Genomic DNA, 53,064 nt, shown 5'->3' on the forward strand with positions numbered 1-53,064 from the left:
CGGCGGGCGGGTGGCGGGGGGGCGTGCCGGCGGGGGTTGCCGGGCGGGGGCTCCCCGTGGGGGGCGGGTAAACCACTGGCGGCCGGCCCCCCCCCGGGGGGGGGGGGGGGGGGCGGGGGCCCCCCCCCACGCCGGGCGGATCACTTCACGCGCCCGTACCAGACGCTCTTGGTCCAGAGCTTCTGCAACCGCACCACGTCCCCGCTCTTCGGGGCGTGCCAGAGCTTGTTTTTACCCGCGTAGATACCGACGTGGTACACGTTGCTGCCCGAGTGGAAGAACACCAGGTCTCCCGCCTTGCGGTTCTTGGCGGAGATGTGGCGCGTCTTGTTGTACTGCTGGGCGGCCGTGCGGGGGAGCTTCTTGCCGGCCTTCTTGAACGAGTACAGCGTGAGCCCGGAGCAGTCGAACCTGTGCGGACCGGTGGCCCCGTACTTGTAGGGCGAACCCTTCTTCGAGGCCGCGATCTGGAGTGCCTTGGTCGCCGGTGTGGCTGCCGCCGCTTCGGAGGAGAAGCCGGGGGCCACGATCGAGCCGCCCATGGCGGCGATGGTGAGGGCCGAGGCCGTACCGGCCCGGACCATCAGCGACGGGACACGATTGAGCGCAGTCATGCGCAACCCTTCGTCAGCCGCCTGTGAAGGATGACCTGTCGGATTCGGGCTGGCGAAGTTGCCCGGCCGCTGACGCGGCTTCACCCCAAGGGCTGCTCGGGTCCGGTCATGGCGTGACCGTCCCGGCGACCCGTCGTGCTTGGGTCCTCCACTCCTGCCGATGCACTTCTGTCGACCGGTCATCCAGGCGGCGGCAGGACTCGGCGTCCGCCCGGACCGCCCCGCCGCTGTGGCGGGGGCTTGTCGTCAGACACGGATCTTGGCTCATGCATGTCCGGAAATCCCAACGGAACCGGGGATTTGTGTTGTTACTCACCACTCACCCGTTCGGGTGGACACGTCTGTGTTCGAGCCACCGTCCACGGACCCATGGACCGCCGGACCAGCAATGGAATGTCCCATTCCGCCCCTCGGCTACGCGCGTTGCGCAACTGTGAGGGCCCAAAAATAGGACTCCCGTCTACTCCGAACAGGGGTACGTCATTCGGTCCGTTTGGACTCAAGCCCGGACGCTCCGCCGGCAGGGCGGGCGTCCGGGCCGGCGCCTCCGCCTCAACTGACGGACTCCGGGGGCAGGGTGACGCGTGCCGTGCGCCGCTCGCCGTCCAGCACCCGCAGCGCCCGGCCGAGAGTGCCGGCGTGCAGTTCCGTCTCACCCCGCTGGTGCATCAGGGTCAATGCGTCACGCAGTGCGGTCGCCTTGCCGACCAGGGCCTGGGCGGCGCGCAGTCCGCGGTAGGTGTCGCCGGGCAGGGCCGGATTGATCCGGCCGAGCAGGTCGACGACCTCCAGGTAACGGTCGATCAACTCCGCCTCGGCGCGGGTCAGTGCGGGCAGCGGCGGCAGTTCGGGTGGGAGCACCGGCGGCTCACTCTCCGGTCGGTGGGGCCAGGGTGGCGTTGCGGTGAGGGACGATCCGGTCCACCAGGCCGTACTCCACCGCCTCGGGGGCGGTGAGGACCTTCTCGCGCTCGATGTCCGCGCGCACCTGCTCCCGGGTGCGGCCGGTGTGCAGCGCGAGCATTTCCTCCATGCGGGTCCGGATCCGGAGCAACTCGTCGGCCTGGATCGCCAGATCGCCGGCCTGCCCGCGGACCGGCTCCGGCAGCGCGGGCTGATGGATCACCAGACGCGCGTCCGGCAGCACGGATCGCTTGCCGGGCGTGCCCGCCGCCAGCAGCACCGAGGCGGCCGCGCCGGCCTGCCCCAGACAGACCGTCTCCACGTCGCAGGCGACGTACTGCATCGTGTCGTAGAGGGCCGCCATGGCGTGGAAGGTGCCGCCGGGGGAGTTGATGTAGAGCGAGATGTCGCGGTCCGGTGCCTGGTGCTCGAGGTACATGAACTGGGCCATCACGTCGTTCGCGGAGGTCTCGTCCACCGGCGCCCCCAGGAAGACGATCCGCCCCTCCAGGAGCTTGGAGTACGGGTCCATCGTCCGTTGCCCGGACGTCGTGCGTTCGGTGAACTCGGGCAGCACGTGACGGGCGGACGGTCGGGTCATGGCGAACCCCTCCTCGCGGGCAGAGCCGTCTCCGGCGGCAGCCGTCTTCCGCGACGGCTGTCTCTGTAAAAAATGTACAGGACGTACGTACCGTTATGATGGGGACACATTCTAGTGATCCATCACAAACCGCAGGTCAGAGGTTGTTTGTAGGCGTTGCGGCCGGGCTGCGTCTCACAATTTCTCACAGCCGAGTCCAGCCGACCGCTATGCCGCCGCCTCGTCCGCGAAGCCGAGCAGCACCGTGAGGTGATCCGAAGCCGCCCGCAGATCGTCCGGGCTCGGGTGGACGTACACCCGCTTGGTGAACGACGCGCTCACGTGCCCGGCCCACGCCGCGAGAACGACGTCCTCCACCCCGTTAACGGCTAGGAACGTCAGGCACGAGTGCCGGGCGTCGTACAGGCGAACCTGCCGCAACTCCAGGCGCCGCATCAGCGAGTAGGCGTGTTCCCGCAGGTACCGGGTTGTCAGCGGCTGGCCGAGGTGGTCGACGAACATGTAGCCGGAGGCGCTGTAGTAGGCGCCCAGCGACATCTGCTCGATCTCCTGGAGCCCCTTGAAGGCGATCAGGGCCTGCCGGACCGGGTCCGGCAGCGGAAGGATCCGCTCGCCGGCTTCCGTCTTGGTGTCCTTCTCCAGCACGCGAGCATTGCCGATCATCGTGCGGGTGTTGGCGATGGCCAGCGTCCCTGCGTCGACATCAATGTCCGCCCATCGCAGGCCCGCGACCTCGGCAGGGCGTAGACCCATGAGGCTGAGCATGAGGGGCGCGAAGATGCGGTCGCCGCGAATGCCCAGCAGGAAGTCCTTCACCTCGAGGACGTTCCATGGCGCGGGCCGCTTGTTGTTGCGCCGGTCTTCCTTCCATGCCTTGCGAGGGATCTGTACATACTCGGCGACGTTCGAGTGGACCAACTTGCGGACGACGGCCCAGGCGAGGGCCTCCTTGAGGCGTGAGAGCACTCCGCTGGCTGTGCTGGGGCGGATCCCCGTCCCGGGCTTCCCGCCGCGTCTACGGGCCGCTACGAGCAGCCAGGAGACCATCGAGTCGACCTGGTCCTCGGTCAGCTCCTGGATGCGGAGGTGGCCGAGGTACTCGTACACGTGGCAAAGGGCGTTCTTGTACCCCTGGACGGTGCTCTCCTCGAGGTCGCGGCTCTTCTTCGCGAGCCACATGTCGAGCAGCTGGGCCACAGTGACCTTATTTGGGGCGACGAACGAGCCGCTCGCCCGCTGGTTGATGATGCGAGCTTGCTCCTCCTTGACCTCGGTCTTCGTGTCTCGCGTGATCGTGAGCTGAATGCGCTTGCCGTTCTCGTCGCGGCCGGCGTCGACGACCGTGCGCCAGCGCACCGTGCCGTTCCGCAGCACGACCTTCTTGATCTCCGCCATCCCCACCTCCTGCTCGGGCGGTTGTACCGCGCCCTAGTCGACGTCCTCATCCAAGCTGCGCAACGCCTCAGGAAGCGGCGGGGGCTCGTGGTTCAGGCTTCGCAGCGACCGCCGCATGCCGCGGATGAGGTCCCGCAATCCCACGGCCATCTGCCTTTCGATGTCGGCCTCGACCTCGAGTCGCTTGCGCTCGTCGCCGTCCGCCAGCGTTGCCTGGAACTGCTTGTCTGACGCAGCCCTCCCGGTGCGCATGCAGAGGTCGACGAACGCCTCATGCTCCCGGAAGAGACGGATGGCCGCGGGCGGTTCCCAGCGTTCCTCCTGCTGATCGGCTGAGGGGTAGGGCGCTTCGGCGGCGAACCACTTAAGCGCTGGCCACATCCCCCTGACGTCACCCGGAAGCAACTCAACCTCCGCCTCGGCCACCGGGAAGAGCAGCGTCACGGGGGGCACGTCGAGGGCTCGGGCGAGAACGAGCAGGTCGGCGACGGTGACGGTCTGCCGGAAGCCCTTCTCGAGCTTGGCGATGACGGACCGGTCAAGCGGGTGCCCCAGCTCGGCGGTCCGGTTGGCGAGGGCTTGGGCGGTCATCCTGCGCCCTCCGATGCCTTCACGGGCGTTGGCGACCTGGCGGCCGACTCGTTCGGCGATGCGGCGGTTGAAGTCCTTCTCAGCGTCATGTGCCATAGCGGAACAATAACCATCCTTGACACCGCATGCCAGTGAGTCCATCCTGAAGTCACCGCACCGGAAGCAATTCCGAACGGTGTGACTTGAGTTTGTTCTATAGCAGAACATGAATCGAACGGAGTCCCCCAGTGAGCCACAGTCGCACTGCTTCCGCGGTACGCGGCATGTCGGAAGCCGAGGTTCTGGCGCTGCCCGTGACCGTCCCGCTCGAGCTGGCGAACCGCGCGCTCGGCATCGGACGGACCCGCGGCTACCAGAGGGCCAAGAACGGCACGTACCCCATCAAGGTGCTCCGCCACGGCGTCGCCTACCGCTGCCGCCGCGCCGACATCCTCACGTACCTCGGCATCACGGAGCCGGCGCAGGTAGCCCGATGAAGGCCGCCCCGCCGACCCTCGACGAGATCCGCAGCTGGCCCGCCGCCATCGACGTGTCCGACGCAGCCCGCGCTATCGGCATCTCAAAGTCACACCTGTACGAGCTGATCAAGCGCGGCGAAGCGCCCTGCAAGGTGCTCAGCTTCGGCGCCCGGCACCGCATCGTCACCGCGTCCCTGGTCGAGCTCCTCGAAGCCGCCTGAACGCAGCGCCCCCACACGCAACATCCCTCGCGAGACGGCCTTTGCTCGGGCACCCGCACCGCCTCGCCTCGCGAACGGAACACAGTATGGCGACACGAGAAAGGGCCCCGCGCTCGAACGGGGCCCCCACGTCGACCGCACCGCCGACTTCCTCAACTACCAGTGTAGTGCGGCCCGCGATGCGCCTGCCGGGCGAACAGCCGGACGCCATGCACAGCTCGCCCACCCGCGAGCAGCTGAGCGAGCAATGGATGCGTGAGCGGGCCCGTCGACAACTCGTCATCAGCTCCATCCGAGCACACCTCGCCGAACAGCCCTGCCCCCGCGCTGTCCGCGCCTGCGCCCGCCGCTGGATCAACGACATCAACTTCCTCACCGACGGCGTCATCGCCGCCCTCAACAGCACGGAGACCGACCAGTGAGCATCGCCTTCAACCGCCTTGCGGACCTGCTCCGCGAAAGGGGTGAGCCCGGGCGCTACCAGGGCGGCGCGCTGCGAACCCGCGGCATCTGCCACGACGGCGACTCACCCAACACCGTTGCCATCCGCCGCGGCAACAACGGCGGCGTCGTCATCTTCTGCCACAAGTGCCAGGGCAACGCCGCTTTCCTCGACGCCATCGGTTGGACCGAAGCCGACCTGTACGACGAACCGCTCGAGCGGCAGAACGACCGGCCGGCCGACGACACATGGATCCCCTGCCGGGAACGCGGCCACAAGCGAGTCGCCCAGTACGTCTACCGCGACGAGAAGGGGCGCCCCGTCCACGGCGTCACCCGTTGCGATCACAAGTGCTTCGCCCAATGGCGCCCAGACGACAGCGCCAAGTCGGGTCGCCGCTGGAGCCTCAACGACAAGGAAGGCAACCGGCTCGTCCGCGTCGTGCCCTACCGGCTCCCCGAGATCCTCAATGCCATCGCCGAGGACCGCGTCATCTGGATCGCCGAAGGCGAGAAAGACGTCCACGCCCTCGTCGACCACGGGCTGCAGGCCACCTGCAACGCCGCTGGCGCGGGCAAGTGGACCACCGAGCACGCCCAGTTCCTCCGAGGGGCGGACGTCACCATCGTCGCCGACCGCGACGACAAGGGCAGAGAGCATGCCCAGCTCGTCGTTAAGACGCTGCTCCCCGTGGCCCGATCCATCTACGTAGTCCAGGCGAAGACCGGGAAGGACGCGGCAGACCACTTCGCGGCCGGCCTCGGAGACGCCGACTTCCGCCAGGTGTGGGCGCCCAAGCCGTACCCGGCAGACCCGGCGGTGGCTGCATGAACGACACCCCGGACTGGGCACCCAACGTCGACAAGGACGACGCGGAGAAGCCGCGGAAGCTTGTCCTCACCCCCGCCTCAAAGATCCGCATCAAGCCCGTGCGCTGGCTGTGGGACACAACCCCGGAAGGCGCCCCGCCCACCTCGCACGGGCGCCTCCCGATGAACTCCCTGTCCATCGCAGCAGGCGGGCCAGGCCTAGGGAAGTCCCAGTTCGCCGTATGGATGACCGCGCGCATCACCACAGGCACGCTGCCGGGCGAGCTGTACGGCAAACCGCGCGGCGTCATCTACGCGGCCACAGAAGACTCCTGGACGTACACCATCGCCCCCCGACTCATCGCCGCAGGCGCGAACCTCGACCTCGTGTTCCGCGTCGACGTGCGCGACGACGAGGAGCTGCACGCCCGGCTCACACTGCCCAAGGACATCTCGCTGATGGGCCAGGCCGCCGAGGCGTACAGCGTCGGGCTACTGGTCGCCGACCCTCTGCTGTCGATGATCGACGCCAGCATCAACGACTACCGGGCCGCCGAAGTTCGAGCCGCCCTCGAGCCCCTGGTGGCCGCAGCCGACCGCTACTGCTTCACCATCCTCGGGCTCGCCCACTTCACCAAAGCGGGCGGCGCCGACCCGCTCAGCCGCGTCGCCGGCTCAGGCGCCTTCGGCCAGCTCATCCGCGCCCTCATCGCCTTCGCACGACAGGAAGCCGAAGACGGCACCGAAGAGTTCGTCATGAGCCTCGAGAAGAACAACCTCGGCCGTCTCGGGCTCCCCTCCCACAGCTACACCATCCAGCCCGTGACCATCGACACGCCCGACGGCCCGGCCTACGTCTCACGGTTCGTGCTCGGGCCAGAGTCGACGACGTCCGTGCGGGAGGTCATGCGCGCCGAGAGCAACGGTGAATCATCCGGGTCCCTGGGCGAGGTCGTTGAGTGGCTCCGCGGCTGGCTCGACGACTCGGGCGGCTCCGACGAAGCCCGCGAGATCAAGAAGGCTGCCAAGAAGGAGGGCTTCAGCGACTCGTCAGTGGACCGGGCGAAGAAGAAGCTCAGCATCCGCGCCAAGCAACAGGGCTTCGGTCGTGACAGAACGTCGCACTGGTACCTGCCGGAGGCCTGGCCCGGGGACGACGCACCACCGCCTCCCCATACACGCTGACGAACATGACGACATTGACGGGATTGGCTGTGACCTGCGGATTCTCTCCGCAGGTCGGCTGACGAGATTGGTGAGGTTGATGACGAACATGCGCCCGCCATTCTCACCATGTTCGTCACGCACAGTCCCAATCTCGTCACCATTCTCGTCAACACAAAACCGCAGGTCAGATCCAATCTCACCAATCTTTTCAATCAACTTTGTGTGTAGGAGGAGAGAAGGGCATGAGCGAACTCGAAAGCTGGTGGGACCGGTTCACCGTGGCGTCGCAGGTTCTCGTCTCGGGGTGGACCGACCTTTGCGTGCGCGGCTACGACAAGGAACCCAACCTCACGGCCGCAGCCCTCGAAGATGTCGAGGCCCCCACCCGTGAACTCCGCAACGCTGGCTTCGGCGCCGAAGGCGACGTCGCTCAAGGGAGGGTCGAACTCATCGAGGAAGCCACCGAGTACGGCAGCCACACCTGCACGTGCCGCTACTGCGTCCATGCCGAGCCGCGCGGCCCCGTCGACGACCTGCCCACGCTCACCGTCGAAACGATCCCCCATGAGTAGCCATGTCGAGAACGAGATACAGGCCCGCATCGCCCGCGTCCGGGCCGAGGCGGAGCGCAAGCGCCAGGAGCGTGAGGAACTGGCCCGGCGTCGTGCGGCCGGCCTCGCCAAGCGGCACGCCCAGAAGCTGCGCCGGCTCGCCGAGAAGGGCCTCGACCTGGCCCCGCCCGTCGACCTCTCCAACGAAACCCTCGCCGCCAGCGGCGCCCTGTAAGGAGTGACCGCCCATGACCGTTTCTGACCTGGACGCAAAGAGCCAAGCCGTCCTGCTGCTGGCCCGCGGGGTGAGCAGCGACAAGGCCGGCGAGACTCTCGGCGTATCGGGGCGAACCATCCGAAGGTGGCGCGAAGACCCCGCCTTCGAGGCCGAGGTCGCCGCGGCCCGCAAGGAGCTACTGGGCGAGGCCATGGCTGCCCTGGGTGGCGCCGTGCGGGACGCCATCACCACCCTGCACGATGCGTTGGCCGACCCGAACCCGGCGCTTCGGGTACGGGCCGCATCGGTGCTGGCGGCGCACCTGCCCGCCCTCGTCGAACACGCAGACCTCGAGGAGCGCCTCACCATGCTGGAGGCGGCGCTCGAGGAATCGAGGCTCACGGCATGAGCTCCCGCAACCTGCGCGCCCGCATCGACCGCCTGGCCAAGGTGCTCGGCGAGCCGGGCACCAACGCGCCGGTGTGCCGCTTCCACGGCACGGCCTGCCGCCTCGGCGCCAACTGGCCTCTGCCGTACCCGGGCCGCGTGGATGACGACCTGCTCGACCTGATCGGGGACGCGAAGCGGTCCTGCGGCCTCGAGGTCGCGCCGCACCCGCGGGACTTGTGGGCGACCAACCGGCACGAGCTGGTGCCACCCGCAGAGCTGGCCCGGCAGAAGCAGCAGTTCGAGAAGCTCCTCGCCGCCGCCAAGGCCCGCAACGACCAGGAAGAGGCCGAGCTCAACGCCGGCCTCGACGTAACAACCAACCAGCAGGAGGAAGCATGAGCATCGACTTCAACGGGGCCACGGTGGCGGCTCTGGTGCCGGGCGACCGGGAGTACCGGTTCCGGCTGCCGCACAACACGGACACGGTGCCGCCCAAGACGATGGAGGCTATCGCTGAAGTGCAGGAGGCGACGAAGGCGGCTGCGTCGGCCCGGAGCTACAAGGCGCAGCAGGAGGCGGGCGCGGCCGTGCGCGAGGCGGTGGGCCGCCTGTTCGACCGGGCCGCATCCACGAGCCAGGCGGACGCCCAGCACCACCGGGAGGGCTACGCCTACGCGCAGGCCCGGTACACGCGGGCGCTCGGCGAGGCGGAGGCCGCGCTGCAGGCGATGGCCGACCACGCGCAGCAGTACGACAACGGGACCGGGATCGGGTTCCCGGAGGACCCGCGGGGCAAGTCGCAGGCCGTGGCGCAGCTGCATCTGGTGGCCGATGCGCTGCAGCACCTGCCGGCCCCGTCCGGATTGCAGGAGCGGTGATGGAGCGGAAGACGAGGACCAGGCGGCCGACGCCTGCGGAGCGGCACGCGGCCCGTGTGTTGGGCGTGGCGGAGCCGGAGGAGGTCGAGGAGGACGTCACCCCGTCGGCCGCTCAGCACGCGGCTCGGCTCGCGGCGCCGCGGGCGTCGGCGAAGCCGAAGGGGATGCAGACGGCCGAGTGGTACGACCGCCGCGCGTTGATATCCGTCCGCCGGCCTGGCGACGAGGAGGCGGAGGAGGAGGGCGAGCGGGAAGCCCGTCCGCTGCCGCAGTGGGCTCGGCGGTGGCTGTACCGCCCGGACGGTGGGGACGCCGCCTGATATTCACCGCTTGCTGATTTACGCCCGGCCATCACCCCACGGTGGCCGGGCGCAGTCGTGTCAGGGGGCGAGGTCAGCGCGGATGGGAGCTGGACTGCGTTCGTTGCAAAGCCTGGAAGGCCAACTCAATGACACGATCACGACTGTGTTCGTAGAGTTCCTCCATTTCCTCACTGCCGCCGGGGTTCCTAGCGTCCCAAACGAGGCGCTGCAACTCCCTGAACACATCGTGGCCAGCGGCCTCATCTGGAAACAGTTCCAGCTGCAGCAGGAGGTACGCCTGTCTAAGGTCACGAAGTCTCACCGCCCGCTCCTCCGCGTTGGTCACCTGAGCCCACCGCATGGCCTCAGCGGCGCGGAAGAACTCGACAAATGCCTGTTGGCGCTGCGCCAAGCGCCGTGCAACCTGTTGATCATTGAGAGTCTCTTGCACCGTGTGGATCAGCGCGTTCGCCTGGCGATCTGCTGCGAGCTGCATCGCCGCAGCCTGTCTGTAGCTGGCAATGCGAGTGAACCAGCCTGTCACTCCGCTGCCCGCGATTGCTGAGCCCGCGGCAATCAGCGCTACTCCCCACTCGGCCATACTTCAGCATGGTGCCGTTCAGCAAGAGCAGCCAGGAGGCGCGGTTGCAGAAGCGGCAGGCTACGCCGAGGAGGTGATACCAGGGCTTCCGCCCGAGGTCCCTAGGGATGCAGCCTGGCTCCTGATAATGTTCCTTCTCTGTAGTCAGAAATGAGGAGTTGGGGAGTCCATGACCGAGACCGTTCCCGTGCGCGCCGCGCCTGCCGTCATACCTCGCCCGGGCGAGCGACGTGCGCTCTCCCCTCAGGCCCGCGCCGCCGTCGAGGCCGGCATCCCCGACTCCACTCGCCGCGCCTACTCCAACGACTACCAGCAGTTCGCCAAATGGTGTGCGGACGAGGAGCGCATCGGTCTGCCCGCCGAACCCGAGACGGTCACCGAGTACGTCAGCTACCTGATCCGCACCCCTCGCCCGCGGACCGGCCGCCCCTACTCGCCGAGCAGTATCGAGCGCGTCATCGCGTCCATCCGCACGGCGCACCACGCCGCTGGCGTCCAGCCGCCCTTCACCAAGGGCGCCCGAAAGGTGCTCTCCGGCTACAAGAGCGGTCTGTCCCAGTCGGACGCCGACGTCGACCGCAAGCACGCCGAGGCCCGCCGCGTATCCGCCGCAGTGCCCACGACGCTGCGCAAGCTCGTCGCCACCCTCGACCGGGACACCCTCAAGGGCAAGCGGGACGCCGCGCTGCTGCTCCTTGGCCACGCGATCGCCGGCCGGGCGAGCGAGATGGTGTCGCTCAACATCGGCTCCGTCACCAAGGATCCGGAGGGCCGGGGCATCGCCGTGCGCGTCTACCGCAAGAAGATCAAGAAGTGGACGACGCCCAAGGTCATGTACGGCACGAACCCGGCCACCTGCCCAGTGCGGGCCACACTGGCGCTCATCGAGGCCATGGCCGCCGAAGGCCGCACCGACGGCCCCCTGTTCGTCCGCATCGACCGGCACGGCCGGGTCGCCCCGCCGCTCAAGCGCAAAGGCCGACAGATCGGCGACCCCACCGGACGCATGACCACCGACGCCGCCTCGGACGTCATCCAGACCGCCGCTGACACCGCGAAGGTTGAGGGGCTGTGGCGCTCACACTCGCTGCGGCGAGGGTTTGTTACGGCCGCCCGGGCAGCCGGTAAGGACCTGGTCGACATCGGTCGGCACGGCGGCTGGGCCGACGGCTCCAAAGCCCTGCTCGCCTACATCGAGGAAGACGACGGATGGAGCGACAGTAACCCGCTCATCGGCATCGGCCTGTAGACGGGATCACTTACCTTCCAGAAGGAAGTAAGTCCCGAAGGGTCCGCACCAGTGCGGACCCTTTCGTCATGCCGCGGCGCGTGCTGGGTGGCTGCGTCCGGCGTCGTCGACTGCACAGCTGAGCAGCAGGTTCGCATCGTCCTCGCTGAGCGTGAGAGCGCCGCACAGGGCTTTCGCGACAACCAGGGACGGGCATCGTTCGGAGTTCTCAAGCTTGTGGACGTAGGCGCGCCGTATGCCCGTCGCTGCGCCTAGCTGGGACTGGGAGAGGCCGGCGCGTTCGCGTGCGGCGCGCAGCATGGGGCCGAGCCCCTCGGGTGGTGTGCGTCGCTCGCGTATCAGGCTCACCGTGGCCCCCAGTGGGATCGAATCGAAGGGTAAGCCCTCCTGTCACCTTCGAATCATAGGCTTACTGGAGTATCGTTCAAGTAGGACGAACCGAGTTGCCGCGGTCAGGTGGCTTCAGCGGCCGTGATGGTCGCCAGGGCGTGACGCCCACGGAGCAGGAGACAGCGGCGCTAAGGCGTGGCGAACGAGCAGCCGGATGGGGGCTGCGTGCCGACGCGTGATGCGAACGCCAGACGTGCGGGCCGACTCGGGCCCGCGGGATCCGTCCGCATCAGCCACCGCTACGCCCTGGAGTCCAGCGTGCCGCGCTCCTTCTCCGGCCCCCGCCTGCGCGCTCAGCGCCGCCGCGCCGGCCTCTCCGTTCCCGACTTGGCCGCCCGCGTCGGGCGCAGCACTTGGTCGATCTGGGTGTACGAACGGGGTGAGGCGCAGCCACCCATCGTGGTGGCTGACGCCCTGGCGGACGCTCTCGGCCTGCCCCTCGAGCGGCTCCTCGCCGACGACACGCGGGCGGTCGCCTGATGTCCTTCCTGATCGCCTCCGGGCACGTCGAGGTCGAAGCCCGTACCGACAAGGCCAAGTCGGCCATCACGGGCCTGATCGGCACCATGGGCGCCCTCGGCCCCGTGGCCGGCGCCGCAGCCGCGAGCCTGGCCTCAGCGGGCGCCGGTGTGGCCGCCTTCGGGGTGGCCGCGGGCAAGCAGATCGCCAGCCTCAAGAAAGCCCAAGACGCACAGTCGAAGTACCAGGAAGCCGTCGACAAGAGCGGCCGTGGCTCGCAGGAAGCCGCCAAGGCGCAGCTGGAATACCAGCGGGTGATGGCCCGCATGCCGCGAGCGACACAAGAGGCCAGCGTCGCCTTCCAGTCGCTGAAGGACTCCTACGACCAGTGGTCGGACAGCCTGGCTGGCGACACGATGCCCGTCTTCACGAAGTCGTTCGCCGTCTTCCAGGCGATGCTGCCGAAGACCACGGGCCTGGTGCAGGGCACCAGCCGTGAACTCGACCGCATGGTCACACTCATCGCCGGTGGCGTCGCCTCCCCGGGCTTCGACCGGTTCATGGTCAAGCTCGAGAACCTGAGCACGTCGACGCTGCATTCGATGACGAACGGCCTGCTCGACCTGTCGCAATCGCTCGGCAGCTTTGCCGCGGGCGGAGGCTTCGACGACTTCGTACAGACCGCCAAGGAGGCCGGCCCGCTTCTTGGATCGACGCTGGCGAACCTGGCCGAGTTGGCGCTGAACCTGACGGCGGCAGGTGGCGATCTCGGTGTCAGCATGCTCACGGTGGCTAATGCCCTGGCTGAGATGGCGAACGCCATCCCGCCCGGGGTGCTCGCCAACATGGTGCAGCTGTACGCGACGCTGAAGCTGGTGAGCCTTGGCGTGGCCGGGCTGAGCGCGGTCGTGACATCTTCCGCCGTGGCGCGGCTCGGCGCCTACTTCACCCTCATGCGCACGGCCGGCGTCGCTCCCACGATGCGGGCGACCGCCGCCAGCATGACCGCGGTGCAGAAGGCGAGCATCGGACTCGGCGGCCTCGCCCTGGTCGCGATCGGCCTCGACAAGCTGGCGGACAAGGCGCGCGGTGCGCCCCCGGACGTCGACCGGCTGACAACGAGCCTCAAGAACCTGGCAGCTACCGGCAAGGTGACGGGTGAGCTGCGTGAGTCCTTCGGGAGCCTCGACGGCCTGGCTGAGGACTTCAAGAAGCTGAAGGCGGCGCAGGAAGAAGTCGCGCATCAGCAGTCGAAGATGAGCCAGACGGAGTTCTTCAACTTCAAGAACCGCACCAACCCGGTGGGTGACTGGTTCTGGGGCATGATCGACGACTTCCAGAAGGGCGAGGAGTCGGCCAAAGCCCTCGACGAAAAGTTCGGCGCGCTCGATGAGTCGCTCGCCCGCATGGCGTCATCCGGGCATGGTCAGGAGGTCGCAAAGGTCTTCAGTGACATCCGTGAGAAGCTGCGCGCTGGCGGCTACTCCGACGCCGAGATCGATGCGGCGTTCGATAACGCCAAGGCCAAGCTCGCCGACTTGAAGGCCGAGCAGCAGTTGGCCGCGGCAGGCATGGGCCTGTTCGGGCAGCAGGCCATGGCGACGAAGACCAAGCTCGACGCGCAGAAGACTTCTGCGGACGGCTTGCGGGCGAGCATCCTGGCCCTGAACGACGTGAACCGGTCGGCCTACGACTCCCAGATCCAGTTCGAGGCCGGTATCGACGCCCTCACCGCGTCGTTCAAGGAGCACGGGGCAACGCTCAACCTGGACACCGCGGCCGGTCAGGCGAACGGTCAGGCCATGTCGCAGGCGGCCAAGGGCCACGACGAGATGCTCGCGTCAGGGCTCGCGGCCGGTGAGTCCCTCGCTTCGATGACCAGCAAGTCGGAAAAGCTGCGCACCACGATGATGCGCCTGGCGACGGACGCGTTTGACGGGAACAAGAAGAAGGCGCAGGAGTACGTCAACAAGCTCCTCGGCATTCCGGGCGAGATCAAGACGATAATCAAGGCCGAGCGGGCGGAAGCAATCACCGGCCTCCAGGCGGTGCAGGCCGCTATCAAGGCGACGCCTGGCGCGAAGACGGTGACGGTCTCCACACTCAACGCCGCCGCGATTAAAGCCCTGGAAGCGGTGGGCCTGAAAACCCGACAGCTCCCCGACGGGCGCACCGAGGTGTTCACGGCCAACGGGAAAGCCATCGGCCCCATCGACGCGGTCCGCAGGGCCTTGGCCGCCCTGGACGGGAAGACCGCCAAGACCTACGTCACCACGACCAAGCACTACATCAACATCACCGAGAACAGGGTCATCAACACAGGCAAGGGTGGTCGCGGACCCAACGCAGGTCTGGCCCGGGGCGGCCGAGTGCCAGGCTACGCCGGAGGCGGTGACGTCCAGTACTTCCCCTTCGGCGGCTACGTCGACGGGCCCGGCAGCAGCATGTCAGACAGCATCCTCGCCCTCATGGGCTCCGGTGCTGCGGCTCGCGTCTCCGACACCGAGTACGTGATCCGTGCGGCAGCGGTCGACAAGTACGGTGTGCCATTCTTCGACGCCCTCAACGCCGGACGCCTGAGCGTGCCCGGGTTCGCGAAGGGCGGCAAGCTCACCGAGAAGCAGAAGGCTGAACTCCAGCGGAAGAAGGAAGCCCGCGGCTACCTGACCGCGAACACCACTCTCACCGACATGTCGCACATTGCCGGTGTGCAGAACGCTGAGATCTCCTCGAAGCTGGGCAAGGAGCGCAGCGAGGGGGCGCTGGTCGACTTCCTCAACCAGTTGCAGACGCAGGTGTCCAAGGCGGGGTTCTCCAAGGGGACCAACGCGGCCCTGCAGAAGCAGATCACGTCGTCGGCAAAGAAGCTGTTTGCTCTGAACGACCAGTACGACAAAGTCACCGCGTCGCTGGAGAAGGCGAAGGGCAGCCTCGAAGATTTGCGGGGCAAGTTCGACAACCTCAAGACCAGCGTGGCCTCGTCTCTCGTCGGCTTCGGCAACATCACAAAGCTCGGCAAGTACGGTACGTCGGCCGACACCCTCATCAACCAGCTGCGGTCCGACACCGGGCGCACCACCGAGTTTGCCGCGCAGCTTGATCAGCTCAAGGCGAGGGGCCTGAACGCGACCGCGATCAGCAACATCGCTCAGGCTGGCGTCACCGGCGGCGGTATGGCCACCGCCCAGTCGCTGTTGAACGCCACCCCTGAGCAGATCGCCGAGATCAACGCCCTCCAGAAGCAGCTCGAAGCGTCGGCTACCAAGGCCGGCACGGTCACCGCGGACGCCATGTACGGGGCCGGCCTCAGGGCCGCCGAGGGCCTGGTGAAGGGGCTGACGGCGCAGCAGTCCGCCATCGAGGCGGCCATGATGTCCATCGCCAAGGCCATGGAAGCCAGCATCAAGAAGGCCCTCGGCATCAAGAGCCCCAGCCGGGTGATGGAGCCGATCGGAAACTTCGCCTTCCAGGGCGTCGAGGCTGGCTGGGTCAAGCGCATGGCCCAGGGCCGCACGCTCCTCACCGGCAGCACCGCCGGGCTGCGCACCAAGCCGGCCATGCTCCGAGCCGCGGTGCCTGCCGCAGCCTCTGCCGCGGCGGGGCCGGCGAACATCACCGTGAACATCCACTCCACTGACCTGATGACCAGCAGCGCTGAGCGCAAGCGCGTCGCCACGGCGATGGTCAAGGACATCAATGACGCGCTCCTCGACTACCAGAAGGGCCGGCGCCGGTGAACAACCTGAAGAGCGTCATTCGTTGGCCGCTGCCTGCCGAGGCCGGCTTCCGCTGCCCCAGCTGCGCCGCGGGGGAAGGCATCACCGTTGCCCTCGATCTCGAGGACGCGGGGCCCGACCCGTCGTACATGCGCTGCCCCAACGGCCACCTGTGGCCTGAGCCGTGCTTCCCGCGGATGCTCGGCGCCGGCATGCTGCGCGGCGCCCTCGAACGCGACCCCGGGTTCCTCAACCGCATCCACCCACTGGGCGAGGGTCTGCTGAAGCCTCGGGATACGGGCTGGCTCGGTTTGCCGGACGGGGCGAGCGGCCCGGACGAGGCCCCCATCGCCTGCCCGGAGTGCGGCGCTACGGCGGGCCTGGCGGCCGTGTACGACTCCCACATCTTCGACCGTGAGCCGTCGCCCATGGCCTGCTTGAACGGCCACGAGTGGCTTGAGGAGCGCTTCCCGCGGTGGGCGGCAGCCGACACCGCCCGCCGCACCCGAGAGGCCGGCTAGTCGCCCGGGATGCTGCCGTTGACGTGCCCGTCGTCGTAGAGGTCGAGGATGTCCTGATCCTTCTGCGGCATGTCCTCAATGGTGTTGTCGACGATCCACGCCATCAGGATGGTGTCGTAGTCCTTCTGGCTGAGCTCCTTGCAGGCCTCGGGCCTGTCGGTCTTAGTGGAAGCCTTGGTGAGCGCCTTCTGGCAGTCGGCTTGCATCTCCGCCTGGGACTTGCCGCAGGCGGTGAGCAGCAGCAGCCCTCCGACGATGCCGGCCCTCATTGCTGCGCGCATGGATCCCCCCAGTGGTGCGTACCTGAGACCGCATCATGCGCCCGGTTGCAGTCCGGCGTGGCGGCAGTGGCCATCCTGTGACCGACTCGGGTACTGCGGTCGCCCAGGTTGACGTCTACTGGCGAACCATCAGGGGAAGGCGGCGATATCGGGGCAAGCCGGGTGCTCAACGGGGTGCTCGGCTGCTGCTCAAGGGTGCTCGACCGCAGGTCAGGGCTGCTCAGCCGACTGCTCAAGCGCTGCTCAGCAAGCACCGTTGAGCAGTTCGTGAGCACCCCCTTGAGCAGCTGTGACCTGCGGCTGAGCAGTCGTGAGCACCCCGTGAGCACCTCCGATATCGGGATGTTCCGGGCGCCGGATTGGTCTAGTTGGATCTTCGGATCGGCACCCCTCGCGCTACTCCTCGGCTAGTCCTCGACCGCAGGTCACAGCCCCTCGGATTGCCCCTCGCGCACCCCTCGGCGATCAAGGCGAGGAGTAGCGCGAGGACTTCGGCGAGGCCTTCTGACCTGCGATCGAGGGGCGGCGAGGACTCCGCGAGGGGTTCGCATACTGGGGCAAAGTGGGTGGACAGCAGCCTGGACAGACCCCGGACAGAGGGTGGACAGGACCCGGACGCTGTCCGGGCAGTGTCCAGGGTCGGAGATCATTTGTCCGGGGTGCAGTCCGGGGCAAACCCGCCCATGTCCGCCTGGTTGTCCAGGCTCTGTCCACCCTGACGGACCCCTGACAGCTGGTGGCCAAAGCCTTGATCGCTGTCAGGGGTTGTCAGGGGCCGAGCCGGACGGCGACCTGGGGCGATCCAGCCTCTGTCAGGGGTCTGTCGGGGGTGCATTCCTGACATTCTGGTCTGCCGGAGGTCGGACATGATCAAGGGATGCGCAGGACAGAGGTCGGACAGAGGTCTGCCACCGGTTACCAATTACATGATCGACTGTCCGACCTTGTCCGACCTCCCCAATGCTGTGACCTGCGGCGCGGTAGACCTTGGCAGACCTCTGTCCGACCTGCATAGCGGGGCAAATCCACCCTGACAGACCTCGTGACGCCCTCGGGGCAGACCCGCTCGACCCTATGACGCTGTCACAGGGACAGGCCCCCGTGCCTCGCCCCTGTCATCCCCTCCGACCTGCGGCGTAGTCGCCCGTCACAGGGGCTGTCCCGGGGTGCATACCGGGTCGAACTACCCTGCCCGGCACCCTGCCCTGACCCTGCCTTTCCGCAGGTCGACCCTGCCCGGGGCCCTGCCGGAACGGGGCAGGGTCGGCGGTGACCCTGCCGCTCCGGGGCAGGGTCCCGGCAGGGTCCAGGACAGGACAAACCGGGGCACCGGGCAGGGTCCCGGCAGGTGACAAAGCGGGGCATTCCAACCGGACGCCAGACCGGACAGCAACCGGACAGGCGCGGACACTGCCGGGCCCTCGCGTCCCGTGCTGTCCGGTTCGTGTCCGGTGTTCTGTCCAGTGCTGACCTGCGGTTGTCCGGTTGGCGGGTCACAGTGGTCACACCCTCGGGGTCACGGTGGTCACGCAGGTCAGAGGGTGTGCAGACCACTGTGCACCCCCTGTGCAGACGGGCCCGACCCCTGTGCGGGTTGCACAGGGGTACGTGCTCTGTGCACACCCCTTGCATAGGGGTCTGCACAGGGGTCTGCACAGGGGCATACCGGGGCGAACTGGCCGTGATGGAGGTCGTGACGGGGTCGTGACGCCGCAGGTCAGGGTCGTGACGGAGGTCGTTATGGGTCGTGATGCCATCACGACCTCGAGGCCCGAAATCACGACCCGTCACGGGTAGCGTCACGGCCCCCACCTGCGGCGTCACGACCCCATCACGCCCCCGCGCGGCCGGCGTAAAGCTCCCGTACCCGCGCGGCGATCGCCTCGTATGCCGGGCGCATCGCCGTCCCCACCGCAGACAATGCCGCGTTAACCGTTTCCGGCTCCGTCGCTTCCACCGACGCCTCGTCGTAGGCCACCAGCCCACCCTTCACGTGGGCTCTTATGCCGTCGTCCAGGATGAACCCGGCCTGCGCAGTGAGGGCAGCCTCCGTGGCGTTCACCGCATCCATCCCCTCCTGGAAGCGTTGCGTGAGCTCCTCGTCGTCAAAGGCGCCAGGGAATTGGTGCTCCAGCCTGGCGGCCGTGGCCATTAGTACGAGACCAGCCATCAGGTCCCGCAGCAGCTGGTTCACCTCGACGAGGTGCTGGAGCTCGAACTCCTCGCGGCGCTGCCTGAGGGCGTCCTGCGCATCGTCGGCCCGGTCCTTGCGCTGCCGCCTGTAGGCGAGCCAGCCGTTCAACTGCGTTGCCAGGCCGCCGAGAAAGAACGCGGCGATCCCCCACCAGAAGTTCCACCCCTCCATGTCGCGGAGTCTACGGGCGGCAGGCACCCGGCGCGGACCCGGCGGGTAGACGGCCCATAGCCGGGTCTCAACCGGGTCTTAGCCGGGTCGTAGACGGCCGTCCAAGGCCCGTCCCCGCGAGTGTCCGTGCAGGACGAACCCCGTCCAAGGTCCGTCTGAACAGCTGCAAGCCCGTCCAGCCGGGACGGGGTGACCCCCTTGCCGGACGGGCCTTGGACGGGGCGTACCGGCCTCTCGCCGGGGCTGCGACGGGCACCTCACCACCTCACCAAACGGCCGTCTGCGCAGGCCGGCGCCGGTGACCCTGCCTGGTGACCCGGTCGGTGGAAAGTCACCTCCTCACTCGAGGGGTACCAGGGCTCTGGACGGTTTCCCGCTCCTTAGCTATACGCGCGCGTGCCTGCGCGCCAGCGCGAGCGGGCGCGTTGGGCCGTCGATGGCTCACCCGGACGGCTTGAGCCGAGCCGTTGAGCCATCCAGCGGCGTGACGAAAGCGCCCCGCACCGTGCCCGGTTACGTCGGGCAGGGGTCGGGGCGCTCAGGGGCGGTCCTACTTGGAGAACGTGGTGCCGCGGGCGTACTCGCGCCGGGCCGCCGGGGACAGTTGCCCCGCCTCGGCCGCCATGGCGACGCGGTTCCAGGCTTCGGCGAGGTGCAGGCTGGTGGTCTCGCTGGCCATCGTGCGCAGCTTCGCGGCGACCGCCTCGTCGGTGTCGTCGACCACGGGGTAGGTGACGGTCCCCGCCGCCTGCTGGGCAGCATCCTTGGGCTCGGTGGCCAGGCGGTCCCACAGTTGGTCTTCGATGGCAGGGGGGATCTCGCCGGGGCTGGGCTGTCCGAAGTACGCGATGCGCACCCGGCGGATCATCCACGTCGGGTACGCGGCCCACCCTTCGGGCGTGTGCGGCAGTTCGCCGCGCGGGCCGATGCAGTCCAGGGCGAACGAGTCGCCGGCCTCCACATCGTCGGCGAACGCGCGCAGACCGGCGGCGAACGCGGCCGGGTCGACGGCCGGCGGCTGAGGCTGGGGAGTCCTGCGGAAGCGACGGAACACGGCTTGTCCTCTCAATCGTGGGCCTGCCGGTTGGCTGGCCCCACCGCGCCCCCGCAACCGTGGGGATACGCCCACGGTTGACGGAGGACGGAAGGGTCAGTCAGCGGCGGTACATGCCGGCCCGGACGAGCGCGGCCTTCACGTCCGCCTGCGACGGCTTGAGGCCGGCCGCAGCGGCGGCTGCGATGACCTCAGACGGGTAAGCGTGGCCGCGGTCGCGGACCAGGCTCCGACGATGCTGACGATGCCGGAACGGCGGGCACGGACGGCGGCGGTACGGGCGCTCATGGGGGTTCCAATCCGGGGTGCGGAAACGGTCCGCACCCCTTGGGCGTAAAGGGCTCTGAGCCCTTGGCGGTAAAGGGCGGTAAGGGTGTGGGGTGTTTGGATCGCACGCTGCTGCGACGACGTCTCGAGAGGGTCCGTTGACTTGGATCGCACGCTGCGGAAACGGGCCCTCGAGAGAGGGGGTAGATCGGTCAGACGCTGGGCGTTTGTCGGCCTCGCGGGAGGGGGGTCGATGGGATCTGACCAGCCTCCGGACGGGACCCGGAGGGGTACTCAGGACGGCGGACCCTTTTGGGATTTGACCAGCCATCCAGGGGTCCCAGGGCCCCCCTCCGGAGAGGGGGGCATTTGGGGAACACGCTGGGCGTTAGGCGGTCTTCGGGAAGGCCCGGTCGACGGCTCGGTACACGGCGTGGACGTACCACTGCAGCGACACGTCGTCGGCGTCCTGGCCGGCCATGTGCGCCATCGCCCGAGCACCCTGCTCCAGCTCCAGCGCGCTCATCCACGCCAGACTGAAGGCGGCCAGCGACCGAACCTCCTCGACGCTCAGGGCGTCCGGGTCCTGAATGCCGTAGGCCTTCGTGGCAGCGTCCTCGACAGCGGCGGCCAGCTGGTCCCGGGAGACCGCCAAGCGCACCGTGAAGACCGTGTGCCGCTCGTCGTGGGGCTCGACCATGTCCTGCACGTCGCCCACCGGTACGGCCGGACGCTCCAGAGAGATCGTCATGACTGCTGCTCCTTGATGGCGGCGAGGCGGTCGCGCATCTCCTCGACGGCCGCCGTGTAGCTCTTCAGGTGGGCGATGTAGGCGTCGGCCTGCTCGACGGTCTCCAGGTCGAACCCGCGGTCGCCCGTGCCGATGGCGATGCACGACCACTCCGGGTTGTTGCAGTGGTCGACGAGGTGCGTCGACAGGAGCGGCTCGGCGTACTGCGGGCGGGCGCCGGGAGGGGCCGGGACGTTCACCTCGTCGCCCCGGTGGAAGAAGTCCTCCGTGCCGATCCACGGGTCCTCCGAGTGGTCGATGACGCACCACTCCGGGCAGCCGAGATCCACGGGGGCACTTGCGATGCGGCCTGCGTCGATGATGGTCATTTCGACTCCGTTCCGAGGATCCGGTCAAGCAGGGCGGAGAAGAGGCGGGCGCCATACCTGTCGTCCGTGGCACGGGCCACGATGAGGAGGTCGACGACCCGGGAGGCGGGCGGCAGCGGGCGGGCCTTGGAACCCATCACGGCCGCGTACTCCGTCGGGCGGTGGACGAGCGCGCTCATGCGGTCAGCTCCCAGTTCTCCGGCCGGTAGACGGCCGTCAGCAGCCACACCAGCGGCCACGGCAGGGCCGCGCCCTTGGCGAGGTTGCAGCGCTCGCAGGCGAGCACGAGGTTGTCGATGTCCCAGCCGGGCCAGATCCAGTGCGGGATGTAGTGGTCGAGCGTCTTGCGGCGCATCGGCCGGCGCCGGAAGTTCCGGCGGCAGTAGAAGCAGCGCGACCCGTGGCGGGCCTTCAGCTCGCAGTGCAGGTACGCCTTCGTCTCCGGCGCCAGCTCCTCGCGGCTCACGACGTGACCCGCTGCGGGAGGTCGAACGGGTACGGCAGGCTCGGGCCGCCTTCCCAGCGGAACGAGTACTGCAGCCACGCCTCCCGCACGGCGTCCAGGGCGGCCTGGTAGGAGTCGGCGTCCGTGCGGGCCCCGGCGAGCAGCTGCTGGCGCCAGTCCGCGAGGACGACGAGCAGCTGCTCGACGAACTCCTGCGGGGCGTCCGTGTCCTCCGGCCGGTCCAGGTCGCCCGACGGGTACTCCAGGGCGAACAGCGTGTCGCTGGAGAGACCCTCGAAGCGGGCCGCGTAGTCGATGCTCGTCATCGCCGGTACCCCCTCAACCGGTCGGCCTCGTTCGCCAGGCGGTACAGCTCCCCGACGTACAGACCCACCCGGGCGGCCAGCTCCCGCGTCTCCTGCGGGTCCAGGCCGGCCGGGAGCTCGTCGACGTCCACCACCGGGTACGGCTCCGGCCGCAGCTCCGAGAACGGACCCCAGGAGAGCCGAGCGACCATCAACTGACGGCCGTCGAACTCCAGGGCCACCGGCTCCCCGGCGTGCCCGATGTCCGTGAAGTGGCCGACCGAGTCGCCCTCATGGCCGACACACCACTCGGGCTCCGGCACGGTGACTTCGCCGCGGTCTTCGGTCTGCAGCGTCACCGTGCCCTCGCCGCGGCGCGGCTCCTGCAACGGCAGGGGTTCCGAGTCGGGCGAGAAGGCGCGGTCCACGGCGGCAGCCAGCACATCGATGGCCCGCTGCTGCTCGGGCGTGAAGCCCCGCTGCTCGTCGCGTTCCATCTGGTGGTCCAGCTCGATGATGGCCTCAGCGGCGAGATGCCCCTCGACCTCCCGGCGCACCTCGTCGTCCGTGAGGGACTCCGGGGTGCGGTCGGCGCCGAGCCCGGCGAAGCTCATCGACAGAGCCGTGACCAGCTGGGTGCGGGTCAGCGCGAACGCCACCCGCACCACAGCCACGGCCGGCTCTAGTTCATCGACACCGCCCTGCACCTCGAACGGGCCGAACACGGGAAGGTGCTCGTTCACGCCCGACCACCCTCACGCACGCAGCGCAGCGCCTCGTCAGCCTGGCTGCGGACGTCCGCCGGGGCGTCGTCGGGGAGCGTCTGCGCCAGGCGGCGGACGTCCGCGGCGAACGCGACCAGCTGGTCGGCCATCGCGAGCGCGGCCGTGCGGCCGTACACCTCGACCTCGGTGTCGAGGTCGACCGCCAGCTTCGGCTGCTCGTTCTCCTCGCCGAGGGAGGGCCACCACGACAGGGACACCTCCAGCGGGACACGCGCCGGGTGCAGGGTGGTGATGCTCAGCGAGGCGGGCTGGCCGTTGTGGCTGACGTCCTCGAGGAACGTGACCCGCTCCGAGTGGTCCGTCACGCACCACGACGGGCAGGGGACGTATGCCGTCTGAACGTTGCCCTCGCGGCCCACGGGCACCGGGACGAGCCGGTAACCCGGCTTCACGGCGGGGAGCGGGCTGACGGTCGCGGCGGTCGGCTGAGAAGGGATGCCGGACAGAGCGGCAGCGTGCTGGCTGATGGCAGACTGAGCCATAGCGGTTCTCCCTGTTTGTGGCAGGAACGGCCGAGGCCCCGGTGGGAAGGTGAGAGCTCCCCCGGGGCCGCCGCTTGTGCGGCGGCCGTGGGATAGGTGGTCTAGGGGGCGCTCAGGCCGCGTAAGCGGCGGTGCGCGGGTAGGTCGTGAAGGCCTCGTCGAGGACGTCGAGGTCGGCGGGGAGGTGGCCGTTCACCCGGCGCCACTTGCCGGAGACGTTGGACCAGGCCTTGCGGGGCTCGACGCCGTGGCCGGCGCGGTAGAGCTTCGCGGCGGTGCGGCCGAAGGCGGAGCCGTAGCGGTCGGCGAACGCCTGGTCGACGCCGCGGCCGGTGAGGTAGCGGCGGACCAGCATCATGCCGGCCGAGATCGTGGTGTAGAGGATGCCGAGGTCAACACCGTTGACGGCGTTGAGGGTACGGCTGCGGGGCGTGCGAGAATGACTCACAGCGGCTCTCCTGTTGTGGCAGGGGTTCCGTAGGCCCTCGTCGGTGTTACCAGCACCTCCGGGGGCCGCTTTCGTTGCTACAAAGCTAGACCCACTTGTTGCTACAAAGCAAGCCGTTCGCCAAAGAATCTTGTAGCCACGAGAGCGGGTGCTCGGATATTGCCCGTCGTGGCTACAACTCAGTACCCTCAGGGCATGACGCCCGAGACCACCGACGACGACAAGTACGACGTCCCCCGCAGATTCCGAGCCCCCGATGACGAGTGGTTCCCCTTCGGTGACGCCACCCGAGCCGTACACCCCGAGGGCCGTAGCCCTCGCGCGAAGGTGCTGCGCGAGTTCATGCGCTGGTACATGCGCCGGCCGGGCGCCAAGCTTCCGGAGCGTCCACCAGCTGGCGCCTGGTCCACACCGAAGCAGAACTGACGCGGGCAGGAACGGCGAGTAGGCGTTCATCGGTGCGCCTCTCCGACTTGGGTGAGTGCGATCACCACGAGGTAATCGGAGAGGTGACCTGTGACGTCAGGCTGAACGCCGCTCATTCATAGATCACTCACAGGCATAAGGGGAGAGGCGGCAGTGGCCACCCAGCAGCAGCCGAACGAAGCGTTCATCGCGGAGCTCAAGCGCTGGAGGGATGTCCGCGGCCTCTCCCAAACTGCTCTCGCCGGCCGGGTCGGTTACACCCCTTCGTACATCTCCAAGGTCGAGGGAGGGCAGCAGCGGCCGTCGGCCTCGTTCGCCGTTGCGGCGGACCGGGTACTGCGGGCAGGAGGCGCCATCACGCGGGCGCACAGCGACCTCGAGGGCCGAACCCCCACCGCACACCAGACGGCCCCGGAGAACGGCGCAGGGGACTCGCACGCGGCAAGCCTGATCGTCGAGCACGAGGACACCTCGCTGCACTACGACGGCCGCGTCTACCGAGCAACTCAGCGGCGCCGGCTCTACAACGACAGCCCGGACCCCGTCGCCCGGTACCTGATCCGCATCAGCGTCGACCGCTACCCGGGAGACCCCGAGCGGTCGAACGCCCACTTCCGGGAGCACCCGCTCACCTGGGAAGAGATCCAGCTGGAGGCCAGCATCAACGGCGAGCCGCTCACCTGGCGCGTCCAACATGACCGCGACGCCTTCAAAGAACTCTGGCTGCTCTTCGAGAACGACCACGGCCGCTACCCGCTGTACCCCGGGGAGTCAGCGTGGCTTGAGTACAGCTACACCGTCGGCGACGACAAGTGGGGCACCTGGTTCCAGCGTGCCGTGCGCCTACCGACGCATCTACTGTCGGTGCGCCTCGACTTCCCGGCCGAGCTGCAGCCGCAGGTGTGGGGCACGGAGACGACGATGACTGCGGCGGCCCTGCCGTTCCGAACAGCCATACGCCAGACGCAGGAGGACGGGCGCAGCGTCTTTGCGTGGTCGACCGAGGATCCGCCCCTGCACGCCCGCTACCGGCTCGAATGGAAGTTCCGCGCACGCCCAGACCAGGAGGAGACCTTGCCCACCGTGGAGACCGAAGCGCCCGCCAGCGAGAGGATGCGCGCCATCGGCGTCGTCCAGGAGGGCGACCCGATCCTGACGAAGACCGCCCGCACCTTCGAACTACCAGCGGAGGCCGAGGACGCCCGCCGAGTGGTCGCTGAGCTGGTCTCCGCCTGCGAGCGGGCCGCCACGGTCCACGTGTTCGGCAAGGGCATGGGGATGGCGGCCCCGCAGATCGGCATCGACCGCGCCGCGGCGATCGTCCGTTCCCCTGAGGGCGAGTCGATCACCCTGTTCAACCCGCGCATCGTCGAAGAGTCGCCCGAGACGGACGAGCAGTACGAGGGGTGCCTGTCGTTCTTTGACGTGCGCGGCAAGGTGCCCCGGCCGCTCGCCATCAGCGTCGAGCACACGGACATTGATGGCCGGCAGCGCATCACCATCTTCGAGCGAGGCATGGCCCGGCTCGTCGCCCACGAGGTCGACCACTTGCACGGCCAGCTGTACCGGTCCCGGATGCGGAACGGCGTCGAACCCATTCCGGTGTCGGAGTACCGGGGCACAGGGAGCAGCTGGCAATACGCCAAGCCCGGCGAGTAACCGCTGTGGCTGCTTCTGCCCCGCGCGTGGCTGTGGCCGTGATCGTGGCTGGAGGGCGTGTGCTGTTGGCTCGCCGCGCCATCGCAGAGGGGGGCCTGGTGTGGGTGTTCCCGGGCGGCAAGGTCGAACCCGGCGAGGGGCCGGAGGAGGCAGCCGTGCGGGAAGCCGGCGAGGAGGCCAGGGTGCTCGTTGAGGCGGTGCGGGTCCTGGGCGAGCGCACCCACCCGGACACCGGCCGACAGCTGGTCTATGTGGCCTGCACGCTCGTCTCGGGTGCTGCCAGAGCAGGGAGCACCCGGGAGGTCGCAGAGGTCGCGTGGGCTTCCCTCAGCGACCTCCGCAAGCTCGTCCCCCAGGGCGTACACGGGCCAGTGCAGGAGTACCTGAACAGCGCCCTGGCCGGCTGAGCCGCAGGCCCCGCCATCTCACACATATCTCACAGACTCGACGTAAGACGACGGGAACGCTGCCGCTGACCTCGGGTTTTCCCGGTCCTTGTGGGACCTGTGGACACTATGGAGGCCCTTTAAGCTAGGGACATGGCCTACGAGATTCCGGTGACGCAAGCCAGGGCTGAGCTCGCCGACCTGATCAACCGCGTGGTGTACGGCGGTGAACGCGTCGTCGTCACCCGGCACGGCAAGCCCCTCGTCGCCCTCGTCTCAGCCGATGACCTGCGGCGACTCGACGAGACCCAGGAGCTCGCGGAGCCCGCTGAGGAGCAGGTGATCAGCGCGGTCTCCACGGTCCGCGAGGTCGTGTCCGCTCCTGGCGAACCCCAGCGGTTCGGTATCGCGGCGGAGCACCGGAGGGCCGGCCCGGCCTCATGAAAAACCGTGCGTCCCCGTCCGCTACGGCGGGGGCGCACGGTCGCTTGCTGTGGCGCCGCCCGGGCGCGGCGGGCGGTGATCAGCCGACGGCCGACAGCTCCCGCCGGTCGGGCGCGGGCTCGCTGCCCGGCTTCCGCGCCCGCAGCGAGCTGCCGAGCAGTACGGCACCCAGACCCAGCGCCGCCCACCAGGTCAGGGTCAGTGCGGGGCCGGTCGCCGCCGCGCCGTCGAAGTACGACACCGAGCGCAGCAGTGTCGTACTCGCGCCGGGCGGCAGCCACTGGCCGATCGCGCCGGCCGACTCCGGCAGCATCTGGGGGGCCGAAGTGGCGCCGGAGAAGGGGTTGCCCAGCAGCATCACCACCGCGGCGCCGATGCCCGTGCCGGCGGGGCCGATCAGGGCGGCGAGGCCGGCGACGGCACCGCCGACGGCCACCGTGGACAGGCCGAGCACCGCAGCCTCCGCCCACCAGTCGCCGCCCAGCGCCCCGAGCCAGCTGTGCGCGATCCCGGCCGCGGCCACGCCCACCAGGGCGGACGCACCGAGCAGTGCCAGCACGGCCCGGATGCCGCGCAGCCCCAGCAGGGTGACCGCCGCGCCCGCCGCGATGCCGGCCAGGGCGAGCGGCAGTACGGCGGCGTTCAGCACCGCGCCGCGCGGATCACTGGCGGGGGTGGGGACGACGTCGACCGTCTCGACCTGTACGCCCCCGGCGGCGGCCTGCCGTGCCACGGCCTGCTGGAGGAACTGCGCGACGGTCGGTCCGGCCGCGGACGCGGTGAGCAGTTCGGGCCCTTGGGGCGTGACCACGACGGCGCCGTAGACGCTCCGGTCCTCGATGGCGTCCCGGGCGGCGGCCTCGTCGGCGTAGCGGTGGATGTCGAAGGCGCCCTCGTGCCGCTCCAGCTGCCGCTCCACCTGGGCCGCCGCGGCGGGCGGTCCGGCCACGCCCAGCGGCAGGTCGCGGGGTGCTGTACGGGAGGCCGGCCAGGCGAAGGCCCACAGGGCGAGAGCCGCCAGGACGGGCACGAGGACGACGACCGCGATCGGTCGGCGGTTGCGGGTAGGCATAAGGGTCTCCTGAAGCGAGCTGAACCGGAACCGGAGCCAGTGCTGGAGCCAGTGCTGGAGCCAGTGCTGGAGCGGGAGGGAGCGTTAAAAAGAAGGATCGTTCGTTTTGCTCTGCTCTCACCGTGCTCTGCTGACGATCGCTTGTCAAGAATGAATATTCGTTTTATGTTGGGGATCATGGCCCGCGTGTCCCAGGAACATCTCGACGCCCGCCGCCGCCAGATCCTCGACGGCGCCGCGCTCTGCTTCGCCCGTAACGGCTTCCACGCCACGTCCATGCAGGACGTGCTGAAGGAGGTCGATCTCTCGGCGGGTGCGGTGTACCGCTACTTCAGCGGCAAGGAGGAGCTGATCGGCGCGATCGTCGCCGAGGTGCTCGGGTCGGTCCGCGGGGCCTTCGAGGAAGCGGCCCGGCAGAGTCCGCCCCCGCCGCCCGACGAACTCGTCGCCTCCGTCCTCGGCAAGACGCTCGCCGCTCGTGAGTCCCTGGTCGTCGACGGCCGGCCCGCCTTTCCGCGGCTCGTCATCCAGGTGTGGACGGAGACGCTGCGCAACGAGGAGCTCGCGGCCCTCCTGCGGGAGGGCTACGGCTCGGTCCGCGCGGCCTGGGGGAGGATCGTCGAGGGCTACCAGGAGGCCGGGATGATGCGGGCGGACGTGGCGCCGGACCACGTGGCCCGCACGATGATCGCCGCCGTGCTGGGGTTCATCGCACAGCAGTCCCTCTTCGGGCCCGCCCCGGTCGACACCCTCCGGGACGGTCTGCGGGCACTGATGAGCATGCGGGACGAGGCCCCGGTGGATCACAGCGCAACCGGTGGATCACAGCTCGGTTAACGTGCCCGAAACGCGGTCCAATTAGCCTGCCGCCACGTCACCAGGGCTTTTCCCCTGTCCCTGGGGCTGCGGCAGCCGGGCCCCGCACGGTCCGGAGCGAGGACTGTGAGGTGGGACGTGCAACTGACCCCGCACGAGCAAGAGAGGCTGCTGATCCACGTGGCGGCCGACGTGGCCGAGAAGCGCCGGGCCCGAGGGCTGAAGCTCAACCACCCGGAGGCGGTCGCGCTCATCACGTCGCACATCCTCGAAGGCGCGCGTGACGGCCGTACCGTCGCCGAGCTCATGGCCTCCGGGCGCAAGCTGCTCACCAGGGACGACGTCATGGAGGGCATCCCGGAGATGATCCACGACGTCCAGGTCGAGGCCACCTTCCCGGACGGCACCAAGCTCGTCACCGTCCACGATCCGATCGTCTGACGGGGAGGCCGCCGTGATTCCCGGAGAGATCCTGTTCGCCGACGGACCGATTGCGTACAACGAGGGCCGCGAGGTCACCCGGCTCACCGTCCTCAACGCCGCCGACCGGCCCGTCCAGGTCGGTTCCCACTACCACTTCGCCGAGGCCAACCCCGGTCTGGAGTTCGACCGCGCCGCCGCGCGCGGCAAGCGGCTGAACGTCGCCGCCGGCACGGCCGTGCGCTTCGAACCCGGGATCCCCGTCGACGTCGAACTCGTACCGCTGACCGGCGCCCGCGTCGTGCCCGGTCTGCGCGGGGAGACCGGAGGTGCCCTCGATGCCTGAGATCTCACGTGCCGCGTACGCCGACCTGTTCGGCCCGACGACCGGCGACCGGATCCGGCTCGCCGACACCGATCTGCTGGTCGAGATCGAGGAGGACCGTTCCGGCGGCCCTGGGCGCGCCGGTGACGAGGCCGTGTTCGGCGGCGGCAAGGTCATCCGCGAGTCCATGGGCCAGGCGCGCACCACCCGTTCGGAGGGCACCCCGGACACCGTCATCACCGGCGCGGTGATCATCGACCACTGGGGCATCGTCAAGGCCGACGTCGGCATCCGCGACGGGCGGATCACCGGGATCGGCAAGGCCGGCAACCCCGACACCATGGACGGCGTGCACCCGGACCTGGTCATCGGCCCCGAGACCGAGATCATCGCCGGCAACGGGCGGATCCTCACGGCGGGCGCGATCGACGCCCACGTGCACTTCATCTGCCCGCAGATCGCCGACGAGGCACTGTCCGCGGGCATCACGACCCTGGTCGGCGGCGGCACCGGCCCCGCCGAGGGCTCCAAGGCCACCACCGTGACCCCCGGGCCCTGGCATCTGGCGCGGATGCTGGAGGCCATGGAGGCCTATCCGCTCAACATCGGCCTGCTCGGCAAGGGCAACACCGTCTCCCACGAGGCGATGCTGTCGCAGATCCGGGGCGGCGCACTCGGCCTGAAGCTGCACGAGGACTGGGGCTCGACCCCGGCCGTCATCGACGCCTCGCTGACCGTCGCCGGGCAGACCGGCGTCCAGGTCGCCATCCACACGGACACCCTCAACGAGGCCGGGTTCGTCGGCGACACGCTCGCCGCGATCGCCGGGCGGGGCATCCACGCCTACCACACCGAGGGCGCGGGCGGCGGGCACGCGCCGGACATCATGACCGTGGTCTCCGAGCCGCACGTACTGCCGAGCTCCACGAATCCGACCCGGCCGTTCACCGTCAACACCGCCGAGGAACACCTCGACATGCTGATGGTGTGCCACCACCTCAACCCGGCCGTTCCGGAGGACCTGGCCTTCGCCGAGTCCCGGATCCGGCCGTCCACCATCGGCGCAGAGGACATCCTGCACGACCTCGGCGCGATCTCGATCATCTCCTCCGACTCCCAGGCCATGGGGCGCGTCGGCGAGGTCGTCATGCGGACCTGGCAGACCGCCCATGTGATGAAGCGGCGCCGGGGCGCGCTGCCCGGGGACGGCCGCGCCGACAACCGTCGGGTACGCCGCTACGTCGCCAAGTACACGATCAACCCGGCGCTCGCCCAGGGCCTGGCCCGGGAGATCGGGTCGGTGGAGAGCGGCAAGCTGGCCGACCTGGTGCTGTGGGAGCCGGCCTTCTTCGGCGTCAAGCCGCACCTCGTCATCAAGGGCGGGCAGATCGCCTACGCGCAGATGGGCGACGCCAACGCCTCGATCCCCACACCGCAGCCGGTCCTGCCGCGCCCGATGTTCGGGGCGATCGGGCGGGCACCCGCCGTCAACTCCCTCAACTTCGTCGCGCCCCTGGCCGTCGAGGACGGGCTGCCGGAGCGGCTGGGCCTCGGCAAGCGGTTCGTGGCGATCGAGTCGACGCGCGGGGTCACCAAGGCCGACATGCGGGAGAACGACGCCCGGCCCGAGGTCCGGGTCGATCCCGACAGCTTCGCCGTGCACATCGACGGTGAGCTGGTCGAGGCGGTGCCGGCGGCCGAACTGCCCATGGCCCAGCGGTACTTCCTGTTCTGAGGACGTCCTGATGTCACGTGCGGCACTTCTCGTCCTGGCCGACGGCCGCTTCCCCGCCGGTGGTCACGCCCACTCCGGCGGGGCGGAGGCGGCGGTCAAGGCCGGGCGGATCAGTGGAGCGGCGAGCCTGGCGGAGTTCTGCCGGGGGCGGCTGCACACGGCAGGTTCGATGGCGGCCGCCCTTTCGGCGGCGGCCGCGCTGGGGATCGACCCCGTCGCGCTGGACCGTGCCGCGGACGCCCGTACGCCCTCGCCCGCGCTGCGCGTCGCCGCGCGCAAGCTGGGGCGGCAGCTGATGCGGGCCGCCCGGACGACCTGGCCGTCCGCGGAACTGGACGCGCTGGCCCGGGAGTTCCCCAAGGGGGCTCACCAGCCGGTGGTGCTCGGGCTGGCGGCGCGGGCGGCCGGGCTGGGACCGGTCGACGCGGCGTACTGCGCGGCGTACGAGAGCGTCAGCGGGCCGGCCACGGCGACGGTGCGGTTGCTGAGTCTGGACCCCTTCGACGCGACGGGGGTGCTGGCCCGGCTGGCGCCGGAGGTGGACCGCGTCGTGGACCGGGCGGTGGAGGCGGCGCGGAGGGTGGTCGACGAGGGGGTCGACGCGCTGCCGGCGGGGTCGGCGCCGTTGCTGGAGATCGGGGCGGAGATACACGCCGGCTGGCCCGTGCGGCTGTTCGCCTCCTAGACGGATCATCCCTTTACTCGAATCAGTTGGACCTTTACTCGAATCACTCGGACAAGAACGCGGGAGCCGCCCCATGCACCTCGGCCACGATCACACGCACGACGGCCCCGGCGCCGTGAGCGCCGACGCCCTCCGCCCCGACGGCGGCCGCCGGGCCCTGCGGATCGGACTCGGCGGGCCCGTCGGGTCCGGGAAGACCGCCACCGTCGCGGCGCTGTGCCGCGCACTGCGGGACGAGCTGTCCCTCGCGGTCGTCACCAACGACATCTACACCCGCGAGGACGCCGAGTTCCTGCTCCGCGAGGCCGTGCTGCCGCCCGAGCGGATCACCGCGGTGGAGACGGGAGCCTGCCCGCACACCGCGATCCGGGACGACATCTCCGCCAACCTGGAAGCGGTGGAGGACCTGGAGGACGCCGTCGGGCCGCTGGACCTGGTCCTCGTGGAGTCCGGTGGGGACAACCTCACCGCGACCTTCTCCAAGGGGCTCGTCGACGCGCAGATCTTCGTGATCGACGTGGCGGGGGGTGACGACATTCCGCGCAAGGGCGGGCCGGGCGTGACCACCGCCGACCTGCTCGTCGTCAACAAGACCGACCTCGCCCCGTACGTCGGCTCCGACCTCGCGCGGATGGCGGCCGACGCCAAGGCGCAGCGGGCCGAACTCCCGGTCGTCTTCCAGTCGTTGCGCGGCGAGCCCGGGGTGGCGGAGGTCGCCGCCTGGGTGCGTGCGCAGCTCGCCGCGTGGACGGCCCGAGCGTGAACAGCGCCGGCGTGCGGTCCGTCGCGAGGATCGTCGCCCGGGACGACGGCCGGGGCGGGACGGCCCTGCCCGTGCTGGAGAGCGACGGGCCGCTTGCGCTGCGGCGCACCCGGGGGAGTGGTGCCGAGGCGCGGGTCATGCTGGTCGGAGCGATGAGCGGGCCGCTCGGCGGCGACCACTTCACCGTGCGGGCCCGGGCGGAGGAGGGAGCACGGCTGTCCGTCGGCTCGGCCGCCGCCACCATCGCCCTGCCGGGGCAGGCCAAGGGAGAGGCGCGCTACGACGTCCGGCTCGATGTCGCCGACCGGGCCGAACTGCACTGGCTGCCCGAGCAGTTGATCTCCGCCCAGGGCAGTGACCTGCACGTCACGACCCGCGTCGGGCTGGCCGCCACGGCCCGGCTCGTGCTGCGCGAGGAGCAGGTGCTCGGGCGTGCCGGTGAGGAACCCGGGCGGCTGACGAGCCGGCTGACCGTGCGGGTCGCCGGGCAGGCCGTGCTCGACCAGGAACTCGCGTGCGGGCCCGGCGCGCCGGGCGGCTGGGACGGCCCGGCAGTGCTCGCCGGTCATCGTGCGGTCGGGCAACTGATCGTCGTACGCCCGGAATTCGCCGCCGAACCGGTGCCTGCCCGAGCACTCGGGGAAGGGGCCTGTCTCGTCCCGCTCGCCGGGCCCGCCGTCCTGGTGACCGCCGTGGCGCCGGACGCGCTGCGGCTGCGGCGGCTGCTCGACGAGGCACTGGCGTCACTCGCGCGGTCGTAGGCTTCCGCTCACGCCCCGAACCAGGAGTCCTCCGCCGCGTAGTCGAACAGGTCCGGGTAGATCCGTGCCAGAGTCGGGAACGCGTCCTTCCAGTCCTGCCCGGACAGGCGGCGGGTGAGCCAGTCGACCGTCTCCGGCAGGCTCTCGGAGTAGGTCACGACCGGCCGGTAGCCCAACTCCCGCTCGGCGGCGGACATGTCGAAGACCACCGGCAGCTCCACCGACCAGGGCGAGCTGCCCACGGACGGCGAGGGTGCCGCCCCGCCCACCAGGACGGTCCGCGTCTCCACTCCCATCACCGCGTCCACCGCCGCCCCGATCTCGGCCACCGTCGGCGGTTGCGGATCACAGGCGTTGAGCACCCGCGAGCCGGGCCGGGCGGCCGCCAGCCGGATCAGTTCGGCGATGTTGCGGGCGGCCGAGGGGTGGAAACGGCTCTCGCCCCGGTAGGCGAGCACCCGCCTGCGCCGGCCGTCGAGGTTCCGTTTCACGAAGTACAGCTCGCGGGGGAGCGGGCTGTGGGGACCGTGGATCGCGCCCGCGCGCAGCAGGGTCGTGGGCAACCGGTCGCCTGCCGCGAGGAGTTCCCTCTCCAGGGCGGCCTTGCCGGTGCTGTAGGTGGCGTCCCCCGGCGGGACCGTCGGCTGGTCCTCCCGTACGGGCACGGGATACCGGGGGAAACCGCCTGGCTCGCTCATCGTGTCGAAGCCGCGGCCCGTGCCGTCTTCGTACACCGACACCGTCGACACGACCACGGCCGAGCCGATGCGGTCGGCCAGACCGGTCAACTGCCGTGCGTGCCGGGCCCCGTAGGCGACGATGTCGACGACCAGGTCGCAGCCGTCACCGACCAGCGCGGCCAGTGCCGTGTCGTCCTCGCGGTCCAGCCGCACGGTCCGCACCTCGCCGGGCCAGCTCTCGTCCCGGGCCCCGCCGCGCGACGCGGCCGTCACCTCCCAGCCGTCCCGCGCCAGCGCCTCCACCGCCGGCCTGCCTGTCTGCCCGGCCGCCCCGATCACCACAGCACGTCTCATGACGCGACCGTAGACGGTAAAGGCGGCCGGGGAGACGGCTTCTGCCGACGGCAGAGGCCTCAACGGGTCGACGACAGACGCCTCACATGGCCGACAGCAGACACCTCACATGGCCCACAGCAGACGCCTCAAGTCAGCGGCAGGCGCGGGAACTTCCGCTCCTTCGCGGCGGCGGCGGCCTCCTCGGCCTTCACAACGGCCGCGTACTGGTCGACGTACTCCTGCTCGGACAGGGAGAGGATCGCGTACATGATCTCGTCGGTGACGGCGCGCAGGATGGCCTTCTCGTTCTCCATGCCTTCGTAGCGGGAGAAGTCGAGGGGCTTGCCGAAGCGGATCACGACGGGGTGGACATTGGGGATGACCTTGCCGGGCGGCTGGGCCTCGAAGGTGCCGATCATCGCGCACGGGATGACCGGGACGCCGGCCTTGAGGGCCATGACCGCGACGCCCACCTTGCCCTTGTAGAGCCGGCCGTCGTGCGAGCGCGTGCCCTCCGGGTAGATGCCGAGCAACTCGTCCTTGCTCAGGACGCCGAGGCCCTCGCGGATCGCGGCCTGCCCGGCGTCCTTGCCGGAGCGGTCGACGGGGATCTGCCCCGCGCTGCGGAAGAACGACGCCGTCAGACGGCCCTTGATGCCCGGGCCCGTGAAGTACTCGGCCTTCGCCAGGAAGGTGATGCGCCGCTTGAGGACCGCGGGCATCAGGAAGTGGTCCGAGAACGACAGGTGATTGCCGGCGATGATGGCGGCACCCTCCGAAGGAACGTGCTCCAGGCCCTCTATCCGAGGCCGGAAAACCAGTCTCAGCAGCGGCCCCAGCAGCACGTATTTCAGCAGGTAGTAGAACAAAGCGGGCGCTCCTCGACTCTTGCGGTGGACTCAACCGCCGCGTTCCAGCAGGTCAACCGGCATGTCGTGGGGTGCCAGTGTAGGTGCAGGCGTGGTCACCGGGCACCTCGTGGGACCGGACCGGGCCGATCCTTTGCCGATTGACTGACGGTCAGTCAGGGAGGTGCGTCCGGTGGTGCTCCTGCGGCAGGGGAGAACCGCGGGACCAGCGTGCTGCGCCACACGGGTGACCGGCAAGCCGAACGGGCGGCGTGGCGGGATCCGAGGGGTGCCTGGCCAACCGCTGGTTCTTGCGGCCAGGCCGAGTACTCTGCGAAGCATGCGGATCTCTGTTTCCTCGGACATGGACGAGCCCGTCGCCCGCTCCCTCGTGGCAGCGCTGCGCGAGCGAGGACACGAGGTGCGCCCGCACGGCGCGCTGCGTCCCGGGGACGACCCCCAGTGGGCGGTGTGCTCCCAGGCCGCGGCCCGCGAGGTCGCCGACGGGACGGCCGACCAGGCCGTGGTGTGCTGCTGGACCGGCACGGGCGCCTCGATCGCCGCGAACAAGGTGCCGGGCGTGCGGGCCGCCCTGTGCGCGGACGCCTACACGGCCGACGGGGCCCGCCGCTGGAACGACGCCAACGTCCTCGCGCTCAGTCTGCGGCTCACGTCCGAGCCGCTGCTGAAGGAGATCCTCGACGCGTGGTTCGCCGGCGAGCCCAGCGCGGACGCCGAGGACCGGCAGAACGTGGACCGCGTCCGGCTGCTCGACCACGGCGCCAACCGCCGGTAGGCCACGGTCACAGCCGCACGACGATCAGCGCGGTGTCGTCGGTGGCACCGCCCGGCGGCAGCAGCTCCAGCAGGACGGTGTCGGCGAGGCGCTCGGGATCCTGCTCCCGGTTCCGGTACAGCGCGTCCGCGAGACGGGCCAGGCCGGTGTCGATGTCCTCGCCCCGCCGCTCGACCAGGCCGTCGGTGTAGAGCACGAGCGTGGCACCCGGTGTGAAGGCCGTCTCCGCCTGGGGTCGGGGGATCGGGTCGGGGCGGGCGTCGAGCGGGGTGTCCGTGGCCCCGTCGAGGAACTCGGCGCGGCCGCCGGGGTGGACCAGCAGGGGCGGGAGATGGCCGGCGCTGCTGTAGGTGATGGTGTGCCGGTCGAAGTCGATGAAGGTCGTCACGGCGGTCGCCGACTCGGCGCCCTCGACCACGTGGGCGTAGCGCCCCAGCACGTCCAGGGCCTGGGCCGGGCCCTCGGCGACCCGGGAGGCCGCGCTGAGCGCGCTGCGCAACTGGCCCATGACACCGGCGGCCCTCAGCCCGTGCCCCACCACGTCGCCCACGGACACGCCGACGCGGTGCCCGTCGACCAGGTCGACCAGGTCGTACCAGTCCCCGCACACGTTGAGCGCGCCCACGGCGGGCCGGTACCGGACGGCGGCCCGGTGGTGGGGGCTGACCTGACGGCGGTCGGGCAGCATCGCCTCCTGGAGGGCCAGCGCCACCTCCCGCTCCCGGGAGTGGGCCTGCCGCAACCGCTCGTTGAGTTCCTGGAGCTCGCGGGCGCGCGTGTACAGCTCGGCTTCCAGGACCCGGGACCGGCCGCCCCGACCTGACCCCGAGCGGCCCCGGGCCCGGATCAGCTCCGTGACCTCCTCGACCCGGTGCAGGATCAGCGTCACCTTGCCGTCGGGGCCGAGCAGCGGCGCGTTCACCGGACTCCAGTAGCGCTCCTGCCACTCCCCGGGCCGCTCGGGATCCTCGACGTCGTAGCGCTGGAGCGCCATGGCGTCACGCTCCCCGGTCGCCAGGACCCGGTACAGCGAGGCCTCCAGGTTGCGCATGCCCGTCGAGGCCGGGTCGTTGGGGTTGTCGGGGAAGACGTCGAACAGGTAGTGCCCGACGAGCTGCTCGCGGGAGCGGCCGGACGCCCGGACGAACTCCTCGTTGACGTCCGCGTACACCAGCTCGGGCGTCAGCAGCGCCACCATGCCGGGCAGGGCCTGGAAGACCGCCGCGTAGTCGATCGCCGAATCCGTCATGGCCGCCGCCTCACCACTGCCGGGGTCAGACCAGTTTCCCACGGTATGGGGGAATCCGGCTCCGGCTTCACTCCCCGAGCGCCGCCACGGGCAGCTCGGGGAGCTCCGTCAGGGACTGCTCCGCCCAGATGATCTTCCCGTCCTGGATGAACCGCGTGCCCCACCGCTGGGTCAGCTGGGACACCAGCAGCAGGCCGCGCCCGCCCTCGTCCGTCGTACGGGGATGGCGCAGATGGGGAGCGGTCGCGCCGGTGTCGAAGACCTCGCAGACCAGGGCGCGCTCCCGGATCAGGCGGAGCCGGAGGGGCCCGGGGGCGTGCCGGATGGCGTTGGTGACCAGTTCGCTCACCACCAGTTCCGTGGTGAACGCCAGCTCCTCCAGCCCCCAGCGGGCCAGCTGCCGGGTGGCCCTGCGGCGGGCGTCGGCGACGAGTGCCGGGTCGGGGTCCAGGTCCCAGGCCGCGACCTGCTCGGCGCCGAGACGTTTCGTCCGGGCCATCAGCAGCGCCACGTCGTCGTACGGGCGTGCCGGGACCAGGGCGTCGACGACGTGCCGGCAGTGCGCGTCCAGCGGGCCCGCCCCTTCCAGCGCCCCGCGCAGCCGTTCCCGGCCGGCGTCGACGGCCCAGGTCTCGGACCGGGCCAGCAGCCCGTCCGTGTGCAGGGCGAGGGTGCTGCCCTCCACGAGGGACAGTTCGACCGCCTCGAAGGGCGGGCCGCCCACGCCGAGCGGCGGCCCCTGCGGAAGATCGACGAAGCCGACCGAGCCGTCGGGCAGGACCACGGCCGGCACCGGATGGCCCGCGGCGGCCATCGCGCACCCGCCGTCGACCGGGTCGTAGACGACGTACACACATCCGGAGCCCACGCACTGCGTGCCCGCGGAACCCGCCGCGCCCGGCTCGGCGCCCTCTTCCCGGGCCGACCGCGCCACCAGGTCGTCGAGGTGCGCCAGGACCTCCTCCGGCGGCAGATCCTGAGCGGCCAGCGTCCGTACGGCCGTGCGCAACTGCCCCATGGCCGCGGCGGCGTCGATGCCGTGCCCGGGCACCTCGCCCACGACGAGCGCGACGCGTGCCCCCGACAGCGGGATGAGGTCGTACCAGTCGCCGCCCAGACCGGTCAGCTCGTCGGCCGGCCGGTAGCACGCGGCCACCTCGACCGCGTCCAGTTCGGGCAGCCGGTGGGGGAGCAGACTGCGCTGGAGGACGAGCGCGGCGTCGCGCTCGCGCGTGTAGCGCCGGGCGTTGTCCACGCAGACGGCCGCGCGGGAGACGAGGTCCTCGGCCAGCCGCAGGTCCTCCTCGTCGAAGGGCTCCCTGCCGTGGCGCCGGAAGAAGGTGGTGATGCCCAGGGTGGTGCCGCGGGCCCGGACCGGCACGACCATCACGCTGTGCAGGCCCAGCTCCGAGAAGGTGGACCGCGGGCCGCCCGGGGCGTCCGTGACCCACACCCGGTCCCGTGGATCGAGCCGCTCGGCGTGCCAGGTCCGTCCCGTGGCCAGACAGCGGACCGGGGGCGACCCGGCCGGGTACGTTGCGATCTCGCCGATCTCGACGACGGCCTGCGGGACGCCCTCCTGCGTGGACCGGTGCCCCGTCCGGCGCAGCGCCACCGGCTCGGCGTCCGCGAGCGGCCCGGGCGTCACCTCGGCGCCCCGCAGCACCGTCTCCAGCAGGTCCACGGTGACGAGGTCGGCCAGTCCCGGCACGGCCACGTCGGCCAGTTCCTGCGCGGTGCGCGTGAGGTCCAGGCTGCGGCCGATGGTCTCGTTGGCGCGGTCGAGGAGCGCCAGCCGCTGCCGGGCGCGGTGCCGCTCGGTCATATCGACGACCGTGTAGTACACGCCCATCGGGCGGCCCCGGTCGTCCTCGAGCCGGGTGAACGACAGCATGTGCGCGGTCTCGCGCAGCGGCGCCGACACCACACGGCCCACGTGCTCGTACCCGACCACCGCCTCGCCGGTCTCCAGCACGTGCCGCATCTGCGCCTCGACCGCCTGGGCGTCCAGGCCGGGCTGGACGTCCGCGAAGCGCAGGCCGAGCCGCCGGGCCGGCGGTCCGCCGCCGAACTGCTCCAGGGCGGCGTTCGACCACACGAAACGCAGGTCCGTGTCCACGATGGCGATACCGACCGGGGCGTCGGACACCATCCTTTCCAGCACCGTGCGGCTCATGTCCCAGCCGGGCGCGTCGGCCAGCTCCGACAGCAGCATCAGCCAGCGCTCGCCGCCGTGCGCCTCCTCGGCCGGGGTGATCCGGGCGGCGACCCTCACGGGCCGGCCGTCCCTGTGGCGGGCCGTCAGCAGCCCCGTCCAGCCGCCGTCCCTGCGGCACCGCTCGACCAGGTCCGGCACGCGCTGCGCGTCCTCGGCCGTCAGCAGGTCCGCCAGCTTCCTGCCGACCGCCTCGGCGGCCGGGTACGCCAGCAGCCGCCCGGCCTCGCCGGTCCAGCCCGTCACCACGCCCTGCGGATCGAGCAACAGGGGCACGGCGTCGGCCACGTCGAACCGCCGCCGACCGTACTCCTCGTGTGCGCCCACGGCCGACCTCTCTGTAGCTGAGAGTGGTCTACCACCTCTTGCCTCAATCTTCACCCTTCCGGCATGCGGGGGCGGCTTGTACGGGGCCGGTCGGGGTGGCTGGTGGTGGGGCGGGCGGCTTCGCCGGCGCCGCCTGGCCGGGGGCCATCGATGCGGGCCTCCTGCCAGGCGGACACCGGCGTCGGCCTCCGAAGCGGCCTCCCTGCCAGGCGGCTCCCGTCATCGATGCCCCGCCCGGCGGCCTTGGTGTCGGCCCCACGGTGAGCGCCGTTTTGGCGGGGGGTTTTCGAGGCGGTCTCCTTGCCAGGCGGCTTCTGCCATCGATGCCCGGCCCGGCGGCCTTGGTGTCGGCCCCACGGTGAGCGCCGTTTTGGCGGGGGGTTTTCGAGGCGGGCTTCCTGCCTGGCGGCTCCCGTCATCGATGCCCCGCCCGGCGGCCCAGGCGTCAGCCCCACAGTGAGCGCCGCTTTGCCGGGGGGCTTCCGAGGCGGCCTCCCTGCCAGGCGGCCCCGCCACCGACGCCGTCCGGCGGCCCTCGCCGTCAGCCGCTCGTCATCCGTCCCCGTCCGGGCGGCCTCCGCCGCAGCCCGCTCCCTCTCACCGCAGCACCTTCTCCAGCGTCCCCAGCGCCCCTTCGAGTTCCTCGCCCGTGATCGTGAGCGGTGGGGCCAGGCGGATCGTGGAGCCGTGGGTGTCCTTGACCAGGATTCCCTCGCGCATGAGGCGTTCGCTGATCTCGCGGCCCGTGCCGAGCGCGGGGTCGATGTCGACGCCCGCCCACAGGCCCCGCGAGCGGAAGCCGACGACGCCCTTGCCGACCAGGCCCGTCAGACCGTCCCGCAGCACCGCGCCCAGCTCGGTCGCGCGGCGCTGGAACTCGCCCGTCTCGAGCAGCCCGACCACCGCAGTGCCGACCGCGGCCGCCAGCGGGTTGCCGCCGAAGGTCGACCCGTGCTCCCCGGGGTGCAGCACCCCGAGCACCTCCCGCCGGGAGACCACCGCGGACACCGGCACGATGCCGCCGCCCAGCGCCTTGCCCAGCAGCACCACGTCCGGCACGACCGACTCGTGCTCGACCGCCAGCGTGCTGCCCGTACGGCCGAGCCCGGACTGGATCTCGTCCGCGATGAACAGGCACCCCTTGCGGCGGGTGAGCTCCCGCACGCCGGCCAGATAGCCGTCGTCCGGGATGATGACGCCCGCCTCGCCCTGGATCGGCTCGATCAGCACCGCCGCCGTCGTCTCGTCGACCGCCGCCTCCAGCGCGGCCAGGTCGTTGTACGGCACGATCCGGAAGCCCGGCGTGAAGGGCCCGAAACCCGCCCGGGCGGTCTCGTCGGTGGAGAAGCTGACGATCGTCGTCGTACGGCCGTGGAAGTTGTCCGCCGCGACCACGATCGTGGCCCGGTCGGCCGGGACGCCCTTGACGTCGTAGGCCCACTTGCGGGCCACCTTCACCCCGCTCTCCACCGCCTCCGCACCGGTGTTCATGGGCAGCACCATGTCCATCCCGGTCAGCGCCGCCAGCCGCTCCGCGAACTCGGCGAGCCGGTCGTTGTGGAAGGCCCGCGAGGTCAGGGTCAGCCGGTCGAGCTGGCGATGGGCGGCCTCGATCAGCGCCGGGTGCCGGTGCCCGAAGTTGAGCGCCGAGTAGCCGGCCAGCATGTCGAGGTAGCGCCGCCCCTCCACGTCCTCCACCCAGGTGCCCTCGGCGCGGGCGACGACCACGGGCAGCGGGTGGTAGTTGTGCGCGAGGACCGGCTCCTCCGCGCGGATGAGCTCCTCGGAGCCGCGGGTCTCCTGCGAGTCCTGGGTACGGACGGGTGCGGTCATGAGCGGATCTCCCGGATCTCCTGGGTGCAGCACTTGATGCCGCCACCGGCCTTCTGGAACTCGGACAGGTCGACGGGGACGGGGACGTAACCCCGGTCGGCGAGCCGGCCGGCCAGGGCCGTCGCCCCCGGTGAGATGAACACGTGCCGCCCGTCGGAGACGGAGTTGAGCCCGAACGCCATCGCGTCCTCGCGGTCGGCGAGCACCGCGTCCGGGTACAGCCGGGCCAGCACCTCGCGGCTGCCCGGCGAGAACGCCTCGGGGTAATAGGCGATGGTGTCGTCGTCGAGGACGAACAGCGCCGTGTCGAGGTGGTAGAAGTACGGATCCACCAGCGTCAGGCTGATCACCGGCCTCCCGAAGTACTCCTGCACCTCGCTGTGCGCCTCCCGGGTCGTACGGAAGCCCGTCCCGGCCAGGATCCAGCGGCCGGCCGGCACCAGGTCGCCCTCGCCCTCGCACACCGACTCGGGGTGGTAGACCTCGTAGCCCTCCGACTTGAACCACGCCTCGTACGGCACGGACTCGGGGCGGCGCTCGGGCGCGTGGAAGAGGGAGCCGAAGACGCGGCCGTCGACGACGACCGCCGCGTTCGCGGCGAAGACCATGTCGGGCAGACCGGGAACGGGTTTCACAGTGTCCACGGTATGGCCGTGGGCACGGTAGGTGTCGACCAGCGCCTGCCACTGGTCCAGGGCGCGGATGACGTCGACGGGTTCGTCGGGATGCATCCACGGGTTGATCGCGTACTGCACGGCGAAGTGTCTGGGTTCGCAGACGAGGTAGCGCCGCCGGCGCGGCACACGGGAGTCGGGCACAGAGGGGTCCCTCCGCTTCCTCACGGTGTGTGACTGTGGGTTGACACAACGGTAGGAACTGACACGGGCGGCCGACAAGGAACAATGGTTGCGCGTCCACGCAGGAACGCTGCGTCTTGAGGCCGGTCAGCGCACGTCTGCTGCGCCGCCCGGGACCGCCTCCGGCGCCGGCTGGCTGGCGCCCGCCTCCGGGCTCTCGGGAAGCAGATGGGACAGCACCATCACGCTGATCGTCTTCCGGATGAAGGGCTCCTGGCGGATCCGCTCCAGCACCTCCTCGAAGTGCTCCACGTCCCGCGCCCGCACGTGCAGCAGCGCGTCCGCACCGCCCGTCACGGTCATCGCCGCGGTGATCTCCGGGTGGTTGCGCACCACCTCCGCGAGCCGCCGCGGCGGGGCGGCGCCCTCGCAGTACACCTCGACGTAGGCCTCCGTCCGCCAGCCCAGCGCCGACGGCTTCACCGTGGCCGTGAACCCGGTGATCACGCCCGTCTCCCGCAGCCGGTCGACCCGGCGCTTGACCGCCGTGGCCGACAGCCCGATCACCGTGCCGATCTCGGCGAAGGACGTCCGGGCGTTCGCCATCAACGCGGTGATGATCTTCCGGTCGAGTTCGTCGAACGGCGTGGACCTGCTGTTCATGCGGGCACTGTATCCACCGGCATCCCGGCCCGCGCCGCGCCCGGCCCGGCGCGGGCCCTTCACCCTGGGGCAACGTCCACCGGCACATGTCCAGACGTACGGATCGCCCCTACACTCCGGGTTCATGCTGCGTGCCCTGGCTGTCGACGACGAACGCCCCTCGCTGGAGGAACTGCTCTACCTGCTGCACGCGGACCCCCGCATCGGCAGCGCGGAGGGTGCCGGCGACGCGACCGAGGCGCTGCGCCGCATCAACCGGGCCCTGGAGTCCGGCCCGGGCGGGCCCGAGGCGATCGACGTCGTCTTCCTCGACATCCAGATGCCCGGCCTCGACGGCCTCGACCTGGCCCGGCTGCTCACCGGATTCGCCCGGCCGCCGCTCGTCGTGTTCGTCACCGCCCACGAGGACTTCGCCGTCCAGGCCTTCGACCTCAAGGCCGTCGACTACGTCCTCAAGCCCGTCCGCAAGGAACGGCTCGCCGAGGCCGTACGACGTGCCGCCGAGCTCCGTGGTGCCGCGCCCCGCATCCCCGTGAGCGAGCCCGACCCCGACCACATACCCGTCGAGCTCGGCGGGGTGACCCGCTTCGTCTCCGTCGACGACATCACCCACGTCGAGGCGCAGGGCGACTACGCCCGGCTGCACACCGACAAGGGCAGCCACCTGGTCCGCATCCCGCTGTCCACCCTGGAGGAGCGCTGGCGCTCCCGCGGCTTCGTCCGCATCCACCGCCGCCACCTCGTCGCCCTGCGCCACATCGGCGAGCTCCGCCTCGACGCGGGCACCGTCAGCGTCATCGTCGGCTCCGAGGAGCTCCAGGTCAGCCGGCGCCACACGCGCGAACTGCGCGACCTGCTCATGAGGAGGACGTGACGGTGCCCCAGGACCACACCGAGCGCCGCGTCGTCGTCACCGGCCCGCCCCGCCAGAACCGCAGGGCCTCCGGCTACTACCGCCCGCGCACCGAGATCGACGAGCAGACCACCCTCGGCCACACCTACGTCCGGTCCCTGATGCGCACCCAACTGCGCGCCGCCCTCACCGTCTTCGCGATCCTGGGGCTGCTCATCGGCCCGCTTCCGCTGCTCTTCGCGGCGATGCCCGACACCCGCCGCCTGGAGTGGGCCGTCCTCGGCTTCGGCCTCTACGCCCCGCTGGTCCTGCTCGCCCGCTGGTACGTCCGCCGCGCCGAGCGCAACGAGCGCGACTTCGTACGCCTCGTCGAAGACCGATGACCGACCGATGACCGACGACCGATGAACAACGATCGAACTGGCGCCCGATGAACTCCAACTACGTCGTCCCCGCCGTCGCCCTGGTTGTCGTCGCGACGGTCCTGGTCGGCGCTTTCGGTCTGCGCATCTCCCGCACCACCTCCGACTTCTACGTCGCCTCCCGCACCGTCGGCCCCCGCCTCAACGCCGCCGCCATCAGCGGCGAGTACCTCTCCGCCGCCTCCTTCCTGGGCATCGCGGGCCTGGTCCTGGTCCAGGGCCCCGACATGCTCTGGTACCCGGTCGGCTACACCGCCGGCTACCTGGTCCTGCTCCTCTTCGTCGCCGCCCCGCTGCGCCGCTCCGGCGCCTACACGCTCCCCGACTTCGCCGAGGCCCGCCTCGCCTCCCAGGCCGTGCGGCGGCTGGCCGGAGCCTTCGTCGTCGGCGTCGGCTGGCTGTATCTGCTGCCCCAGCTCCAGGGGGCCGGACTGACCCTGACCGTGCTGACCGGGGCGCCCGACTGGGTCGGCGGAGTGATCGTCGCCGTCGTCGTGACCGCCACCGTCGCCGCCGGCGGCATGCGCAGCATCACCTTCGTCCAGGCCTTCCAGTACTGGCTGAAACTCACCGCCCTGCTCGTCCCCGCCGTGTTCCTGGTCCTGGCCTGGCAGAGCGACGGAGCCCCCCGCCACGCCTTCGACGAACCGGCCACCTTCCGCGAGCAGCGCGTCGTCCGCGTCGGCGACAGCATCGACCTGAAACTGGACCGGCCCCTCACCGTCACGGTGACCGGCACCGTGGACGGCCGCACCCACACCGACACCCGCCTCGAACTCCCCGCCGGCACCCACCGCGTCGAACGCGGCGCCCAGCTCACCTTCGCCGAGGGAGCGGCCGTCCCCGAGGCGCAGCGCAGCAGCGGCGGCGACCTGTCGCCCGCACAGGCCGAGAGCCGCGAGGAACGCCCGCTGTACGCCACGTACGGGCTGATCCTCGCCACGTTCCTCGGCACCATGGGCCTGCCGCACGTCGTGGTCCGCTTCTACACCAGCCCACACGGCGTCGCCGCTCGCCGCACCACCGTCGCGGTCCTCGGCCTGATCGGCGCCTTCTACCTCCTGCCGCCCGTCTACGGCGCACTCGGCCGCCTCTACGCCCCCGAACTCACCCTCACCGGCGACACGGACGCCGCCGTCCTGCTCCTGCCGGAGCGAATCATCGGGGGAGTGGGCGGCGATCTGCTGGGCGCGCTGGTGGCGGGCGGCGCCTTCGCCGCGTTCCTGTCCACGGCCTCGGGGCTCACCATGGCCGTCGCGGGCGTGCTCACCCAGGACGTCCTGCCCGCGCGGGGCGTACGGCACTTCCGGCTCGGCACCGTGCTCGCGATGGCCATGCCCCTCGCGGCGAGCGTCCTGGTCGGCGGGCTCCCGGTCGCCGACGCGGTGGGGCTCGCCTTCGCCGTGTCCGCGTCGTCGTTCTGCCCGCTGCTCGTCCTCGGCATCTGGTGGCGGCGGCTCACCCCGCCCGGCGCGGCCGCCGGCATGCTGGTCGGCGGCGGCTCGGCCCTCCTCGCCGTCGCCGCGACCATGGCGGGCTACCCGGGCGAGGGCGCGCTGCACGCCCTGCTCGCCTGGCCCGCGCTCTGGTCGGTGCCGCTGAGCTTCCTCACCATGATCCTGGTGTCCCTGGCCACCCCCGGCCGGGTACCGCCGGGCACGGCGGCGGTCCTGGCCCGGTTCCACCTGCCCGAGGAACTGCGCACGGAGGTGACGGCATGAGCGGATTCCTGGCCGGCCTGTGCGTCGCCGTGCTTCCGGTGCTGGCCCTGGGCGTCTGGCTCGGCCGGCGCACGGCACGCCCCCAGAGCCTCGGCGGCCTGGGCACCCCCGTCGAACACGCCACCTTCGAGACCCTGCACACCGCCACCCTCGCCGCGCCCCCGCTGCGGGCCGGGCTGACGGAGGAGACCGCCCGCAAGTCCGCCCGCAAACTGCGCTCCCTGCTCGGCACGGACGCGCTGTGCCTGACCGACACGAAACAGGTCCTGGTCTGGGACGGCGACGGCGCCCACCACCGCACCGAGATCATGGAACGCCTCGCAGGCCCTCTGGAGACCGGCCGCGGCGAGGCCTTCCAGCTGACCTGCGACCTCCTCGACTGCCCGGTGCGCTGGGCGGTCGTCGCCCCGCTCACCGTCGACGACCGCGTGCACGGCGCCCTCGTCGCCTGCGCGCCCCGCGAGTCCGCGGTGCTCGTCCGGGCGGCCGGCGAGGTGGCCCGCTGGGTGTCCGTCCAGCTGGAGCTCGCGGACCTCGACCAGTCCCGTACCCGCCTCATCGAGGCCGAGATCAAGGCGCTGCGGGCCCAGATATCCCCGCACTTCATCTTCAACTCGCTCGCGGTGATCGCCTCGTTCGTCCGCACCGACCCCGAGCGCGCCCGCGAACTGCTCCTGGAATTCGCCGACTTCACCCGCTACTCGTTCCGCCGGCACGGCGACTTCACCACCCTCGCCGACGAACTCCACGCCATCGACCACTATCTGGCGCTGGTGCGGGCACGCTTCGGCGACCGCCTCTCCGTCACCCTCCAGATCGCCCCGGAGGTGCTGCCCGTCGCCCTGCCCTTCCTGTGCCTCCAGCCGCTCGTCGAGAACGCCGTCAAGCACGGCCTGGAGGGCAAGGCCGACAAGTGCCACATCCAGATCACGGCCCAGGACGCGGGCGCCGAGGCCCTGGTCGTGATCGAGGACGACGGCGCCGGCATGGACCCCGGCCTGCTCCGCCGTATCCTCGCCCGAGAGGTCAGCCCCTCGGGCGGCATAGGGCTCTCCAACGTCGACGACCGGCTCCGCCAGGTCTACGGCGACGACCACGGTCTCGTCATCGAGACTGCCACGGGCGCGGGAATGAAGATCACCGTCCGGCTCCCGAAGTACCAGCCGGGCGTGCATTCGGCCGGACGGCTGATCCCCGAGTGAGTCTCAGGCGTTCTTCGAGGTGACCACCATCCCGAGGGTGATCAGGCCCAGGACGACCCAGCCGAACCACAGCCAGCCGTTGCTGCCGAGCGCCACCGTGTAGGCCGTCACCAGGACGAGACCGCCGACGGTGACGACTCCCATGGTCTTCGTCGCGTTCGAACCGTTCGTGGAACCGGGCATCGCAACACCCTCCTCATGGTTCTTTTCCCCCATGGTGCCCCCGTTCTGTCTCCTGACGGTGCAGACGACGACATGAGTACCGGATTTCCGGGTCCGTCACTGGTCCAAGAACCGGCTTCGTAGACGAACGGATCGAATCCGTAGTCGCGCGGTGCCACGTCCCGGGCGCACGCCGCGTCCGACGAGGTCCGCGCCTCGGCGAGCGTCACATCGGCGCCCAGTCGGGTGAACCTGAGGACCTGCTGGCGTACCGCCCGCCGCACGGCACCAGCCGCGCCTCCCGGTTCGAACGGACGTCCAGGCAGTCACGCTTCTGCATGGTGGCGGTGTCGGCGAACGCCGTACCGAACCTACGTCGCTCCCCGAGCGGCCCGTACAGCGGCCCGTGCGCGCCGAGCACCAGGCAAGCGGTGCGCCGCCCCGCCGCCTCGAACCCGGTGCCGGTCGGCACGACGGCGTGACCGCGGACATCGGCGAGCCGCTCCCGCAGCTCCCGGGTCCGCTCCTCGCACCGGGCCGGCCCCAGCGTCCGCGCCTCCTCCGCCGAGGCCGCCTCGACGAACGCCACCACCTGCCCGTCGGGCACCTTGTCCCGGCAGGTCGGGTCCAGGGAGAACCGGGGCGTGCCGGCGAACCGGGTCCCGCCCGGCCAGTCCGCGAGCACGCAGTCCCCGTCCGCGAGCGGCTTCCCCAGCCCGGCGGCCTCGCCGTACGGCGCCGCCGTCCCGCCGCCCGGTGTCCGGTCGGCCAGCGCGTACCAGACGCCGCCGAGCGCGAGGAGCAGCCCGAGCCCGCAGGCGGTGACGGCCCGGAGGGCGGGGGAGCGCCGGCGACGCCGTGCGCCGGGTGGGGCGACGCCGGGTGCCGCGACGGCGGGACCTTGGGCGAGCCAGACGTGCCCCATGCCGCCGCTGCCGAGCCGGCGCAGCAGCAAGCAGATAACGGTCGGCGATGACCCGGCCCACTGCCGACGTCGGTGATCCTGAGGACATCCGGTGACTCCAGGGTTCGGCGGCGGTGCGGTGCTAGACGGTGGTGCTGGGGGTGGGTGGAGTGGCCGCCGGAGCGGTCGCGGCGGCGCTGCTCGAGACCGGTTCACCGGTGGGAGGCGAGCTGCTGACCTGCCGGGGAGGGGAGCTGGTGACCTGTGGTGGTGAGCTGGTCGCCGGGGGTGGTGCACTGCTCCTGGGCGCGGCGCTCGACGCGGGCGGCGGCGGAGCTGGGACCGGACGACGCCGAGGGCGGACTGACCCGAAGGCCTCGCCGTACTCGCCGTACTCGGCTTGCGGGCGGCTCCGCACCCCTGAACGCGACCGCAAGCCCTGCATCGGCGAACCGCCGGGGCCGGCCTCCCCGAACGTCGTCCCGGCAACGCGCGGCACGGCCCGCCGCTCCGTCGCGTCGAAACCGGCGTCGGCCTCACCGGCCGTGCCGACGGGCCGCTCGATGCCCCGGCCGGGGTCCTGGACGTCGACGAGGGCGATGCGCTCCAGCTTCCGGGGAGGGGGCCGTACGACCACCGCCTCGGCACGGTCGTACCCCTGTCACTTCTCGTTGCCGTCCCCGAACGTGACGGTTATCCGGCTCGTGTCGCCTTCGAAAGGTCGCAGCGGATTTCCGCACGAAATGGAGCAGGGCGCGGAAGGGAACAGTCTTTCCCTTTTTGTCGTCGTGGTTCAGGGGGAGGGTGTCGTGACGAGGAGAACCCGTGTGAGCCGGTCCAGATATCCCGGAATCTCGTCCTGAAGGTCGAGGGCGGCCGCCCACGCCCGTGCTTTGCGATCGTTGCGCGGCGCGCTGAGGAACGGCTTCAGCCGCTCGACATCGCAAATCCCCGGCTGCTGCGTTCCGCTGTACGGCCCGGGCGTGTCCCCCTGCTGGAGGCCACCCGGCACGGCCCGCGACCGCACCGTGACCAGGACAGCGATCCTCCGCATCACCGCTCCCCCTGCGGTTCCCCGACGTGCTTCATGCTACTGAAGGAAAATGCTCTCCAGCGTGGGAAAAGTCAGTTCCCGCGTGCGTGCAGCGAGCTCAAATAGGCGTTGTACGCCTCGAGTTCCTTGTCCCCGTCGCGGTCGGCGGCCCGGTCCTCGCGCTTGGCCTGGCGCTGGTCCGAGGCGTACCACTGGAACAGCAGCGCGACCAGCACCAGCACGGACGGGATCTCGCTGAACGCCCAGGCGATGCCGCCCGCCGCGTTCTGGTCGGACAGCGCCTCGATGCCGAGCGAGGCGGGCGGGTTCTTGAACGTCTCGACCATCGGCTGGGACGCCATCATCAGCGCGATCCCGAAGAACGCGTGGAACGGCATGCCCGCGAACAGCTCCAGCATCCGCATCAGATAGCCGGGCCGGTGCGGGCCCGGGTCCACGCCCATGATCGGCCAGAAGAACACCAGGCCGACGGCGAGGAAGTGCACCATCATCGCGATGTGCCCCGTCGTGGAGCCCATCAGGAAGTCGAACAGCGGTGTGAAGTACAGCCCGTACAGGCTGGCGATGAACAGCGGGATCGTGAACGCCGGGTGGGTGACGATCCGCATGTAGTGGCTGTGCAGGAACATCAGCAGCAGCTCACGCGGCCCCTTGCGGCCCCGCCCCGCCGTCGGCAGCGCCCGCAGCGCCAGTGTGATCGGCGCCCCGAGCAGGATCAGGATCGGCGACACCATGCTGATCACCATGTGCTGCACCATGTGCACGCTGAACATGACCATGCCGTAGTCGTTCAGCCGGGTGCACATCATGAGCACGATGCTCAGCACGCCGATGACGAAGGCGACGGTCCGTCCCACCGGCCACTTGTCCCCGCGCCGCACCAGACGCACGACACCCCACCCGTACAGCGCCAGCCCGGCCAGGCAGGCGACGAGGAAGAACGGGTCGGCCGACCACTCCAGCCCTCGTCCCAGCGTGAACGGCGGCAGATCCATGGTCATGCCGTGCCCGCTGTGATCCATACCGCCGGCTCCTGTTTCGTGGGGGTGTGCAGCATTCTGTCCGCCCCAAGAGTAGAACCGCCCCCAGTCACCCTTGCGACCGGGGGCAGTACGACGTCCTAGGGGCGCGGGGCTGTACCGATATGCGGCTCCGCCGCGTGGGCGCGACAAGCCACACACCACCCGCATCCGGCCGACTACAGCAACCTCAGAGAACGGTCTCCGCCTCGGCATACCGGTCTTCCGGCACGGTCTTCAGCGTCTCCACGGCCTCGGCCAGCGACACCATCACGATGTCAGTGCCCCGCAGCGCGGTCATCTGCCCGAACTCGCCCCGGTGCACGGCCTCCACCGCGTGCCACCCGAACCGCGTGGCCAGCACCCGGTCGTAGGCGGTCGGCGTACCACCGCGCTGCACATGCCCGAGGATCACCGGCCGGGCTTCCTTCCCCAGCCGCCCCTCGAGCTCGACGGACAGCTGACGGGCGATCCCGGCGAACCGCTCGTGCCCGTAGATGTCCTTGCCGCCCTCGTCGAACTCCATGGTCCCGGCCCGGGGCTTGGCCCCCTCCGCCGCCACCACGATCGCGAAGCGCTTGCCCGCCTCGAACCGCTCGCCGACCCGCCGGGTCAGTTCCTCTATGTCGAAGGGGCGCTCGGGTACGACGATGGCGTGCGCGCCGGCCGCCATGCCGGAGTGCAGCGCGATCCAGCCGGTGTGCCGGCCCATGACCTCGACCACCAGAACCCGTTGGTGGGACTCGGCGGTGGTCTTCAGCCGGTCCAGGGCCTCGGTCGCCACCCCGACGGCCGTGTCGAAGCCGAACGTGACGTCCGTGACCGCGATGTCGTTGTCGATGGTCTTCGGCACACCCACGACGGGCAGACCGCTGTCGGACATCAGCCGCGCGGCCTTGAGGGTGCCCTCGCCGCCGATGGGGATGATCGCGTCGAGGCCGAGCTCTTCGACATGGCCCTTGGCCCGCTCCACACCGTCCCGCAGATGGGAGGGCTGGACCCGGGAGGACCCCAGAATCGTGCCGCCGCGGGCGAGGATGCCACCCACCGCGTCGAGGTCGAGCTTGAGGTAGTCGCACTCCAGAAGGCCCTTCCAGCCGTCCCGGAAGCCGATGACCTCGTCGCCGTGGTCGACGACGGCGCGGTGCACGACGGACCGGATGACGGCGTTCAGGCCGGGGCAGTCGCCGCCGGACGTGAGGACACCAATGCGCATAGCCCGAAAACCTTATCGACGTGGGCCGGGACCGGACCACGTTGTCCGGCTCGAATCCCCGCCACCCTAGCGGCATCGAGGGGCCGGACCGAAGCACGCGTCCGCCTGCTGGACGACCCCGCTCACCTGTGCGGATGTGCCGTCAGACGGGCTGTTGACCAGCAGGTTGACGCGTGCTGAACGCAGGTTCTGCTCTAGGCAGGCTGCTGGGCAGCCGCGATGCGCTCGTTGCGCAGTGCCTCGTACCAGCGGTCGTCGGTCGGCGGCAGCGCGTTGACGTCGAGGGCCAGCTTCAGCAGCAGGTCCGCGATCAGCGGGTTGCGTGCCAGCACCGGGCCGTGCATGTACGTGCCGAAGACGGTGTCGTTGAACGCGCCCTCCGTGCCGTCGCCCGTGCCGTTGCCGTTGCCGAAGCGCACCCGGGCGAGGGGGCGGGCGGTGGGGCCGAGGTGGGTGACGCCCTGGTGGTTCTCGAAGCCGGTCAGCGGGGGCAGGCCGAGGCGCGGGTCGATGTCGCCCAGCACGTCACCGACGCACCGGTCGCCCTCGCCGCGTACGGACACCACGTCCAGCAGGCCGAGGCCGGGCTCGCGCTGGCCGAGGTCGTTGATGAACTCGTGGCCGAGGATCTGGTAGCCGGCGCACACGGAGAACACGATGGCGCCGTTCTCCACGGCCCGGGTCAGTCCGCCGTCCCGGCGCAGCCGCTCGGCCGCGAGGCGCTGGGGACGGTCCTCGCCGCCGCCGATCAGGTAGATGTCGCCGGAGGTCGGGATCGCCTGGTCGCTGCGCACGTCCAGCCGCGCCACGTCCAGGCCGCGCTGCTGGGCCCGGCGCTGCACGACGAGGACGTTGCCCTGGTCGCCGTAGGTGCTGAGCAGGTCGGGATAGATCCAGACGATGCGCAGTTGGTTGTCGCTCACAAAAGTCCCCTGACGTCTCGTGCTCAGTTGCCGACCCGGCGGCGCAGGTCCTGGAACGCCGTGTAGTTGGCGATGACCTCGATCCGGCCCGGCGGGCACGCCGCCACGGCCTGGTCGAGGTTCTCGTAGACCTGGAAGTGCTGGTCGGCGACTTCCAGGCGCACGGCGAGGTCCAGTCGCCGGTCGCCGACGACGCAGATCGGGTGGCCGGTCAGGCGCGTGTAGTCGACGTCCCACAGCCAGGAGGTGTCGGTGCCGTCGGCGGAGCGCGCGTTCACGGACAGGATGACCGGGGCGGGCGGCGGGTCGATCAGGGAGAACGTCTC

At 70.4% G+C, this 53,064-nt stretch carries 63 protein-coding genes, 1 pseudogene and 1 riboswitch (1 of these 65 only partly in view); of the genes and pseudogenes, 31 read left to right on the forward strand and 33 right to left on the reverse strand.

Annotated features, from left to right (window positions below):
• Positions 1 to 140: 140 nt before the first annotated feature.
• The 5 genes from ACIBL4_RS30285 to ACIBL4_RS30305 form a co-directional block, all read right to left on the reverse strand.
• The gene (locus ACIBL4_RS30285; protein WP_399414965.1) at positions 141 to 614 is read right to left on the reverse strand and encodes a C40 family peptidase; all 474 of its coding nucleotides are present in this window, start codon (positions 612 to 614) and stop codon (positions 141 to 143) included.
• A gap of 3 nt (positions 615 to 617) precedes the next feature.
• Positions 618 to 820: riboswitch (cyclic di-AMP (ydaO/yuaA leader) on the reverse strand.
• 346 nt (positions 821 to 1,166) lie between these two features.
• On the reverse strand, positions 1,167 to 1,475 hold the full coding sequence (locus tag ACIBL4_RS30290) for a hypothetical protein (RefSeq protein ID WP_010041092.1): 309 nt from the start codon (positions 1,473 to 1,475) through the stop codon (positions 1,167 to 1,169).
• Between the two features lie 7 nt (positions 1,476 to 1,482).
• Positions 1,483 to 2,118: an ATP-dependent Clp protease proteolytic subunit gene (locus ACIBL4_RS30295; RefSeq protein ID WP_399414966.1), complete on the reverse strand. Its 636-nt coding sequence runs from the start codon at positions 2,116 to 2,118 to the stop codon at positions 1,483 to 1,485.
• A gap of 207 nt (positions 2,119 to 2,325) precedes the next feature.
• Positions 2,326 to 3,513, reverse strand: coding sequence for a tyrosine-type recombinase/integrase (locus tag ACIBL4_RS30300; RefSeq protein ID WP_399414967.1), 1,188 nt, complete (start codon positions 3,511 to 3,513; stop codon positions 2,326 to 2,328).
• A gap of 33 nt (positions 3,514 to 3,546) precedes the next feature.
• On the reverse strand, positions 3,547 to 4,200 hold the full coding sequence (locus ACIBL4_RS30305) for a helix-turn-helix domain-containing protein (RefSeq protein ID WP_399414968.1): 654 nt from the start codon (positions 4,198 to 4,200) through the stop codon (positions 3,547 to 3,549).
• 167 nt (positions 4,201 to 4,367) lie between these two features.
• On the opposite strand from ACIBL4_RS30305, the gene ACIBL4_RS30310 reads away from it, so the two are divergent.
• The 11 genes from ACIBL4_RS30310 (at position 4,368) to ACIBL4_RS30360 (ending at position 9,557) form a co-directional block, all read left to right on the forward strand.
• A complete protein-coding gene (locus tag ACIBL4_RS30310) occupies positions 4,368 to 4,580 on the forward strand; it encodes a hypothetical protein (protein ID WP_399414969.1) in 213 nt (70 codons plus the stop codon).
• Positions 4,577 to 4,783, forward strand: coding sequence for a helix-turn-helix transcriptional regulator (locus tag ACIBL4_RS30315; RefSeq protein ID WP_399414970.1), 207 nt, complete (start codon positions 4,577 to 4,579; stop codon positions 4,781 to 4,783). Before ACIBL4_RS30310 ends, ACIBL4_RS30315 begins: the two co-directional genes overlap by 4 nt.
• A gap of 179 nt (positions 4,784 to 4,962) precedes the next feature.
• On the forward strand, positions 4,963 to 5,205 hold the full coding sequence (locus tag ACIBL4_RS30320; protein WP_399414971.1) for a hypothetical protein: 243 nt from the start codon (positions 4,963 to 4,965) through the stop codon (positions 5,203 to 5,205).
• Complete coding sequence (locus ACIBL4_RS30325; RefSeq protein ID WP_399414972.1) at positions 5,202 to 6,056, forward strand: toprim domain-containing protein; 855 nt, start codon at positions 5,202 to 5,204, stop codon at positions 6,054 to 6,056. Before ACIBL4_RS30320 ends, ACIBL4_RS30325 begins: the two co-directional genes overlap by 4 nt.
• Positions 6,053 to 7,219, forward strand: a complete 1,167-nt coding sequence (locus ACIBL4_RS30330) for an AAA family ATPase (protein ID WP_399414973.1) — start codon at positions 6,053 to 6,055, stop codon at positions 7,217 to 7,219. Before ACIBL4_RS30325 ends, ACIBL4_RS30330 begins: the two co-directional genes overlap by 4 nt.
• Before the next feature lie 224 nt (positions 7,220 to 7,443).
• Positions 7,444 to 7,773: a hypothetical protein gene (locus ACIBL4_RS30335; protein WP_399414974.1), complete on the forward strand. Its 330-nt coding sequence runs from the start codon at positions 7,444 to 7,446 to the stop codon at positions 7,771 to 7,773.
• A complete protein-coding gene (locus ACIBL4_RS30340; protein WP_399414975.1) occupies positions 7,766 to 7,987 on the forward strand; it encodes a hypothetical protein in 222 nt (73 codons plus the stop codon). The genes ACIBL4_RS30335 and ACIBL4_RS30340 overlap by 8 nt, the downstream gene beginning before the upstream one ends.
• A 13-nt stretch (positions 7,988 to 8,000) precedes the next feature.
• Complete coding sequence (locus tag ACIBL4_RS30345; protein ID WP_399414976.1) at positions 8,001 to 8,378, forward strand: helix-turn-helix domain-containing protein; 378 nt, start codon at positions 8,001 to 8,003, stop codon at positions 8,376 to 8,378.
• Entirely contained in the window at positions 8,375 to 8,758 is a 384-nt protein-coding gene (locus ACIBL4_RS30350; protein WP_399414977.1) for a hypothetical protein, read from the forward strand. Before ACIBL4_RS30345 ends, ACIBL4_RS30350 begins: the two co-directional genes overlap by 4 nt.
• A complete protein-coding gene (locus ACIBL4_RS30355) occupies positions 8,755 to 9,237 on the forward strand; it encodes a hypothetical protein (RefSeq protein WP_399414978.1) in 483 nt (160 codons plus the stop codon). Before ACIBL4_RS30350 ends, ACIBL4_RS30355 begins: the two co-directional genes overlap by 4 nt.
• Positions 9,237 to 9,557, forward strand: a complete 321-nt coding sequence (locus tag ACIBL4_RS30360) for a hypothetical protein (RefSeq protein ID WP_399414979.1) — start codon at positions 9,237 to 9,239, stop codon at positions 9,555 to 9,557. The genes ACIBL4_RS30355 and ACIBL4_RS30360 overlap by 1 nt, the downstream gene beginning before the upstream one ends.
• A gap of 73 nt (positions 9,558 to 9,630) precedes the next feature.
• Here the strand turns inward: ACIBL4_RS30360 and ACIBL4_RS30365 are convergent, their stop codons facing one another.
• A complete protein-coding gene (locus tag ACIBL4_RS30365) occupies positions 9,631 to 10,035 on the reverse strand; it encodes a hypothetical protein (protein ID WP_399414980.1) in 405 nt (134 codons plus the stop codon).
• A 274-nt stretch (positions 10,036 to 10,309) separates the two neighbouring features.
• On the opposite strand from ACIBL4_RS30365, the gene ACIBL4_RS30370 reads away from it, so the two are divergent.
• Positions 10,310 to 11,389, forward strand: coding sequence for an integrase (locus tag ACIBL4_RS30370; protein WP_399414981.1), 1,080 nt, complete (start codon positions 10,310 to 10,312; stop codon positions 11,387 to 11,389).
• Between the two features lie 66 nt (positions 11,390 to 11,455).
• Here ACIBL4_RS30370 and ACIBL4_RS30375 read toward each other — a convergent pair whose 3' ends face one another.
• The gene (locus tag ACIBL4_RS30375) at positions 11,456 to 11,689 is read right to left on the reverse strand and encodes a helix-turn-helix transcriptional regulator (protein WP_399414982.1); all 234 of its coding nucleotides are present in this window, start codon (positions 11,687 to 11,689) and stop codon (positions 11,456 to 11,458) included.
• 255 nt (positions 11,690 to 11,944) lie between these two features.
• Here ACIBL4_RS30375 and ACIBL4_RS30380 point away from each other — a divergent pair, with 255 nt between their 5' ends.
• The 3 genes from ACIBL4_RS30380 to ACIBL4_RS30390 are packed head-to-tail and all read left to right on the forward strand — an operon-like array spanning position 11,945 to position 16,475.
• On the forward strand, positions 11,945 to 12,259 hold the full coding sequence (locus ACIBL4_RS30380; protein WP_399414983.1) for a helix-turn-helix domain-containing protein: 315 nt from the start codon (positions 11,945 to 11,947) through the stop codon (positions 12,257 to 12,259).
• The gene (locus ACIBL4_RS30385; protein WP_399414984.1) at positions 12,259 to 15,975 is read left to right on the forward strand and encodes a hypothetical protein; all 3,717 of its coding nucleotides are present in this window, start codon (positions 12,259 to 12,261) and stop codon (positions 15,973 to 15,975) included. The genes ACIBL4_RS30380 and ACIBL4_RS30385 overlap by 1 nt, the downstream gene beginning before the upstream one ends.
• Positions 15,972 to 16,475, forward strand: a complete 504-nt coding sequence (locus ACIBL4_RS30390; protein WP_399414985.1) for a hypothetical protein — start codon at positions 15,972 to 15,974, stop codon at positions 16,473 to 16,475. Before ACIBL4_RS30385 ends, ACIBL4_RS30390 begins: the two co-directional genes overlap by 4 nt.
• On the opposite strand, the gene ACIBL4_RS30395 is transcribed toward ACIBL4_RS30390, so the two are convergent.
• From ACIBL4_RS30395 to ACIBL4_RS30445, 11 genes are all read right to left on the reverse strand, one after another.
• Positions 16,472 to 16,756 (reverse strand): hypothetical protein, encoded by a 285-nt coding sequence (locus tag ACIBL4_RS30395; protein WP_399414986.1) that lies wholly within the window; start codon positions 16,754 to 16,756, stop codon positions 16,472 to 16,474. The genes ACIBL4_RS30390 and ACIBL4_RS30395 overlap by 4 nt on opposite strands.
• Before the next feature lie 1,831 nt (positions 16,757 to 18,587).
• The gene (locus ACIBL4_RS30400) at positions 18,588 to 19,121 is read right to left on the reverse strand and encodes a hypothetical protein (RefSeq protein WP_399414987.1); all 534 of its coding nucleotides are present in this window, start codon (positions 19,119 to 19,121) and stop codon (positions 18,588 to 18,590) included.
• A gap of 550 nt (positions 19,122 to 19,671) precedes the next feature.
• Entirely contained in the window at positions 19,672 to 20,175 is a 504-nt protein-coding gene (locus tag ACIBL4_RS30405) for a hypothetical protein (protein WP_399414988.1), read from the reverse strand.
• A 655-nt stretch (positions 20,176 to 20,830) separates the two neighbouring features.
• Positions 20,831 to 21,193: a hypothetical protein gene (locus tag ACIBL4_RS30410; protein ID WP_399414989.1), complete on the reverse strand. Its 363-nt coding sequence runs from the start codon at positions 21,191 to 21,193 to the stop codon at positions 20,831 to 20,833.
• On the reverse strand, positions 21,190 to 21,561 hold the full coding sequence (locus ACIBL4_RS30415; RefSeq protein WP_399414990.1) for a DUF6907 domain-containing protein: 372 nt from the start codon (positions 21,559 to 21,561) through the stop codon (positions 21,190 to 21,192). The genes ACIBL4_RS30410 and ACIBL4_RS30415 overlap by 4 nt, the downstream gene beginning before the upstream one ends.
• Positions 21,558 to 21,740, reverse strand: a complete 183-nt coding sequence (locus ACIBL4_RS30420; RefSeq protein WP_399414991.1) for a hypothetical protein — start codon at positions 21,738 to 21,740, stop codon at positions 21,558 to 21,560. The genes ACIBL4_RS30415 and ACIBL4_RS30420 overlap by 4 nt, the downstream gene beginning before the upstream one ends.
• Positions 21,737 to 22,027, reverse strand: coding sequence for an HNH endonuclease (locus ACIBL4_RS30425; RefSeq protein WP_399414992.1), 291 nt, complete (start codon positions 22,025 to 22,027; stop codon positions 21,737 to 21,739). Before ACIBL4_RS30425 ends, ACIBL4_RS30420 begins: the two co-directional genes overlap by 4 nt.
• The gene (locus ACIBL4_RS30430) at positions 22,024 to 22,332 is read right to left on the reverse strand and encodes a hypothetical protein (protein WP_399414993.1); all 309 of its coding nucleotides are present in this window, start codon (positions 22,330 to 22,332) and stop codon (positions 22,024 to 22,026) included. Before ACIBL4_RS30430 ends, ACIBL4_RS30425 begins: the two co-directional genes overlap by 4 nt.
• Positions 22,329 to 23,054 carry a DUF6907 domain-containing protein gene (locus tag ACIBL4_RS30435; RefSeq protein ID WP_399414994.1) on the reverse strand — a complete coding sequence of 242 codons (726 nt, stop codon included), beginning with the start codon at positions 23,052 to 23,054 and terminating at the stop codon, positions 22,329 to 22,331. Before ACIBL4_RS30435 ends, ACIBL4_RS30430 begins: the two co-directional genes overlap by 4 nt.
• Positions 23,051 to 23,578 (reverse strand): DUF6907 domain-containing protein, encoded by a 528-nt coding sequence (locus ACIBL4_RS30440; protein WP_399414995.1) that lies wholly within the window; start codon positions 23,576 to 23,578, stop codon positions 23,051 to 23,053. The genes ACIBL4_RS30435 and ACIBL4_RS30440 overlap by 4 nt, the downstream gene beginning before the upstream one ends.
• 112 nt (positions 23,579 to 23,690) lie before the next feature.
• Positions 23,691 to 24,026, reverse strand: coding sequence for a hypothetical protein (locus ACIBL4_RS30445; RefSeq protein WP_399414996.1), 336 nt, complete (start codon positions 24,024 to 24,026; stop codon positions 23,691 to 23,693).
• 195 nt (positions 24,027 to 24,221) lie between these two features.
• On the opposite strand from ACIBL4_RS30445, the gene ACIBL4_RS30450 reads away from it, so the two are divergent.
• From ACIBL4_RS30450 to ACIBL4_RS30465, 4 genes are all read left to right on the forward strand, one after another.
• Complete coding sequence (locus ACIBL4_RS30450) at positions 24,222 to 24,452, forward strand: hypothetical protein (protein ID WP_399414997.1); 231 nt, start codon at positions 24,222 to 24,224, stop codon at positions 24,450 to 24,452.
• 153 nt (positions 24,453 to 24,605) lie between these two features.
• Positions 24,606 to 26,111 (forward strand): peptide deformylase, encoded by a 1,506-nt coding sequence (locus ACIBL4_RS30455; RefSeq protein WP_399414998.1) that lies wholly within the window; start codon positions 24,606 to 24,608, stop codon positions 26,109 to 26,111.
• A 32-nt stretch (positions 26,112 to 26,143) separates the two neighbouring features.
• A complete protein-coding gene (locus tag ACIBL4_RS30460; RefSeq protein WP_399415151.1) occupies positions 26,144 to 26,518 on the forward strand; it encodes an NUDIX hydrolase in 375 nt (124 codons plus the stop codon).
• Positions 26,519 to 26,650: 132 nt separating this feature from the next.
• Positions 26,651 to 26,941, forward strand: coding sequence for a type II toxin-antitoxin system Phd/YefM family antitoxin (locus ACIBL4_RS30465; protein WP_399414999.1), 291 nt, complete (start codon positions 26,651 to 26,653; stop codon positions 26,939 to 26,941).
• Between the two features lie 79 nt (positions 26,942 to 27,020).
• Here the strand turns inward: ACIBL4_RS30465 and ACIBL4_RS30470 are convergent, their stop codons facing one another.
• Positions 27,021 to 28,013: an ABC transporter permease gene (locus ACIBL4_RS30470; protein ID WP_399415000.1), complete on the reverse strand. Its 993-nt coding sequence runs from the start codon at positions 28,011 to 28,013 to the stop codon at positions 27,021 to 27,023.
• A 177-nt stretch (positions 28,014 to 28,190) separates the two neighbouring features.
• Here ACIBL4_RS30470 and ACIBL4_RS30475 point away from each other — a divergent pair, with 177 nt between their 5' ends.
• From ACIBL4_RS30475 to ACIBL4_RS30505, 7 genes are all read left to right on the forward strand, one after another.
• Positions 28,191 to 28,850: a TetR/AcrR family transcriptional regulator gene (locus ACIBL4_RS30475; RefSeq protein ID WP_399415001.1), complete on the forward strand. Its 660-nt coding sequence runs from the start codon at positions 28,191 to 28,193 to the stop codon at positions 28,848 to 28,850.
• 117 nt (positions 28,851 to 28,967) lie between these two features.
• The gene (locus tag ACIBL4_RS30480; protein ID WP_010355509.1) at positions 28,968 to 29,270 is read left to right on the forward strand and encodes an urease subunit gamma; all 303 of its coding nucleotides are present in this window, start codon (positions 28,968 to 28,970) and stop codon (positions 29,268 to 29,270) included.
• A gap of 13 nt (positions 29,271 to 29,283) precedes the next feature.
• A complete protein-coding gene (locus ACIBL4_RS30485) occupies positions 29,284 to 29,595 on the forward strand; it encodes an urease subunit beta (protein ID WP_190050893.1) in 312 nt (103 codons plus the stop codon).
• Entirely contained in the window at positions 29,588 to 31,309 is a 1,722-nt protein-coding gene (locus ACIBL4_RS30490) for an urease subunit alpha (protein WP_399415002.1), read from the forward strand. The genes ACIBL4_RS30485 and ACIBL4_RS30490 overlap by 8 nt, the downstream gene beginning before the upstream one ends.
• Positions 31,310 to 31,319: 10 nt before the next feature.
• A complete protein-coding gene (locus tag ACIBL4_RS30495; RefSeq protein WP_356923767.1) occupies positions 31,320 to 31,994 on the forward strand; it encodes an urease accessory UreF family protein in 675 nt (224 codons plus the stop codon).
• A 73-nt stretch (positions 31,995 to 32,067) separates the two neighbouring features.
• Positions 32,068 to 32,757 (forward strand): urease accessory protein UreG, encoded by a 690-nt coding sequence (ureG, locus tag ACIBL4_RS30500; protein ID WP_399415003.1) that lies wholly within the window; start codon positions 32,068 to 32,070, stop codon positions 32,755 to 32,757.
• On the forward strand, positions 32,754 to 33,518 hold the full coding sequence (locus ACIBL4_RS30505; protein WP_399415004.1) for an urease accessory protein UreD: 765 nt from the start codon (positions 32,754 to 32,756) through the stop codon (positions 33,516 to 33,518). Before ureG ends, ACIBL4_RS30505 begins: the two co-directional genes overlap by 4 nt.
• A gap of 8 nt (positions 33,519 to 33,526) precedes the next feature.
• Here the strand turns inward: ACIBL4_RS30505 and ACIBL4_RS30510 are convergent, their stop codons facing one another.
• Both ACIBL4_RS30510 and ACIBL4_RS30515 read right to left on the reverse strand, forming a co-directional pair.
• Positions 33,527 to 34,552, reverse strand: a complete 1,026-nt coding sequence (locus ACIBL4_RS30510; RefSeq protein WP_399415005.1) for an NAD-dependent epimerase/dehydratase family protein — start codon at positions 34,550 to 34,552, stop codon at positions 33,527 to 33,529.
• Positions 34,553 to 34,680: 128 nt separating this feature from the next.
• Positions 34,681 to 35,403 (reverse strand): lysophospholipid acyltransferase family protein, encoded by a 723-nt coding sequence (locus ACIBL4_RS30515; RefSeq protein ID WP_356923763.1) that lies wholly within the window; start codon positions 35,401 to 35,403, stop codon positions 34,681 to 34,683.
• 319 nt (positions 35,404 to 35,722) lie between these two features.
• On the opposite strand from ACIBL4_RS30515, the gene ACIBL4_RS30520 reads away from it, so the two are divergent.
• Positions 35,723 to 36,178: an RpiB/LacA/LacB family sugar-phosphate isomerase gene (locus ACIBL4_RS30520; RefSeq protein ID WP_399415006.1), complete on the forward strand. Its 456-nt coding sequence runs from the start codon at positions 35,723 to 35,725 to the stop codon at positions 36,176 to 36,178.
• A gap of 7 nt (positions 36,179 to 36,185) precedes the next feature.
• On the opposite strand, the gene ACIBL4_RS30525 is transcribed toward ACIBL4_RS30520, so the two are convergent.
• From ACIBL4_RS30525 to ACIBL4_RS30545, 5 genes are all read right to left on the reverse strand, one after another.
• Complete coding sequence (locus ACIBL4_RS30525) at positions 36,186 to 37,427, reverse strand: PP2C family protein-serine/threonine phosphatase (protein ID WP_399415007.1); 1,242 nt, start codon at positions 37,425 to 37,427, stop codon at positions 36,186 to 36,188.
• Positions 37,428 to 37,494: 67 nt separating this feature from the next.
• Positions 37,495 to 39,969 carry a SpoIIE family protein phosphatase gene (locus ACIBL4_RS30530; RefSeq protein ID WP_399415008.1) on the reverse strand — a complete coding sequence of 825 codons (2,475 nt, stop codon included), beginning with the start codon at positions 39,967 to 39,969 and terminating at the stop codon, positions 37,495 to 37,497.
• Between the two features lie 597 nt (positions 39,970 to 40,566).
• Positions 40,567 to 41,802, reverse strand: coding sequence for an ornithine--oxo-acid transaminase (gene rocD, locus ACIBL4_RS30535; RefSeq protein WP_399415009.1), 1,236 nt, complete (start codon positions 41,800 to 41,802; stop codon positions 40,567 to 40,569).
• Positions 41,799 to 42,620, reverse strand: coding sequence for a dimethylargininase (gene ddaH / locus ACIBL4_RS30540; protein WP_399415010.1), 822 nt, complete (start codon positions 42,618 to 42,620; stop codon positions 41,799 to 41,801). The genes rocD and ddaH overlap by 4 nt, the downstream gene beginning before the upstream one ends.
• A gap of 126 nt (positions 42,621 to 42,746) precedes the next feature.
• A complete protein-coding gene (locus ACIBL4_RS30545; protein ID WP_399415011.1) occupies positions 42,747 to 43,262 on the reverse strand; it encodes an Lrp/AsnC family transcriptional regulator in 516 nt (171 codons plus the stop codon).
• Positions 43,263 to 43,386: 124 nt separating this feature from the next.
• Here ACIBL4_RS30545 and ACIBL4_RS30550 point away from each other — a divergent pair, with 124 nt between their 5' ends.
• From ACIBL4_RS30550 to ACIBL4_RS30565, 4 genes are read left to right on the forward strand one after another with little or no spacing between them, the layout of a single operon-like run.
• Positions 43,387 to 44,136 (forward strand): LytR/AlgR family response regulator transcription factor, encoded by a 750-nt coding sequence (locus ACIBL4_RS30550; RefSeq protein ID WP_399415012.1) that lies wholly within the window; start codon positions 43,387 to 43,389, stop codon positions 44,134 to 44,136.
• Between the two features lie 2 nt (positions 44,137 to 44,138).
• Positions 44,139 to 44,498: a hypothetical protein gene (locus tag ACIBL4_RS30555; RefSeq protein WP_356923906.1), complete on the forward strand. Its 360-nt coding sequence runs from the start codon at positions 44,139 to 44,141 to the stop codon at positions 44,496 to 44,498.
• Between the two features lie 47 nt (positions 44,499 to 44,545).
• The gene (locus tag ACIBL4_RS30560; protein WP_399415013.1) at positions 44,546 to 46,258 is read left to right on the forward strand and encodes a cation acetate symporter; all 1,713 of its coding nucleotides are present in this window, start codon (positions 44,546 to 44,548) and stop codon (positions 46,256 to 46,258) included.
• Positions 46,255 to 47,460, forward strand: a complete 1,206-nt coding sequence (locus tag ACIBL4_RS30565) for a sensor histidine kinase (protein ID WP_399415014.1) — start codon at positions 46,255 to 46,257, stop codon at positions 47,458 to 47,460. The genes ACIBL4_RS30560 and ACIBL4_RS30565 overlap by 4 nt, the downstream gene beginning before the upstream one ends.
• Positions 47,461 to 47,463: 3 nt before the next feature.
• Here ACIBL4_RS30565 and ACIBL4_RS30570 read toward each other — a convergent pair whose 3' ends face one another.
• The 7 genes and pseudogenes from ACIBL4_RS30570 to ACIBL4_RS30600 all read right to left on the reverse strand — a co-directional run.
• Positions 47,464 to 47,643: a hypothetical protein gene (locus ACIBL4_RS30570; RefSeq protein ID WP_399415152.1), complete on the reverse strand. Its 180-nt coding sequence runs from the start codon at positions 47,641 to 47,643 to the stop codon at positions 47,464 to 47,466.
• A gap of 30 nt (positions 47,644 to 47,673) precedes the next feature.
• Positions 47,674 to 48,520: pseudogene (locus tag ACIBL4_RS30575) on the reverse strand (septum formation family protein); the annotation flags it as partial.
• Between the two features lie 799 nt (positions 48,521 to 49,319).
• Positions 49,320 to 49,580 (reverse strand): DUF6777 domain-containing protein, encoded by a 261-nt coding sequence (locus ACIBL4_RS30580; RefSeq protein ID WP_399415015.1) that lies wholly within the window; start codon positions 49,578 to 49,580, stop codon positions 49,320 to 49,322.
• 71 nt (positions 49,581 to 49,651) lie between these two features.
• Entirely contained in the window at positions 49,652 to 50,602 is a 951-nt protein-coding gene (locus ACIBL4_RS30585; RefSeq protein WP_399415016.1) for a cytochrome c oxidase assembly protein, read from the reverse strand.
• Positions 50,603 to 50,789: 187 nt separating this feature from the next.
• Positions 50,790 to 51,815 (reverse strand): 6-phosphofructokinase, encoded by a 1,026-nt coding sequence (locus ACIBL4_RS30590; protein WP_397625656.1) that lies wholly within the window; start codon positions 51,813 to 51,815, stop codon positions 50,790 to 50,792.
• Positions 51,816 to 52,009: 194 nt separating this feature from the next.
• Positions 52,010 to 52,738 carry a type 1 glutamine amidotransferase gene (locus tag ACIBL4_RS30595; protein ID WP_399415017.1) on the reverse strand — a complete coding sequence of 243 codons (729 nt, stop codon included), beginning with the start codon at positions 52,736 to 52,738 and terminating at the stop codon, positions 52,010 to 52,012.
• Between the two features lie 23 nt (positions 52,739 to 52,761).
• On the reverse strand, positions 52,762 to 53,064 hold the 3' portion of the coding sequence (locus ACIBL4_RS30600) for a MurT ligase domain-containing protein (protein ID WP_086558789.1). Its footprint extends 936 nt past the window's final position; only the last 303 of its 1,239 coding nucleotides appear in the window; the start codon falls outside the window, past its right edge; it ends in the stop codon at positions 52,762 to 52,764.

This window comes from Streptomyces sp. NPDC050416 (assembly GCF_044458845.1).
Taxonomy (GTDB): Bacteria; Actinomycetota; Actinomycetes; order Streptomycetales; family Streptomycetaceae; genus Streptomyces.

Bases quoted from the DNA above. Each gene is read 5' to 3' on its own strand.
- ACIBL4_RS30285 (WP_399414965.1), bottom strand. From the start codon at position 614: ATGACTGCGCTCAATCGTGTCCCGTCGCTGATGGTCCGGGCCGGTACG.
- ACIBL4_RS30295 (WP_399414966.1), bottom strand. From the start codon at position 2,118: ATGACCCGACCGTCCGCCCGTCACGTGCTGCCCGAGTTCACCGAACGC.
- ACIBL4_RS30300 (WP_399414967.1), bottom strand. From the start codon at position 3,513: ATGGCGGAGATCAAGAAGGTCGTGCTGCGGAACGGCACGGTGCGCTGG.
- ACIBL4_RS30305 (WP_399414968.1), bottom strand. From the start codon at position 4,200: ATGGCACATGACGCTGAGAAGGACTTCAACCGCCGCATCGCCGAACGA.
- ACIBL4_RS30310 (WP_399414969.1), top strand. From the start codon at position 4,368: ATGTCGGAAGCCGAGGTTCTGGCGCTGCCCGTGACCGTCCCGCTCGAG.
- ACIBL4_RS30315 (WP_399414970.1), top strand. From the start codon at position 4,577: ATGAAGGCCGCCCCGCCGACCCTCGACGAGATCCGCAGCTGGCCCGCC.
- ACIBL4_RS30320 (WP_399414971.1), top strand. From the start codon at position 4,963: ATGCGCCTGCCGGGCGAACAGCCGGACGCCATGCACAGCTCGCCCACC.
- ACIBL4_RS30330 (WP_399414973.1), top strand. From the start codon at position 6,053: ATGAACGACACCCCGGACTGGGCACCCAACGTCGACAAGGACGACGCG.
- ACIBL4_RS30335 (WP_399414974.1), top strand. From the start codon at position 7,444: ATGAGCGAACTCGAAAGCTGGTGGGACCGGTTCACCGTGGCGTCGCAG.
- ACIBL4_RS30340 (WP_399414975.1), top strand. From the start codon at position 7,766: ATGAGTAGCCATGTCGAGAACGAGATACAGGCCCGCATCGCCCGCGTC.
- ACIBL4_RS30345 (WP_399414976.1), top strand. From the start codon at position 8,001: ATGACCGTTTCTGACCTGGACGCAAAGAGCCAAGCCGTCCTGCTGCTG.
- ACIBL4_RS30350 (WP_399414977.1), top strand. From the start codon at position 8,375: ATGAGCTCCCGCAACCTGCGCGCCCGCATCGACCGCCTGGCCAAGGTG.
- ACIBL4_RS30355 (WP_399414978.1), top strand. From the start codon at position 8,755: ATGAGCATCGACTTCAACGGGGCCACGGTGGCGGCTCTGGTGCCGGGC.
- ACIBL4_RS30360 (WP_399414979.1), top strand. From the start codon at position 9,237: ATGGAGCGGAAGACGAGGACCAGGCGGCCGACGCCTGCGGAGCGGCAC.
- ACIBL4_RS30365 (WP_399414980.1), bottom strand. From the start codon at position 10,035: ATGCAGCTCGCAGCAGATCGCCAGGCGAACGCGCTGATCCACACGGTG.
- ACIBL4_RS30370 (WP_399414981.1), top strand. From the start codon at position 10,310: ATGACCGAGACCGTTCCCGTGCGCGCCGCGCCTGCCGTCATACCTCGC.
- ACIBL4_RS30375 (WP_399414982.1), bottom strand. From the start codon at position 11,689: ATGCTGCGCGCCGCACGCGAACGCGCCGGCCTCTCCCAGTCCCAGCTA.
- ACIBL4_RS30385 (WP_399414984.1), top strand. From the start codon at position 12,259: ATGTCCTTCCTGATCGCCTCCGGGCACGTCGAGGTCGAAGCCCGTACC.
- ACIBL4_RS30395 (WP_399414986.1), bottom strand. From the start codon at position 16,756: ATGCGCGCAGCAATGAGGGCCGGCATCGTCGGAGGGCTGCTGCTGCTC.
- ACIBL4_RS30400 (WP_399414987.1), bottom strand. From the start codon at position 19,121: ATGGAGGGGTGGAACTTCTGGTGGGGGATCGCCGCGTTCTTTCTCGGC.
- ACIBL4_RS30410 (WP_399414989.1), bottom strand. From the start codon at position 21,193: ATGACGATCTCTCTGGAGCGTCCGGCCGTACCGGTGGGCGACGTGCAG.
- ACIBL4_RS30415 (WP_399414990.1), bottom strand. From the start codon at position 21,561: ATGACCATCATCGACGCAGGCCGCATCGCAAGTGCCCCCGTGGATCTC.
- ACIBL4_RS30420 (WP_399414991.1), bottom strand. From the start codon at position 21,740: ATGAGCGCGCTCGTCCACCGCCCGACGGAGTACGCGGCCGTGATGGGT.
- ACIBL4_RS30430 (WP_399414993.1), bottom strand. From the start codon at position 22,332: ATGACGAGCATCGACTACGCGGCCCGCTTCGAGGGTCTCTCCAGCGAC.
- ACIBL4_RS30440 (WP_399414995.1), bottom strand. From the start codon at position 23,578: ATGGCTCAGTCTGCCATCAGCCAGCACGCTGCCGCTCTGTCCGGCATC.
- ACIBL4_RS30450 (WP_399414997.1), top strand. From the start codon at position 24,222: ATGACGCCCGAGACCACCGACGACGACAAGTACGACGTCCCCCGCAGA.
- ACIBL4_RS30465 (WP_399414999.1), top strand. From the start codon at position 26,651: ATGGCCTACGAGATTCCGGTGACGCAAGCCAGGGCTGAGCTCGCCGAC.
- ACIBL4_RS30470 (WP_399415000.1), bottom strand. From the start codon at position 28,013: ATGCCTACCCGCAACCGCCGACCGATCGCGGTCGTCGTCCTCGTGCCC.
- ACIBL4_RS30475 (WP_399415001.1), top strand. From the start codon at position 28,191: ATGGCCCGCGTGTCCCAGGAACATCTCGACGCCCGCCGCCGCCAGATC.
- ACIBL4_RS30490 (WP_399415002.1), top strand. From the start codon at position 29,588: ATGCCTGAGATCTCACGTGCCGCGTACGCCGACCTGTTCGGCCCGACG.
- ACIBL4_RS30495 (WP_356923767.1), top strand. From the start codon at position 31,320: ATGTCACGTGCGGCACTTCTCGTCCTGGCCGACGGCCGCTTCCCCGCC.
- ureG (WP_399415003.1), top strand. From the start codon at position 32,068: ATGCACCTCGGCCACGATCACACGCACGACGGCCCCGGCGCCGTGAGC.
- ACIBL4_RS30510 (WP_399415005.1), bottom strand. From the start codon at position 34,552: ATGAGACGTGCTGTGGTGATCGGGGCGGCCGGGCAGACAGGCAGGCCG.
- ACIBL4_RS30520 (WP_399415006.1), top strand. From the start codon at position 35,723: ATGCGGATCTCTGTTTCCTCGGACATGGACGAGCCCGTCGCCCGCTCC.
- ACIBL4_RS30525 (WP_399415007.1), bottom strand. From the start codon at position 37,427: ATGACGGATTCGGCGATCGACTACGCGGCGGTCTTCCAGGCCCTGCCC.
- rocD (WP_399415009.1), bottom strand. From the start codon at position 41,802: ATGACCGCACCCGTCCGTACCCAGGACTCGCAGGAGACCCGCGGCTCC.
- ACIBL4_RS30545 (WP_399415011.1), bottom strand. From the start codon at position 43,262: ATGAACAGCAGGTCCACGCCGTTCGACGAACTCGACCGGAAGATCATC.
- ACIBL4_RS30550 (WP_399415012.1), top strand. From the start codon at position 43,387: ATGCTGCGTGCCCTGGCTGTCGACGACGAACGCCCCTCGCTGGAGGAA.
- ACIBL4_RS30560 (WP_399415013.1), top strand. From the start codon at position 44,546: ATGAACTCCAACTACGTCGTCCCCGCCGTCGCCCTGGTTGTCGTCGCG.
- ACIBL4_RS30565 (WP_399415014.1), top strand. From the start codon at position 46,255: ATGAGCGGATTCCTGGCCGGCCTGTGCGTCGCCGTGCTTCCGGTGCTG.
- ACIBL4_RS30570 (WP_399415152.1), bottom strand. From the start codon at position 47,643: ATGCCCGGTTCCACGAACGGTTCGAACGCGACGAAGACCATGGGAGTC.
- ACIBL4_RS30580 (WP_399415015.1), bottom strand. From the start codon at position 49,580: ATGCGGAGGATCGCTGTCCTGGTCACGGTGCGGTCGCGGGCCGTGCCG.
- ACIBL4_RS30585 (WP_399415016.1), bottom strand. From the start codon at position 50,602: ATGGATCACAGCGGGCACGGCATGACCATGGATCTGCCGCCGTTCACG.
- ACIBL4_RS30590 (WP_397625656.1), bottom strand. From the start codon at position 51,815: ATGCGCATTGGTGTCCTCACGTCCGGCGGCGACTGCCCCGGCCTGAAC.